At 58.0% G+C, this 43,676-nt stretch carries 39 protein-coding genes, 2 tRNA genes and 2 pseudogenes (1 of these 43 running past the window's edge); 26 read left to right on the top strand and 17 right to left on the bottom strand.

Features of this window, described 5'->3' with window-relative positions:
* Positions 1–637: 637 nt before the first annotated feature.
* The gene (locus E0F99_RS08765; RefSeq protein ID WP_083355709.1) at positions 638–1,078 is read right to left on the bottom strand and encodes a hypothetical protein; all 441 of its coding nucleotides are present in this window, start codon (positions 1,076–1,078) and stop codon (positions 638–640) included.
* Here E0F99_RS08765 and E0F99_RS08760 point away from each other — a divergent pair.
* A complete protein-coding gene (locus tag E0F99_RS08760) occupies positions 1,077–1,532 on the top strand; it encodes a tRNA (cytidine(34)-2'-O)-methyltransferase (protein WP_083355710.1) in 456 nt (151 codons plus the stop codon). The two genes, E0F99_RS08765 and E0F99_RS08760, sit on opposite strands and share 2 nt — an antisense overlap.
* 150 nt (positions 1,533–1,682) lie before the next feature.
* Here the strand turns inward: E0F99_RS08760 and secB are convergent, their stop codons facing one another.
* Genes secB through E0F99_RS08745 form a run of 3 tightly spaced genes read right to left on the bottom strand, consistent with a single transcriptional unit; the run spans position 1,683 to position 2,874 of the window.
* Positions 1,683–2,162 carry a protein-export chaperone SecB gene (gene secB / locus E0F99_RS08755; RefSeq protein ID WP_083355711.1) on the bottom strand — a complete coding sequence of 160 codons (480 nt, stop codon included), beginning with the start codon at positions 2,160–2,162 and terminating at the stop codon, positions 1,683–1,685.
* A gap of 42 nt (positions 2,163–2,204) precedes the next feature.
* Positions 2,205–2,459: a glutaredoxin 3 gene (gene grxC / locus E0F99_RS08750; protein ID WP_083355712.1), complete on the bottom strand. Its 255-nt coding sequence runs from the start codon at positions 2,457–2,459 to the stop codon at positions 2,205–2,207.
* Position 2,460: 1 nt separating this feature from the next.
* Positions 2,461–2,874, bottom strand: a complete 414-nt coding sequence (locus E0F99_RS08745) for a rhodanese-like domain-containing protein (protein WP_058413145.1) — start codon at positions 2,872–2,874, stop codon at positions 2,461–2,463.
* Between the two features lie 151 nt (positions 2,875–3,025).
* On the opposite strand from E0F99_RS08745, the gene gpmI reads away from it, so the two are divergent.
* From gpmI to E0F99_RS08720, 5 genes are all read left to right on the top strand, one after another.
* Positions 3,026–4,552, top strand: coding sequence for a 2,3-bisphosphoglycerate-independent phosphoglycerate mutase (gene gpmI / locus E0F99_RS08740; RefSeq protein WP_083355713.1), 1,527 nt, complete (start codon positions 3,026–3,028; stop codon positions 4,550–4,552).
* Positions 4,553–4,811: 259 nt separating this feature from the next.
* Positions 4,812–6,107 (top strand): murein hydrolase activator EnvC family protein, encoded by a 1,296-nt coding sequence (locus tag E0F99_RS08735; protein ID WP_083355714.1) that lies wholly within the window; start codon positions 4,812–4,814, stop codon positions 6,105–6,107.
* A gap of 30 nt (positions 6,108–6,137) precedes the next feature.
* Positions 6,138–7,454 (top strand): S41 family peptidase, encoded by a 1,317-nt coding sequence (locus tag E0F99_RS08730; RefSeq protein WP_083355715.1) that lies wholly within the window; start codon positions 6,138–6,140, stop codon positions 7,452–7,454.
* Between the two features lies 1 nt (position 7,455).
* Positions 7,456–8,241 (top strand): divergent polysaccharide deacetylase family protein, encoded by a 786-nt coding sequence (locus E0F99_RS08725; RefSeq protein WP_083355716.1) that lies wholly within the window; start codon positions 7,456–7,458, stop codon positions 8,239–8,241.
* A 63-nt stretch (positions 8,242–8,304) separates the two neighbouring features.
* Complete coding sequence (locus E0F99_RS08720) at positions 8,305–9,594, top strand: Vps62-related protein (protein ID WP_083355717.1); 1,290 nt, start codon at positions 8,305–8,307, stop codon at positions 9,592–9,594.
* Here the strand turns inward: E0F99_RS08720 and E0F99_RS08715 are convergent.
* From E0F99_RS08715 to hisB, 6 genes are all read right to left on the bottom strand, one after another.
* The gene (locus tag E0F99_RS08715) at positions 9,547–10,302 is read right to left on the bottom strand and encodes a substrate-binding periplasmic protein (protein WP_083355718.1); all 756 of its coding nucleotides are present in this window, start codon (positions 10,300–10,302) and stop codon (positions 9,547–9,549) included. The two genes, E0F99_RS08720 and E0F99_RS08715, sit on opposite strands and share 48 nt — an antisense overlap.
* Before the next feature lie 66 nt (positions 10,303–10,368).
* Positions 10,369–11,139: an imidazole glycerol phosphate synthase subunit HisF gene (hisF, locus tag E0F99_RS08710; protein WP_003171107.1), complete on the bottom strand. Its 771-nt coding sequence runs from the start codon at positions 11,137–11,139 to the stop codon at positions 10,369–10,371.
* 9 nt (positions 11,140–11,148) lie between these two features.
* Positions 11,149–11,886, bottom strand: a complete 738-nt coding sequence (gene hisA / locus E0F99_RS08705) for a 1-(5-phosphoribosyl)-5-[(5-phosphoribosylamino)methylideneamino]imidazole-4-carboxamide isomerase (RefSeq protein WP_003187784.1) — start codon at positions 11,884–11,886, stop codon at positions 11,149–11,151.
* 39 nt (positions 11,887–11,925) lie between these two features.
* The gene (locus tag E0F99_RS08700) at positions 11,926–12,183 is read right to left on the bottom strand and encodes a DUF2164 domain-containing protein (RefSeq protein ID WP_083355719.1); all 258 of its coding nucleotides are present in this window, start codon (positions 12,181–12,183) and stop codon (positions 11,926–11,928) included.
* Positions 12,184–12,822, bottom strand: a complete 639-nt coding sequence (gene hisH, locus E0F99_RS08695; protein ID WP_083355720.1) for an imidazole glycerol phosphate synthase subunit HisH — start codon at positions 12,820–12,822, stop codon at positions 12,184–12,186.
* Entirely contained in the window at positions 12,822–13,415 is a 594-nt protein-coding gene (gene hisB, locus E0F99_RS08690) for an imidazoleglycerol-phosphate dehydratase HisB (protein WP_003218037.1), read from the bottom strand. Before hisB ends, hisH begins: the two co-directional genes overlap by 1 nt.
* Before the next feature lie 220 nt (positions 13,416–13,635).
* On the opposite strand from hisB, the gene E0F99_RS08685 reads away from it, so the two are divergent.
* Both E0F99_RS08685 and E0F99_RS08680 read left to right on the top strand, forming a co-directional pair.
* Positions 13,636–14,892 carry an MASE1 domain-containing protein gene (locus E0F99_RS08685; protein ID WP_083355721.1) on the top strand — a complete coding sequence of 419 codons (1,257 nt, stop codon included), beginning with the start codon at positions 13,636–13,638 and terminating at the stop codon, positions 14,890–14,892.
* 44 nt (positions 14,893–14,936) lie between these two features.
* Positions 14,937–16,277, top strand: a complete 1,341-nt coding sequence (locus E0F99_RS08680; protein WP_083355722.1) for an HdeD family acid-resistance protein — start codon at positions 14,937–14,939, stop codon at positions 16,275–16,277.
* A gap of 51 nt (positions 16,278–16,328) precedes the next feature.
* Here E0F99_RS08680 and E0F99_RS08675 read toward each other — a convergent pair whose 3' ends face one another.
* The gene (locus E0F99_RS08675) at positions 16,329–17,990 is read right to left on the bottom strand and encodes an OFA family MFS transporter (protein ID WP_083355723.1); all 1,662 of its coding nucleotides are present in this window, start codon (positions 17,988–17,990) and stop codon (positions 16,329–16,331) included.
* Between the two features lie 326 nt (positions 17,991–18,316).
* Here E0F99_RS08675 and E0F99_RS08670 point away from each other — a divergent pair, with 326 nt between their 5' ends.
* The 5 genes from E0F99_RS08670 to E0F99_RS08650 all read left to right on the top strand — a co-directional run bounded on the left by E0F99_RS08670 (position 18,317) and on the right by E0F99_RS08650 (position 22,856).
* Complete coding sequence (locus E0F99_RS08670) at positions 18,317–20,533, top strand: AsmA family protein (RefSeq protein WP_083355724.1); 2,217 nt, start codon at positions 18,317–18,319, stop codon at positions 20,531–20,533.
* Positions 20,530–21,597, top strand: a complete 1,068-nt coding sequence (gene mutY / locus E0F99_RS08665) for an A/G-specific adenine glycosylase (protein ID WP_083355725.1) — start codon at positions 20,530–20,532, stop codon at positions 21,595–21,597. Before E0F99_RS08670 ends, mutY begins: the two co-directional genes overlap by 4 nt.
* Positions 21,594–21,866: an oxidative damage protection protein gene (locus E0F99_RS08660; protein WP_083355726.1), complete on the top strand. Its 273-nt coding sequence runs from the start codon at positions 21,594–21,596 to the stop codon at positions 21,864–21,866. Before mutY ends, E0F99_RS08660 begins: the two co-directional genes overlap by 4 nt.
* A 103-nt stretch (positions 21,867–21,969) precedes the next feature.
* A tRNA-Phe gene (locus tag E0F99_RS08655) sits at positions 21,970–22,045 on the top strand.
* A gap of 136 nt (positions 22,046–22,181) precedes the next feature.
* The gene (locus tag E0F99_RS08650; protein WP_083355727.1) at positions 22,182–22,856 is read left to right on the top strand and encodes a hypothetical protein; all 675 of its coding nucleotides are present in this window, start codon (positions 22,182–22,184) and stop codon (positions 22,854–22,856) included.
* Positions 22,857–22,884: 28 nt separating this feature from the next.
* Here the strand turns inward: E0F99_RS08650 and E0F99_RS08645 are convergent, their stop codons facing one another.
* Positions 22,885–24,492 carry an ArnT family glycosyltransferase gene (locus tag E0F99_RS08645; protein WP_083355728.1) on the bottom strand — a complete coding sequence of 536 codons (1,608 nt, stop codon included), beginning with the start codon at positions 24,490–24,492 and terminating at the stop codon, positions 22,885–22,887.
* A gap of 88 nt (positions 24,493–24,580) precedes the next feature.
* Positions 24,581–25,546 (bottom strand): arsenic resistance protein, encoded by a 966-nt coding sequence (locus tag E0F99_RS08640; protein ID WP_083355729.1) that lies wholly within the window; start codon positions 25,544–25,546, stop codon positions 24,581–24,583.
* Between the two features lie 170 nt (positions 25,547–25,716).
* Between E0F99_RS08640 and E0F99_RS08635 the strand changes: the two genes are divergently transcribed.
* Together E0F99_RS08635 and E0F99_RS08630 are read left to right on the top strand one after the other, a co-directional pair.
* Positions 25,717–26,625 carry an alpha/beta hydrolase family protein gene (locus E0F99_RS08635; protein ID WP_083355730.1) on the top strand — a complete coding sequence of 303 codons (909 nt, stop codon included), beginning with the start codon at positions 25,717–25,719 and terminating at the stop codon, positions 26,623–26,625.
* Positions 26,626–26,695: 70 nt separating this feature from the next.
* The gene (locus E0F99_RS08630; RefSeq protein ID WP_083355731.1) at positions 26,696–27,109 is read left to right on the top strand and encodes a hypothetical protein; all 414 of its coding nucleotides are present in this window, start codon (positions 26,696–26,698) and stop codon (positions 27,107–27,109) included.
* A 62-nt stretch (positions 27,110–27,171) separates the two neighbouring features.
* On the opposite strand, the gene gabP is transcribed toward E0F99_RS08630, so the two are convergent.
* Positions 27,172–28,563, bottom strand: a complete 1,392-nt coding sequence (gene gabP, locus E0F99_RS08625) for a GABA permease (protein WP_083355732.1) — start codon at positions 28,561–28,563, stop codon at positions 27,172–27,174.
* A 555-nt stretch (positions 28,564–29,118) separates the two neighbouring features.
* Between gabP and E0F99_RS08620 the strand changes: the two genes are divergently transcribed.
* From E0F99_RS08620 to E0F99_RS08600, 5 genes are all read left to right on the top strand, one after another.
* Positions 29,119–29,892: an ABC transporter ATP-binding protein gene (locus E0F99_RS08620; RefSeq protein WP_083355733.1), complete on the top strand. Its 774-nt coding sequence runs from the start codon at positions 29,119–29,121 to the stop codon at positions 29,890–29,892.
* 13 nt (positions 29,893–29,905) lie between these two features.
* Entirely contained in the window at positions 29,906–30,658 is a 753-nt protein-coding gene (locus tag E0F99_RS08615) for an ABC transporter substrate-binding protein (protein WP_083355734.1), read from the top strand.
* A gap of 74 nt (positions 30,659–30,732) precedes the next feature.
* Positions 30,733–31,425 carry an ABC transporter permease gene (locus tag E0F99_RS08610; protein ID WP_083355735.1) on the top strand — a complete coding sequence of 231 codons (693 nt, stop codon included), beginning with the start codon at positions 30,733–30,735 and terminating at the stop codon, positions 31,423–31,425.
* Positions 31,425–32,114 carry an ABC transporter permease gene (locus E0F99_RS08605; protein ID WP_083355736.1) on the top strand — a complete coding sequence of 230 codons (690 nt, stop codon included), beginning with the start codon at positions 31,425–31,427 and terminating at the stop codon, positions 32,112–32,114. The genes E0F99_RS08610 and E0F99_RS08605 overlap by 1 nt, the downstream gene beginning before the upstream one ends.
* Entirely contained in the window at positions 32,095–33,282 is a 1,188-nt protein-coding gene (locus E0F99_RS08600) for a methyltransferase (RefSeq protein ID WP_083355737.1), read from the top strand. The genes E0F99_RS08605 and E0F99_RS08600 overlap by 20 nt, the downstream gene beginning before the upstream one ends.
* Positions 33,283–33,522: 240 nt before the next feature.
* Here the strand turns inward: E0F99_RS08600 and bcsQ (E0F99_RS08595) are convergent, their stop codons facing one another.
* Positions 33,523–34,428 carry a cellulose biosynthesis protein BcsQ gene (bcsQ, locus tag E0F99_RS08595; RefSeq protein ID WP_083355738.1) on the bottom strand — a complete coding sequence of 302 codons (906 nt, stop codon included), beginning with the start codon at positions 34,426–34,428 and terminating at the stop codon, positions 33,523–33,525.
* A 168-nt stretch (positions 34,429–34,596) separates the two neighbouring features.
* Positions 34,597–35,511: a cellulose biosynthesis protein BcsQ gene (gene bcsQ / locus E0F99_RS08590; RefSeq protein WP_232000113.1), complete on the bottom strand. Its 915-nt coding sequence runs from the start codon at positions 35,509–35,511 to the stop codon at positions 34,597–34,599.
* 216 nt (positions 35,512–35,727) lie between these two features.
* On the opposite strand from bcsQ (E0F99_RS08590), the pseudogene E0F99_RS31080 reads away from it, so the two are divergent.
* From E0F99_RS31080 to E0F99_RS08565, 4 genes and pseudogenes are all read left to right on the top strand, one after another.
* Positions 35,728–35,799: pseudogene (locus E0F99_RS31080) on the top strand (DUF2790 domain-containing protein); the annotation flags it as partial.
* A gap of 162 nt (positions 35,800–35,961) precedes the next feature.
* Positions 35,962–36,037 (top strand) — tRNA-Thr (locus E0F99_RS08580).
* 164 nt (positions 36,038–36,201) lie between these two features.
* The gene (locus tag E0F99_RS08575; RefSeq protein WP_083355739.1) at positions 36,202–37,530 is read left to right on the top strand and encodes a tyrosine-type recombinase/integrase; all 1,329 of its coding nucleotides are present in this window, start codon (positions 36,202–36,204) and stop codon (positions 37,528–37,530) included.
* Between the two features lie 902 nt (positions 37,531–38,432).
* A pseudogene (locus E0F99_RS08565) lies at positions 38,433–39,242 on the top strand (integrase domain-containing protein); the annotation flags it as partial.
* A 237-nt stretch (positions 39,243–39,479) separates the two neighbouring features.
* On the opposite strand, the gene E0F99_RS08560 reads toward E0F99_RS08565, so the two are convergent.
* The gene (locus E0F99_RS08560; RefSeq protein WP_162276176.1) at positions 39,480–41,663 is read right to left on the bottom strand and encodes an ATP-binding cassette domain-containing protein; all 2,184 of its coding nucleotides are present in this window, start codon (positions 41,661–41,663) and stop codon (positions 39,480–39,482) included.
* Positions 41,664–42,011: 348 nt separating this feature from the next.
* Between E0F99_RS08560 and E0F99_RS08550 the strand changes: the two genes are divergently transcribed.
* Both E0F99_RS08550 and E0F99_RS08545 read left to right on the top strand, forming a co-directional pair.
* Entirely contained in the window at positions 42,012–43,124 is a 1,113-nt protein-coding gene (locus E0F99_RS08550) for a ThiF family adenylyltransferase (RefSeq protein WP_083355743.1), read from the top strand.
* Positions 43,108–43,676, top strand: the 5' portion of a protein-coding gene (locus E0F99_RS08545) for a HesA/MoeB/ThiF family protein (protein WP_083355744.1). It continues 517 nt past the right edge of the window; only the first 569 of its 1,086 coding nucleotides appear in the window; the start codon lies at positions 43,108–43,110; its stop codon lies beyond the right edge, outside the window. Before E0F99_RS08550 ends, E0F99_RS08545 begins: the two co-directional genes overlap by 17 nt.

Here is a 43,676-nt window from a genome sequence, read left to right as displayed (position 1 = left end):
GGTTCGTAGGGGCGTGTGACGTAATAACCGTGACTGAAAGAAAAAGGGGGCGGGAAGGAAGGGTGTGGGCGGGGATGAAGAAGAGGGGGATGAGGCTGAACACCACTACCTGATCAACTGAAGGACCCCGGGGAGAGGGTGCTTGCTACCGAAGGCGGTGTGTCAGTCAGCAGATGTATTGACTGACACACCGCCTTCGCGAGCAAGCCCGCTCCCACATTTGGATCTCCACAAAGTTCCAGGACTGTGCACCGCTTCAATGCACCATGAACTAGCATCGCGCACGTCCCACACGCCTGAAACACAGACCTGGTTAAGAAAATGTCAGAAGCGAAAAACACCAAAGCCCCGTATTCCGGGGCTTTGCGCTTTCTGGCAATTTTTTTCGGCACACATTGCAAACTCTGGCACGCGCCCTGCAATAACCCCTGTACTACCCAGTTTCGGGGACCTTGGTACAGGCAGGCCGAGAATCCCCTCTTTACACCCGGGGTGCTTGATGCGGATCGCGTCGCGCCCCACGCCCGTTTCGGGAACCTCGGTACAGGCAGGCCGGGGATTCCCTCTTTAACACCGAAGCCTTTGGCTTCACCCCGTTTTGGGAGCCCTGGTACAGGCAGGCCGGGGATTCCCTCTTTTATTGCTCTTGGAGATGAATCGCCAGCCGCCAGCGGCCCTCGGCCTTCTCCCCGCTCCACTCCCCGCGCAACGGCCGAGCCGCCACCATGTTCAGCAGCAAGCCGCCATCGGTCTTGCGGATGCGCCAATTCACATCGTTGTCATTGACCTTGAGTTGCCCACTGGCGGCTTTGCCTTGCGCGTCGAACAGCAGCGCCACGGTGCCGTCGATATGTTCGCCGTGCAGCTTGGGCTCGCTGTTGAACCACACCACCACGCTGTCCGCAGCTGTCTCTACCTGCTGCAGCTCAACCGGGTCCGGGGTGGTCAGGCGGCCGATCATCAGGCCAATCATCAAACCGACAATCACCAATGAGCCCATGACCTTCGGCAATAGCTTCGGCCTTGGGTCGTCTTCAGGGGTAGAATGCAGCGCATCTTTGCCTTCGGAGCCGTGCATGTTTCACGTCATCCTTTTTCAACCAGAAATTCCGCCGAATACCGGCAACGTTATCAGGCTGTGCGCCAACAGCGGCTGCCACCTGCATTTGATCGAGCCGCTGGGCTTCGACATGGACGACAAGCGCCTGCGCCGGGCCGGGCTGGACTACCACGAGTACGCCACGCTCAAGCGCCACGCCGATCTGGCCAGCTGCCTGGAAAGCCTGGGCCACCCACGGCTGTTCGCGTTCACCACCAAGGGTTCGCGGCCGTTTCATGATGCCAGCTTTGCCGACGGTGACGCCTTCCTGTTCGGCCCGGAAAGCCGTGGCCTGCCCGCCGAGGTACTTGACGCGCTGCCCGACGGCCATCGCCTGCGCTTGCCGATGCGCGAGGGCTGCCGCAGCTTGAACCTGTCCAACACGGTGGCCGTCGCGGTCTACGAAGGCTGGCGCCAACTGGGCTTCAAGTAACACATAAAAACAAATGTGGGAGCGGGCTTGTGTGGGAGCCGGGCTTGCCCGCGATGCAGGCACCTCGGTGTGTCAGTCACACCGGGGTGATGCTATCGCAGGCAAGCCAGCTCCCACACAAGCCCGCTCCCACATTTTTACCGCGTCGACTTACTGAACGGTCGACGAACCTTCCTGTTGCATGCGCTGCAGCTCTTGCGCGTACAGAGCATCGAAGTTCACCGGAGCCAGCATCAGCGCAGGGAACGAGCCACGGGTGACCAGGCTGTCCAAAGTCTCACGGGCATACGGGAACAGGATGTTCGGGCAGAACGCGCCCAATGTGTGACTCATGGACGCTTCGTCCAGGCCCTGGATCAGGAAGATACCCGCCTGTTGCACTTCAGCGATGAAGGCAACTTCTTCGCCGTTCTTGACGGTGACCGACAGGGTCAGCACGACTTCGTGGAAGTCGCCTTCCAGTGCCTTTTGACGGGTGTTCAGGTCCAGCGCAACGCTTGGGGTCCATTCCTGACGAAAAATAGCCGGGCTTTTCGGCGCTTCGAACGACAGGTCACGCACGTAGATCCGCTGCAGCGAGAACTGTGGGCCTTGGGTTTCTGCTGCTTCAGTGTTCTGTTGGTCAGTCATCGCAGATCCTTCTTGATCTTGGGGTCTTTTAGGGTTTAGGCGTCAGACGAGCAGCAGCGCATCGAGCTTACCGGCGCGCTCCAGGGCGAACAGGTCATCGCAACCACCGACATGCTTGTCGCCGATCCAGATCTGCGGCACGGACGTGCGTCCCGCTTTCTTGGTCATCTCGGCACGCACCTGGGGCTTGCCGTCGACCTTGATCTCTTCGAAGGCAACGCTCTTTTTCTCAAGCAAGGCCTTGGCCCGCATGCAATAAGGGCAATAATCGCTGGAATACACGACAACCTGGCTCATATCACTTCACCAGCGGCAGGTTATCGGCCTTCCAGCTGCCGATACCGCCGGACAGTTTAGCGGCGGTGAAACCGGTCTTGAGCATCTCGCGGGCGTGAGTGCCGGCGTGCTGGCCTTGGGCGTCGACCAGAATGATGGTCTTGCCTTTGTATTTTTCCAGCTCGGCCAGGCGTGCAATGAGCTTGTCCTGCGGAATGTTCAGGGCGCCGACGATATGGCCGGCGGCAAAATCCTTGACCGGGCGAATATCCACGACAACGGCCTCATCCTTGTTGACCAGCGCGGTCAGCTCCGACGTGCTCAGGCTGCGGCCGCCGCGGCTCATTTCATGAGCGATCAGCAGCGCCAGCAGGATGACGAAGGCACCCGCGAGCAGGTAGTGGGCAGTGGCAAATGCAATCAGGTGATCAACCATCAAGGAGGTTCCAGGGCGTTAAAATGGCGGTAAGTATACACAGCCGTCAGGGGGGGCCAACCCCCGTAAAGCGGTGACGTGGTCGGAACTTCGCTTTAGACTGCTACTCCCTTTTAGATTGCCTTCCTTTATTACCGCCGCGAGAGGATCTATGACTACTACGCCTAAACCTTTGGTCCTGATAATTCTCGATGGCTTCGGACACAGTGAAAGCCACCACGACAACGCCGTGTACTCGGCCAACAAGCCAGTACTCGACCGCCTCACCGCCACCGTTCCCAACGGTTTGATCTCAGGTTCCGGCATGGACGTGGGCCTGCCGGACGGCCAAATGGGCAACTCGGAAGTCGGCCATATGAACCTCGGCGCCGGACGAGTGGTATACCAAGACTTCACACGCGTGACCAAATCGATCCGCGACGGCGAGTTCTTCGAGAACCCGACCCTCTGCGCGGCGGTAGATAAAGCGGTTGCGGCCGGCAAGGCCGTGCACTTGATGGGCCTGTTGTCCGACGGCGGCGTGCACAGCCACCAGGACCACCTCGTTGCCATGGCCGAGCTGGCGTTCAAGCGCGGTGCCGACAAGATTTACCTGCACGCCTTCCTCGACGGCCGCGACACCCCACCAAAAAGTGCGCAATCGTCCATCGAACTGCTCGACGCCACCTTCGCAGCACTCGGCAAAGGCCGCATCGCCAGCCTGGTCGGCCGTTACTTTGCCATGGACCGTGACAACCGCTGGGACCGCGTGGCCCAGGCCTACAACCTGATCGTCGACGGCCAGGCCGAATTCAACGCCGCCACCGCCCAGGAAGGCCTGGAAGCCGCCTATGCGCGTGGCGAGAGCGACGAATTCGTCAAAGCCACCACCCTCGGCGAGCCGGTGAAAGTCGAAGACGGCGACGCCGTGGTGTTCATGAACTTCCGCGCCGACCGTGCCCGTGAGCTGAGCCACGTGTTCGTCGATGCCGGCTTCAAAGACTTCGAGCGTGCACGCCAGCCTAAAGTCGAGTTCGTGATGCTCACCCAATACGCCGCCAACATCCCGGCCCCGTCGGCGTTTGCCCCGGGCAGCCTGGAAAACGTGTTGGGCGACTACCTGGCGAAAAACGGCAAGACTCAACTGCGCATCGCCGAAACCGAAAAATACGCCCACGTGACCTTCTTCTTCTCCGGCGGGCGTGAAGAACCGTTCCCAGGCGAAGAGCGCATCCTGATCCCATCGCCAAAGGTCGCCACCTACGACCTGCAACCAGAAATGAGCGCGCCGCAAGTCACCGACAAAATTGTCGACGCCATCGACAACCAGCGTTACGACGTGATCGTGGTCAACTACGCCAACGGCGACATGGTTGGCCACAGCGGTAACCTGGAAGCGGCCGTAAAGGCCGTGGAATGCCTGGACCTGTGCGTCGGCCGCATCGTCGATGCCTTGGAAAAGGTCGGCGGCGAAGCGCTGATCACCGCTGACCACGGCAACTGCGAGCAGATGTCCGACGAATCCACCGGGCAAGCCCACACCGCCCACACGACCGAGCCGGTGCCGTTCATCTACGTCGGCAAGCGCGACCTGAAAGTGCGTGAAGGCGGCGTGCTGGCGGATGTGGCGCCGACCATGCTGAAGCTGATGGGGTTGGAGAAGCCGAAAGAGATGACCGGCACCTCAATCCTGGTCTGACTTTAAAACACACCGCAAAACCTTGTGGGAGGGGGCTTGCTCCCGAAAGCGGTGGACCAGTCGATCATCTAATTGACTGACTCACCGCCTTCGGGAGCAAGCCCCCTCCCACATTTGATCTCCAGCGTTTGGCAGATGTCTTTTTGCCATACGCCCGCCACTCGGCACCTATCTTGCCTTCCAGCCCGAATTGGGCGTTTTTTTTGCGGCGCTTGCCGGGCATACTAGGCCGTCCCTTTCCCTGGTGTCGCCCGCCTCTATGCTTCGCGCCTTGATTACCCTCGCTCTTGTCTGCCTGCTCCAACCGGCGTTTGCCGATGAGCGCGCACAAACCCAACAACAGTTGGACGCTACGCGTCAGGACATTACCGAGCTGAAAAAACTGCTCGGCAAGCTCCAGGAAGAAAAATCCGGTGTGCAGAAAGACCTGCGCGGCACGGAAACCGAGATGGGCAAGCTCGAGAAGCAGGTCCAGGAGCTGCAAAAAGAATTAAAGAAGAGCGAGTCGGAACTGGAGCGACTCGACGCTGAGAAAAAAAAACTCCAGAGCGCACGCGTTGAACAGCAACGCCTGATCGCGATCCAGGCCCGCGCCGCGTACCAGAGCGGCCGCCAGGAATACCTCAAGCTGCTGCTCAACCAGCAGAACCCGGAAAAATTCGCGCGCACCCTGACTTATTACGACTACCTGAGCAAGGCACGCCTTGCGCAACTGAAGGGTTTTAACGAAACCCTGCGCCAGTTGGCCAATGTCGAACAGGAAATTGCTGACCAGCAGTCGCAGTTGCTCGATCAGAAAACCGCCCTCGACACCCAGCGCGACCAGCTGGAAACGGTGCGCAAAGAGCGCCAGCAAGCCCTGGCCAAACTCAATAGCGACGTCAAAGCCCGCGACGCCAAGCTGCAGGCTCGCGAACAGGACCAGGCCGAACTGGCCACAGTGCTCAAGACCATCGAAGAAACCCTGGCACGCCAGGCACGTGAGGCCGAAGAAGCGCGGCAGAAAGCGCTGATCGCCCAGCAGGAAGCGCAAAAAAAGCGCCAGCGTGAAGCCGAGCTGGCTGCCACCACCGACGCACCGGCGCCGCGCAAACCGGCGCGTGCAGCGTCTGGCCCGCTGGTTTCCAGCGCCGGCGAGAACTTCGGCGGCCCTTTTGCTTCAGCGCGCGGAAAACTTCCATGGCCTGTTGATGGTCGACTGCTGGCACGCTTTGGTGAAACCCGTGGCAATGACACCCGTGCCAAGTGGGATGGGGTGATGATCAGCGCCGCTGCCGGCAGCCAGGTCCACGCCGTTCACGGTGGGCGCGTGGTGTTTGCCGATTGGCTGCGCGGCGCCGGTTTGTTGGTAATTCTTGACCACGGTAATGGCTATTTGAGCCTTTATGGCCACAATCAGACTTTACTCAAGTCGGCAGGTGATGTTGTAAAAGCCGGTGAATCCATCTCCACTGTCGGTAACAGTGGTGGCCAGGACACTCCGGCGCTGTACTTCGCTATTCGTCAGCAGGGCCGCCCGAGCGACCCTGCACAATGGTGCCGTTCCCAAGGATAGGGCCGCACCTACATTAGGAGTTCGTTCGACATGCTGCATTTGTCCCGCCTCACTTCGCTGGCCCTGACGATCGCCCTGGTGATCGGCGCGCCTCTGGCTTTTGCCGAGCAGGTTGCACCGGCTGCGCCTGCCGCCACGGCAGCGACCACCAAGGCGCCGCTGCCGCTGGACGAGCTGCGTACCTTTGCCGAGGTCATGGACCGGATCAAGGCAGCTTATGTCGAACCCGTAGACGACAAGACCCTGCTGGAAAATGCCATCAAGGGCATGCTCAGCAACCTCGACCCGCACTCCGCCTACCTGGGCCCGGAAGATTTTGCCGAGCTGCAGGAAAGCACCAGCGGTGAGTTCGGCGGCCTGGGCATCGAAGTCGGCTCCGAAGACGGCCAGATCAAAGTGGTCTCGCCAATCGATGACACCCCTGCGTCCAAGGCCGGTATCAAGGCCGGCGACTTGATCGTGAAGATCAACGGCCAACCGACCCGTGGCCAGACCATGACCGAAGCCGTCGACAAGATGCGCGGCAAACTCGGTCAGAAAATCACCCTGACCCTGGTGCGAGACGGCGGTAACCCGTTTGACGTGACCCTGGCCCGCGCGACCATCACGGTCAAGAGCGTGAAGAGCCAACTGCTGGAGTCGGGCTACGGCTACATCCGTATCACCCAGTTCCAGGTCAAGACCGGCGACGAAGTGGCCAAGGCCCTGGCCAAGCTGCGCAAGGACAATGGCAAGAAGCTCAACGGCATCGTGCTCGACCTGCGCAACAACCCGGGCGGCGTGCTGCAGGCAGCGGTCGAAGTGGTCGACCATTTCATCACCAAAGGCCTGATCGTCTACACCAAGGGCCGTATTGCCAACTCCGAGCTGCGCTTCTCGGCCACCGGCAATGACCTCAGCGAAGGCGTGCCGTTGGCGGTGCTGATCAATGGCGGCAGTGCTTCGGCATCGGAAATCGTCGCCGGGGCCCTGCAAGACCAGAAGCGTGGCGTGCTGATGGGCACCACCAGCTTCGGTAAAGGCTCGGTGCAAACCGTATTGCCGCTCAACAACGACCGCGCGCTGAAGATCACCACGGCGCTGTACTACACGCCAAACGGTCGCTCGATCCAGGCCCAGGGCATTGTCCCGGACATCGAGGTGCGCAAGGCCAAGATCACCAACGAAATCGACAACGAGTACTACAAAGAAGCTGACCTGCAAGGTCACCTGGGCAATGGCAACGGCGGCGCCGACCAACCAACCGGCAGCAACGCCAAAGCCAAGCCGATGCCGCAGGACGATGATTACCAACTGGCCCAGGCACTGAGCCTGCTTAAAGGCCTGAGCATTACGCGCAGCCGTTGATATGCGTGTTGCCTTGATCATCGCTGTGCTGTGCAGCCTGGCCGGGATCGCCCACGCGACCCCGGCCAGCGAGCCCCGCAAAGCCTACCTGACCCTCATCATCGACGACCTGGGGCAAAACCTGCCCCGGGATCGGCGCGTGCTGGCCCTTCCTGGGCCGGTGACCACGGCGATCATGCCCGACACACCCCACGCCGCCGAATTTGCCCGCGAAGCCCACAAGGCCGGCAAGATCGTGATCCTGCACATGCCCATGGACCCGGCCACCGGCCCTTTCGCCTGGCACCCCGATCTGCCGATCGAAGAGCTTGGCAAACGCCTGGACGCCGCCTTTAAGGCCGTGCCTTACACCGCCGGCATCAACAACCATATGGGCAGCCGTATGACCGCCCAGCCAGCAGCCATGGCTTGGCTGATGGCCGAACTGCAACGGCGTAACACGTTCTTTGTCGACAGCCGCACCAGCGCGCAGACCGTCGCCGCTGCCGAGGCGCAGAAGATTGGCTTGGCACATGTCTCGCGCGATGTATTCCTTGATGACGAGCGCACCGAAGCGGCGATCACCACGCAGCTGCACACTGCGATCACGCTGGCCCACAAACAAGGCTCGGTGGTGATGATCGGCCACCCTTATCCGCAGACGCTGGCGGTGCTGGAGCGCGAGTTACCCAAGCTTAAGGCCCAGGGCATCGACTGGATCAATATCAAGTTGATGATCAGCGTACGTGGCAATCAGGCCATGGCCGGGCATGGGAAAAACGGCATTTATCGTCCTTTGCCTAAATAGATACAGCTCGGCATCAGGCTCGCTCTTCGATAGTGGCTCCTCCAATCAACGGGAGAGCCTCCAATGAAGCCTCTGCAATTCAATGACCTGCTCATCAATTTTACCAGCGAGTTTCTTCCGCTCTGGAGCGACAAGGGCTCGGGCGCACATAAAGACGTCGGCCTTTGGCGGCCCAGCACAACATCCGATGAACTAAACCCGTTTTTCTCCTTGGGCGATGTTGCGGTTGATCACCATGACAATATCAACGGGAGCAAGGTTGTCCCGGTCGTCAGCGACGTGAATAAGGTCGACGGCACGGCCCTGCGTGCGCCGCTTGATTACCAATGGGTGTGGCACGATAAAGGAACCGGGGCGTTAGGCAATTTATCCATCTGGCGCCCACTGCCACCACAAGGCTATGTCGCGATGGGGCTGGTATGCGGTGTGGCGTATGACAAACCTTCGACCAATGCCATGCGCTGCGTACGGGAAGACCTGGTGCAAACAGCCCAAGTGGGCGACTTGGTCTGGGACGATAAAGGCAGTGGCGCTACCAAAAATATGAACACTTGGTCGATTGCCCCACCCGATGCATCAGCCGGCGAGATTTGCTTGGCCCCTGGGACCTTTATCGGCGGTGAAAGCGCTACCAAGCCAAGCCTCATGGCCTATTCGTTGCGCCTGGAGCTCACCGCGCAATCCAGCGAAGCACCGCCACTCCCCGTTCTCAGCGGGTATGAGAACCCGATTCTGGAGGAGACCACCCCCATAATTAAGGTGTGCGAACTGCCGTGGTTCTGCGTAAAAGATCCGGAATTAACCGCTATTGAGCAGCTGCGGACCTCACCCACTTATCGGTTGGAACGTACTGATCGTCACGTTTTCGTCGGTTTTGAGCACAACACCGAAGCGGCCAGTCGCCCCTCTACGTGGAAAGCCACGAAGGGCGAAATCGGAGAAAATGCCAAGGTGCTGGCAACTGGCAGCGGCGTCGAACTAAGCAAGCAATGGCCCGCAAGCACTCTCGCATTCGAGCTGGGTTTCTCGGCGCAGTTGGACCGTGAATTCACGCATACGCAGCATTCGGCGAAAGGTTGGAGCAACGCCTCACCGCTGGAAATCATCACTTATGCGCCGCCGAAGATAGCCGTTGCGGGCTCCATCCTGAACAGTGAATACCGTTTGCTACGCCTGGATGGCAGCCAGGTATCAGGCACTGTGAGCTACAACAACGGCGATCACGTGTACATGAGCCAGTATCCCAGCGTGGAGCCACTGCCTGAGCAAGCGCCTGGAGCAGAAACCTTTGAAGCACCGCCCACACTAGAGATAGCGGGCTATGATCTGCTCGACGACACCCTCGCCCCGTAACTGATCGAGTGCCGCCTGGAGTTTGGTCACCACGTCATCCGGCACGTCTTTGTTCAACGCGAGGTAGAGCTGGGCGCTGTTGAAGCGCAACACGGTCTTGAGCCCCGTTACGCCGACCTGACGCGCCAGGTAACGCCCGGCGGGATCGCCGGTGGCCCATAGGTCGATCTGGCCATCCATGAGCTTTTGCGCGTTGTCTTGGTCGCGCAGCACCACCAACGGGTTGAGGCCCTGTTTTTCCAGGGTCTCGGCAATGGCGTCGCCCTTGTAGGCACCAATCTTGTAACGACGGGCATGCTCAAGGTCCGACAGCTCTATCTTGCTGTCGGCCTTGGCCAACAACACCCAATTATCAGGGCCGATAGGGCCGACCCATTTGAATAAGGCTTCGCGATCCGGCAGGCGCGCCATCACGAATACGCCGTAACCGGGTTTTTCCAGGGCGAGTTTGTAGATTCGCTGCCAAGGAAACCGCAGGGTTAGGTTGTAGGAGATACCGGCGCGCTTGAAAGTCTCGCGCACGATGTCGACGGCAATGCCCTCGATGTTCTCGTCCTTGGCGAAGTTTTTACCGTTTTTCGCCATGTTGTAAGGCGGAAAGTTTTCCGTCAGCAACACCAGGGCGGCGTCAGACGGTTCTTCAGCGTGCGCAGCACCGGCCATAAGCGCGGAGGTACAGGCGAGAGCGAGCAACAAGGTCTTGAACATGAAGGCTACCGGAATCCATGGCAAGCGCAGAGAGTGCCGCGCGCCTGCCATGGTGTCCAGCAGCGTTTAGCGAACGACGATACCGCGCGCCGCCATGTAGGCCTTGGCCTCGGGAACGGTGTATTCGCCAAAGTGGAAAATACTCGCCGCCAGCACGGCGCTGGCGTGGCCTTCGATCACGCCGTCGGCCAGGTGCTGCAGGTTGCCGACGCCGCCGGAGGCGATCACCGGAATGCCCAGCGCATCGCTGATGGCGCGGGTCACACCCAGGTCGAAGCCGTTTTTCATGCCGTCCTGGTCCATGCTGGTCAGCAAGATTTCACCGGCGCCCAGGCCTTCCATCTTCATCGCCCACTCCACCGCGTCCAGCCCGGTAGGTTTGCGACCGCCGTGGGTGAAGATCTCCCAGCGCGGGGTTTCACCGGGGCCTGAGACTTTTTTGGCGTCGATGGCGACCACGATGCATTGCGAGCCAAAGTGCTGCGCGGCTTCGCCGACAAACTCCGGGTTGAACACGGCAGCGGTGTTGATCGAGACCTTGTCTGCGCCGGCGTTCAACAGGTTACGAATATCCTGCACGGTGCGCACACCACCGCCCACGGTCAGCGGGATGAACACCTGGCTGGCCATGCGCTCCACGGTATGCAGCGTGGTGTCGCGACCGTCGACGCTGGCAGTGATGTCGAGAAAAGTAATCTCGTCGGCACCTTGCTCATCGTAACGACGCGCGATTTCCACCGGGTCGCCGGCGTCACGGATGTTCTCGAACTTGACGCCCTTGACCACGCGACCGTTGTCGACGTCCAGGCAAGGGATGATGCGTTTGGCCAGCGCCATGGTCAGTCCTCAGCCGTTGTAGGCGTCGCAGTAAGCCTGGGCTTCGGCGACGTCCAAGGTACCTTCGTAGATCGCGCGACCAGTGATGGCGCCGATGATGCCAGGTGCCTTGGCGTCCAGCAGCGACTTGATATCGCCCAGGTTATGAATACCACCGGAAGCGATCACCGGGATCTTGGTAGCCGCAGCCAAGGCAGCGGTGAACGGTACGTTGCAGCCCTGCATCATGCCGTCTTTGGCGATGTCGGTATAAACGATGGCGGACACGCCGTCGGCTTCGAACTGCTTGGCCAGGTCGATCACTTGCACGGTGCTGATTTCAGCCCAGCCGTCAGTGGCGACGAAACCGTCTTTGGCGTCCAGACCGACGATCACTTTGCCCGGGAACGCACGGCAGGCTTCAGCAACAAAGGCTGGGTCTTTCACCGCCTTGGTGCCGATGATCACATAGCTCACGCCCGCTTTGACGTAATGCTCGATGGTTTCCAGGGAGCGGATACCGCCGCCAATCTGAATCGGCAGGTTCGGGTAGCGCTTGGCGATCGCGGTGACCACTTCGCCATTGACCGGCTGGCCTTCGAAGGCGCCGTTCAAGTCCACCAGATGCAGACGACGGCAACCACCTTCTACCCATTTGGCAGCCATGCTCACCGGGTCATCGGAGAACACGGTGGAGTCTTCCATGCGGCCTTGGCGCAGGCGTACACAAGCGCCGTCCTTGAGATCGATAGCGGGGATAATCAGCATCTGGCAAACCTTATTCGATATTCAGCAATGCTTGGGAAATCAGGGTTTCTCAAGCGACCACAGGTCGCTTTCGATGCTTTCGAACCTTTCTTTAAGGAGCGTCTGCGTGTCGAAAATCGCCCTGTTGTAATAGTGCGGCGCCACTTCGGTGGTGAACAGCTCAAGAATCTCGGCGACCTCGAACGAGCCCAACTTGAGTTCGAAGCGGTCCGCCATGAAGCGCTTGATCTTGAGGGTAGCCTCACTCTCCTGCTCGGGCGTGAGGTTCAAGATCGGCAACTTCGGTTTCTTGGCCATTTACCAGCGACCATCCCACGCGGCGAAGTTCTGCAGCAATTGCAGGCCATGGGTATGGCTCTTCTCCGGGTGGAACTGCACGGCAAAACGCGAACCTTCGGCCAGCGCTGCGGCGAAATCGACGCCGTAGTGCCCACCACCCACCACCTGGCGCGGGTTACCGGCGGCGATGTAGTAGCTGTGCACGAAGTAGAAACGCGCCATGTCCGGGATTTCGTGCCACAGCGGGTGGTCGACGGTACGGCGCACTTCGTTCCAGCCCATGTGCGGGACTTTCAGGTGTTCGCCGTCTTCGTGCAGGTCTTTGCCAAAGAACTTCACCTGGCCGGGAAACAGGCCGATGCAGTCGACGCCGGCGTTCTCTTCACTGCGCTCGAGCAAGGCTTGCATGCCCACGCAGATGCCAAGGAACGGCCGGTCCTGGCTGACTTCACGCACCAGGCTGTCAAAGCCCAGGCGGCGGATCTCAGCCATGCAATCGCGAATCGCCCCCACGCCGGGAAACACCACGCGATCGGCTTCGCGAATCACGCTGGCATCGCTGGTGATCAGCACCTTGCCGGCGCCTACGTGCTCGAGGGCCTTGGCCACCGAGTGCAGGTTACCCATGCCGTAATCGATAACCGCGACCGTCTGCATTACAGAACGCCCTTGGTGGAGGGCATTTGCCCGGCCATGCGGTCATCCAGCTCCACGGCCATGCGCAACGCGCGGCCGAAAGCCTTGAACACGGTTTCGATCTGGTGGTGGGTGTTGGTGCCGCGCAGGTTGTCGATGTGCAGACTGACGAGTGCGTGGTTGACGAAGCCCTGGAAAAATTCCTGGAACAGGTCGACATCGAAGCCGCCCACGGTGGCGCGGGTGTAGGGCACGTGCATCTGCAGGCCTGGGCGGCCGGAGAAGTCGATGACTACGCGCGACAGCGCTTCGTCCAGCGGGACATAGGCGTGGCCGTAGCGACGGATGCCTTTTTTGTCACCGATAGCCTTGGCAAATGCCTGACCCAACGTGATACCGACGTCTTCCACCGTGTGGTGGTCGTCGATATGCAGGTCGCCCTTGCTGACGATATCCAGGTCGATCAGCCCGTGACGGGCGATCTGGTCCAGCATGTGCTCAAGAAAAGGTACACCGATATCAAATCGGGCCTTTCCGGTGCCATCCAGGTTGATCGAGGCTTTGATCTGGGTTTCCAGAGTGTCGCGCTCGACGGACGCCTTACGTTCGGCCATCACCAACTCCGCAAAATCATTGGGCGAAAAAGGCGGCCATTATAGGGGCGCGGGCGCTAAACAGAAACATCGAAGGGGATAAGACTGATGGAGTGTCGGGGATGGACATGTGCATACAAGTGGGCGCCCCAGGATGGTGCGCTCCGCGTATTTACCCGAATGTGCCGGCGGCTTCGTTGTAATATGAGCGCAATGTTTAAAACCTAACGAATATTCAACAATGACGATACCGACAGTCTTACAGCGCAGCGGCGTCCTCCTCCTGTGGGCAGTGACCTACTACGTGACGGGCATCGTGTCGCTGGCCTTTGATGATCCCGTCTCGCAGATGGCGATTATCTGGTTCCCGGCGGGTATTTCCGTGTCGGCGTTCCTCAGCTCACGACGCGCTCACTGGCCGATGTTGTTTGCAGTGCTGCTGGTCGCGCGGGTGCTGCTGGATGAGCACGGTTGGCAACATCTACCGGCCGCCGTGGCGCTTTCAGCGCTGGCGCTGTCAGGCTCTGTTGCGATTGCCTGGCTGGTTCGGCGTTTCGCTCGGCGCGGCGACGAGCTGCACGCCATTTTGCTGTGGTTGCTGGCAACCGTGGCCGTTTGTTGCGTCCTGGCACTGCTCAGGAAGGGCTGGCTGATGCTGGCCGGAGAAGTATCACCAAACACGTTCATGACCAACTGGATGTCCGGCATGAACGGCGTGTTCTTTTCCACCGTCGTGGTGATGAACGTACTGAACAGCAACCTGCGCGACTTTCCTACCCGCACGCGCGCGAAACTGGCCGGCGGGGTATGGTTGCTGCTGCTGGCATTGAACACCTGGTACGTTTTCGGGGCGACCCCGCTCTGGTTCATCGATAGGCTGGGCACCGACGCCGGCGCAGCGGCGTATTTCATCCTGGCCTGCCTGCCCATTGCTCTCACCCTCGCCGTTTGCATAACGTGGCGCAGCCCTGGCGGCTCGATCGCACTACTGGTACTGGGCGGCATCGTGGTCCATTTCACCGACCAGAAGACCGGGCCGTTTTACGTGCATGGCCTGCTGGAAGGCGAGCCCTTGCTGCTTGCGCAAAGTTACCTGTCCATCACGGCATTACTGGTGGTGGTAATACGCTTGATGAGGCAATCCGCTCAACCTTACGACTTGGAAACCGGGCGCTTGGCGGGCAGTGGCGTGATGTACCAACTGCACCCGGGAACCGGGGAAATTCTCTGGGACGACAACCTTGAAACGCTGCTGGACGTTGGCGCCCTGCCCCTGCACACGGTGCAGCAGGTCCTGGAGCGTGTACACCCAGAGGACCGCGACAGACTCAAACGCCACTGGTCGCCGGAAACGCATACCCGCGCCGCATCCTTGGCCTTTCGCATCGACAAGGGCAATGGTGAATGGCTGACCCTTTATGACCAAAGCCCCGGCGCCCTGCGTGATGCACAGGGCCAAGTGATTGTCGGCAACTGGCAAAGCGGCCGCTATCCCTGATTCTTTGCCTGTGACAGCCTGCTTTTCCCCTGTAGGGATTCCTAATGATTCAGATTGCTTTACTGCTGTTCGGCGTTGAGTTCGTCCGCTCCAAGTTCTGGATTCTCGGCCTGATGGGCATCCTGTGGGGCTCGCTGGGCCTGGGCGTGATGTACGACGGCCTGGACGGTGCACTGTACTTTCCGATGCGCGCATTCGGATTGATGTTATTGCTGGAAAGCATTGTCACCCTCAGCGTGGCGTCCAGCGGCGTGGGGACTCAGCGGGCCGTGCTGTATTTCAAGGGCGGCATTTTCTTCTTCGTCGCCGTGCTGATTCTTGCGAACAATGTCTATAGCCACCTGTTGCTGGCGATCATCTTTGGCCTGACCTACTTCGTGATCGGCTTGCTGACCATTAGCTCGGCCTGGGTCGTCAGGTTCCCGCACTGGCGATCGTCGTTGATCAGCGGCGGCGCTCAGTTGGCGTTCGCGGGGTTGCTGGTCAGTCCCTACCCCATCGCCCTCAGTGCAACGGTGTCGTTTTTCCTCGGTGCATTGATGATCGTCAGCGGCTTCAACACGGTGCGCATCGCGCATCGCGTGAGGCGCTTGCGCCACGGCACTTCAACGTTTGAGCTGCTTGAGCCAAGGGATTTGCTGTCAGACTTCAAGAAGCTGCCACCGCAAAAACCGCTGGAGGCGCGCCAGGAGCAAGAGTCTGAGTTCCAGGACCCACTGATCGTGCATATCTGGACGCCGGAAGGCACCGCCGGTGCAACAACGATCCCTCGCCCGATCATCAATCGCTACATTGCGGCGGTGGATGCACAAGGCGTGATTTCAACCGGGCACGCGGCGCTTGAGCTGTCGCCCTCGGTGTACCTGAGCCTGTACCCGGTCGCGGACATTGATCGCTCACCGGCGGAGTTCTTCCGCATCCTCAAGGCCACGCGCAACAACGACGTGCCCGGCACATTCCAGCCGGACTACGCCACGGAAGTGGCCAACTGGTGCGACTCGGACCGCAAGATTGTTTTTCACCACTACAGCCGCAGAGCGCTGATCGAGTTCTCGAATAACTATCGCCAACAGGCCACCTACAACCTGACCTACCGCAACTGTTCGAGCAGCGTGGCCTTTGCGTTGGAAGCATCAATGGATGGCGTGCTGTCGGAGCGGTCCCGGCGCTGGCGCTCGGTCCTGCAGACCTTGCTCATGCCTGAGTTGTGGATTGCCGCGCAAGTACGCAAGCGCGCCATGACCATGGCGTGGACACCCGGCCTGGTCATGGACTATGCACGTGCCTTGCGGGTGATTGTTCATCCGGTGCCGCGCCCCTGGTTTCAACGCATTCCATGGCGCGGCGCGTCAGCCAGGACCTTGCCTGACAAGAAGCAGGACTAAGCTGCCCGGCGCCCACTCACCTTGCATGAGAGGGCACCGGGAAACCGGGTATCAGTGGAACAGTACCGCCGTCTTTTGCAGGGTCACCCACACACCCCACGCCAACGGAATACCCACCACCAGCCAGGCGGCAATCGCCAACGGCACTGTGCCGGAGGCTGCTTTCCATTCCAGCGAGGTGGAAGCATCCGCCCCTTTGTCATGGCCCAGCGCCTGTTCGGCAGCCAGTTCGGCGTCGGTCATGAAGTACTTGTCGGCCACCGGGCGTACCAGCAGGTTGCAGATGAAACCCAGGACCAGCAGGCCGGCGAGGATGTACAAGGTGATGTCATAGGCCGCCGCGCGTTCAACGCCGATGCTCAACTGGTATTCACGCAGGTAGTTCACCAACACCGGGCCCAACACGCCCGCCGCCGCCCAGGCGGTCAACAGGCGACCATGGATCGCGCCGACCATTTGCGTACCGAACAGGTCTGCCAGGTAGGCTGGAACCGTCGCGAAACCACCGCCGTACATCGACAGGATGATGCAGAACGCGGCCACGAACAGCGCGACGTTACCCAGGTGACCCAGGTTCGGGATCAACGCGTAGAGGGCAAAGCCCAAGGCGAAGAACACGAAGTAGGTGTTTTTACGGCCCAGGTAGTCGGAGAACGACGCCCAGAAGAACCGACCACCGATATTGAACAAGCTCAACAAACCGGTGAATCCCGCGGCAATGGCAGCGATAGACGCAAGCTGCCCGGCATCCAGTTGGCCGAACGGCACATCCACACCCAGCAGCTTGCCGCCAAACACTTCCTGCAGCAGCGGCGAAGCCATACCGAGGATGCCGATACCGGCGGACACGTTCAGGCACAGTACCAGCCAGACCAGACGGAATTGCGGGGTTTTCCACGCCACGTTCACGTGCACGTGACGATGAGTGATCATCGCATTGCTGGCTTTTTTCGCCGGTGCGGTCCAGCCCTCAGGCTTCCAGCCTGTCGGCGGAACGCGGTATGACAGGGCACCACCGATCATGAACACGAAGTAGATCGCAGCCATGACCGCGAAACTCTGCCACACGCCCACGCTGGTCGGCGAAGCAAAGTGGCCCATCAGTGCTGCAGCCAAAGGTGCACCCACCATCGCACCGCCGCCGAAGCCCATGATCGCCATGCCGGTGGCCATGCCGCGCTTGTCCGGGAACCACTTGATCAAGGTCGACACGGGCGAGATATAGCCCAGGCCCAGGCCGATACCGCCAATCACACCGGAGCCGATCCACATCAGCCAAATCTGGTGGGTATAGATACCCAGCGCCGAGATCAACAGGCCGCCGCACCAGCACAAGGCCGAAACGACGCCAGCTTTACGTGGCCCGGCATGTTCCAGCCAGCCACCCCAGATCGCTGCCGAGCAGCCCAGGAAGATGAAGAACAGGGTGTAGATCCAGCCCAGCATGGAGATGGGCCAGTCGCATTGAGAGGAGAAGACTTGTGCGATGAAGCTCATGTCCGGCGCGCAGGCAACCGGTGTGGTGATACCCAGCGCTTTGGACAGTGGCAACCAAAACACCGAGAACCCGTAGGCCATGCCGATGCACAGGTGGATGGCCAGGGCGGCCGGTGGAACCAGCCAGCGGTTGAACCCGGGCTTGGCGATAATGCGTTCCTTGGACAGGAACGCAGGCTGTGCGGCAGTACTACCAGCCGCAGTGCTTGTGCTCATTGGTGTTTCCCCCAGTTATTAGTATGTGCCCGTCAGGCGCTCTCTCCCTCGGCCTTGCACGCAGAGCGTTGGCCGTTGTTTTAAGTAAAGCTCCATTTTAAGCGCGACGTTGTGTCGCAGACGACAGACGAACCCGCGAAGATTAGCACCAGTGGATGACAGAAAAACCAAACTGACATCACCTTTTTCACGCAATCTGATTTGTTCGGCGGCAAAATCCGATTTTGCCGCCGCTAGATACAATGTAACGATGCGTGAACTGACGCAGGCCGTCGGGCGTTATACTCTGCGGCTAAATTTTGAAATCGACATACAAGGACTCGCCCATGAAAGCGTTCGGCAAAATCCTGGGTCTGGTACTTCTCGGGCTGTTGCTGATCATTGTGGCCCTGGGCTTTGCCCTGACCCACCTCTTCGATCCCAACGATTACAAAGACGAGATTCGCCAGATTGCCCGCGACAAGGCCCACATCGAGCTGACGCTCAATGGCGATATCGGTTGGAGCCTGTTCCCCTGGCTGGGCCTTGAGTTGCACGAAGCCAGCGTGGCAACCCTGACCAACCCGACCCAACCGTTCGCCGACCTGCAGATGCTCGGCCTGTCAGTGCGCGTGCTGCCGCTGCTGCGCCGCGAAGTGCAGATGAGCGATGTGCGTGTTGAAGGCCTGAACCTGCGCCTGACCCGTGACAAGCAAGGCCACGGCAACTGGGAAGACATCGGCAAGAACGTGGCCGAGACTCCAGCCAATGCGCCGGTGCCTGCTCCAGTGGAGACGCCGGCCGAACCCGAACCGGAAAAGCCGCCAAAACCGATCCGTCTGGACATCGACAGCCTGACCATCAACAACGCCCGCGTTGAATACAACGATGAGCAGACCGGCAAACAGTACAGCGCCGAAAGCATCCAGCTGAGCGCCGGTGCCGTGCACGAAGGCGCCAGCATTCCGCTCAAACTCACCGCATTTCTGGGCAGCAACCAGCCGCTGATGCGCGTCAAGACCGAGTTGAACGGCAACCTGCGCATTCAGCGCGCGCTCCAGCGTTACCAGTTCGAAGATATGAAACTCAGCGGCGAAGCCACCGGCGAGCCACTGCAGGGCAAGACCGTCACCTTCTCCACCCAAGGTCAACTGCTGGTGGACCTGGCGGCCAACGTCGCCGAATGGACCAACCTGAAACTTTCCGCCAACCAGCTGCGTGCATTGGGCGAACTGAAGGTCAACGACCTGAACAAAACCCCGCAACTCAGCGGGGCCTTGTCCGTTGCCCAGTTTGACCTGGCCAAGTTCCTCGACAGCGTCGGCCACCCTTTGCCGCCCATGGCCGAGGGCAGCCTGAGCAAGGTTGAATTGGTCAGCCGCCTCAAGGGCACACCCAGCAGCGTGGCCCTGGAAGACCTGAACCTGAAACTCGATGGCAGCACCTTCACAGGTCGCCTGGCCGTGGATGACTTTGCCAAGCAATCACTGCGCGTACAGCTCAAGGGCGACACGTTCAACGCCGACAACTACCTGCCGGCCAAGTCCGAATCCGCCAAAGGCGCAGCCGCTGCCCGCCAGGCCGAAGTCCAGAACAGCGAAGCCGGCGCCATGGCCGCAGGCGGCACCACGCCGCTGCCGGATGCACCGAACAAAGGCGCGTGGAGCACCGACAAGCTGCTGCCATTGACCCGCCTGCGCACCCTGGATATCGACGCCGACCTGGCCTTTGGCCAACTGACCCTAAGCAAGCTGCCGATCCAGAACGCCGCACTCAAAGCCTCCGGCCTCGATGGCCAACTTAAGCTCGACATGCTCAGCGGCGGCCTCTACAACGGCACCTTCCAGGCCAACGGCACACTCGATGTGCGCCAGGACACCCCGGTGCTGGCGCTGCAAACGCACATCAAGCAAGTGCCGGTTGAACGCATCCTGCAAGCCCAGGGGCAAAACCCGCCGGTGAAGGGCCAGATCACCCTCGACAGCAACCTCAACGGCCGTGGCAACAGCCAGAAGGCGCTGATCGACAGCCTTAACGGCACCGCCAGTTTTGTGATCAATAACGGCGCGCTGCTCAACGCCAACATTGAACAACAACTGTGCACCGGCATCGCCCTGCTCAACCGTAAGACGTTGAGCACCACGCCACAGGGCAAGGACACCCCATTCCAGGAACTGCGCGGCAACCTGACCTTGCGTAACGGCGTGGCCAGCAACCCTGACCTGAAAGTGCGCATCCCAGGCCTGACAGTCAACGGCAACGGTGATGTCGACCTGCGCGTACTGGGCATGGACTACCGCGTCGGCATCATCGTCGAAGGCGACAAGCGCGACGTGCCGGACCCGGCCTGCCAGGTCGGCTCCAACTTCCAGGGCATCGAAGTGCCGCTGCGCTGCCGTGGCCCGCTGGAGCTGGGCGCCAAGGCCTGCCGCCTGGACAAGGATGGCTTGACGCAGGTCGCCATAAAAGCGGCTGGCAACAAGCTCAGCGAAAAGCTTGAAGAGAAGCTCGACAAGGTCAACCCGCAGTTGAAAGACGCCCTCAAAGGCCTGTTCAAACGATGAGAAACGAGCAGTTTTCACAGGCGGTGCTGGACTGGTACGACCGCCACGGTCGCCATGACCTGCCCTGGCAACAGGGCATCACGCCTTACCGGGTGTGGGTCTCGGAGATCATGCTGCAACAAACCCAGGTCAGCACGGTGCTCAATTACTTCGACCGTTTCATGGCGTCCCTGCCGACGGTCGAAGCCCTCGCCGCCGCGCCGGAAGACGAAGTGCTGCACCTGTGGACCGGCCTGGGTTACTACACCCGCGCCCGCAACCTGCAGAAGACCGCCAAGATCGTCGTCGCCGAGTACGGTGGCGAGTTTCCCAGGGACGTCGAAAAGCTCACTGAGCTGCCGGGCATTGGCTTGTCCACCGCCGGTGCGATCGCCAGCCTGAGCATGGGCCTGCGCGCGCCGATCCTCGACGGCAACGTCAAACGCGTGCTTGCGCGGTTTACCGCGCAAGAGGGCTACCCAGGCGAGCCCAGGGTCGCCAAGCAGCTCTGGGCGACCGCAGAGCGCTTTACGCCACATGATCGCGTCAACGCCTACACCCAGGCGATGATGGACATGGGCGCCACGCTCTGCACCCGCAGCAAACCCAGCTGCCTGCTGTGCCCGCTGGAAAAAAGCTGCGAAGCCCATATGCTCGGCCTGGAGACACGCTACCCGATCCCCAAGCCGCGCAAGACCATCCCGCAAAAGCGCACGCTGATGCCGATGCTGGCCAATGCCGAGGGCGAGATTCTGCTTTACCGTCGCCCGTCTACGGGCCTGTGGGGCGGTTTGTGGAGCTTGCCGGAGCTGGACGACCTCCAAGACCTGGAACACCTGGCCAACCAACACGCGCTGGAGCTGGGTACGCCGCATGAACTGCCGGGGCTGATCCATACCTTCAGCCATTTCCAGCTGGCCATCGAACCCTGGCTGGTCCAGGTCGAGGAATCCGCCCATCACGTGGCCGAGGCCGACTGGCTCTGGTATAACCTCGCCACCCCGCCGCGCCTGGGCCTTGCCGCCCCGGTGAAAAAACTGCTGAAGCGCGCGGCCGAAGTATTGAACGCAGGAGTTCCGTCATGACCCGCACCATCATGTGCCGCAAGTACCACAAAGAACTGCCCGGCCTCGAACGCCCTCCGTACCCAGGTGCCAAGGGCCAGGACATTTTCGAGCACATCTCTGCACAGGCCTGGGGCGACTGGCTGAAACACCAGACCCTGCTGATCAACGAAAAACGCCTGAACATGATGAACGGCGAAGACCGTAAATACCTGGCAGGCGAGATGGACAAGTTCTTTTCCGGCGAGGATTACGCCAAAGCCGACGGCTACGTGCCGCCTGCTCAATAATTGATCAAAAATCGGGGTCGGCACGTAAGCGACGGTAATAATTAAATATTTTTTGAAAACTTGCTTGACGACCCCCTGAAAAACCCGTTTAATGCGCCCCGTTGCCCAGATAGCTCAGTCGGTAGAGCAGGGGATTGAAAATCCCCGTGTCGGCGGTTCGATTCCGTCTCTGGGCACCACTAATACCGAAAAACCCCAAGCGAAGATAATTCCTTGGGGTTTTTTATTGCCTGCGATTTAATGGCTGAGGCTTATTTATCGCCCGGCTCAATCGTTTAGCGGGTACTGAATTTTTTACTGCAAGGTAGTTATTGGATGACCCGGTACTTATTCTGCACGCTGTTACTGCTGACGGCGCTGCTCAGTGGCTGCGCCACGCAAATGGACGTCGCGATCAACGCAACACCTGACCCGGACTACCACTTTGATCGACAGGCAACGGTACTGGTGACGACCTCCGTTGGCGGTAGCGCAGAAAGCACGCTTAACGCCCGCTACTACCTGCGCGATATGGTCAGCGCCATGAAAGACCAGGGTTTTCAAAAAGTGTTTACCGACACCACCCTGCCCAAGAACCATGCACCGATCAAAATGACCATCCTCCTCGATGTCGACAGCCATCAGGTGACCTACCGCTACACCGCCACCGAGTATGGTCAAGTGCCCACCAGCACCACCACTCAGTGCAAGAAGAACAAGAAAAAAGAAGACCAACTGACCTGCACCAGCAAACCGAACACCACCTACGGCCCGGTGGGCACCTCAGAACGAACCGGCTACACCACGCTCACCACCTTCACGGCCACGGCGCGCGATGAAGTCAGTAGGCGTGCGGTGTACCTGCTGCGGGCGACGTCCTATAACGAAGACTGCCAGGCTGCCAAGGTCGAGGCCTTTCTGGTGGAACAGGGGCTGCAGAACCTGAATTTCCACGACCGCGTGCAACGCAACTACACCGTCACGATGCCCGAGGGCTACCGCTGCAAATAGTCAGCGGCTCACCCCCTGCTCTGCCCGCTTATTTGAGTAAAAACACCATCAGCGGGTTGTCGTTCAGCCGGCCCTCGAAAACGGGGGCCTGCGACGCCATCGGTGTGCCCTTCAACAGCGCCGTCTCCTTGCGCGACACAATCACCCAGGATGGCCTTGGCAACGTCGCCATTTTTTCAAGCTCATAGCTCGCGACGAACAGCGGCTGTTCATCGTGATCCAAGTTCATCATGTAGCGCACCGCCCAGGTGTCGCGGCCCAAGTTGACGAACACCAAGGGCCCGGGCTCGGACACACGCAGCGCCTCGACCTGGCTGACAAATTTGTGGGTATCGAATTGCAGGTCCTTGGCCGGATCGATCACCACCACCAGCAGCAACCACTGCGCCGCCAGGGCAATCAGACTGAGCCACACCAAGCGCGCTGCACGGCGCCAGGCAATCACCGCCACCACTTGCAGAACCACCAGCCCACCGATCAACAGCGGCAACGGCACGTCCGGCCAATAGCCGCGCTTTTGCCAGGACTGGCGACACACAAACAGCACCACCACGCACAACGCCGGCAGCGCTGCGACGAGTCCTTCATAGCAGCGGCGCACGCCGACCAGCCAGTTTTGCGCCTGGAGCAGCCCATAGGCGGCCACAGCCGCAAACATCGGCACCATTGGCAGAATGTAGTAGGCGCGCTTGAAGTGCGGCACCGACAGCCCGAGCAAAATCATCAAGCCGCAGGCACCCAGGCGCACCACCAGCTGTACGTCGTCATTGCCCCAACGTTCAGACCAGCGATTGCGCAGCGCAATCATCGTGGCCAAGGCCAGTGGCACCACGGGGAAGTAGCGGTACAAACTCAGCTTGAAGTAGAAGTAAAACGGCTCGCCGGACTCATCCAGCCGACCGCCGACCTGCATCTTGAACACTTCATCGGCAAAGGCATCGCCGCCGCTGATCCGCGCCAGCTTCATCAACACCCACCAACACGCCACCAGCAGCGCCAGCCCGACGAAGCCGTGGATCAGCACTTGCTTGACCCGCTGCTTAGGCTGGCCCAACGCCCAATACACGCAGACCACCCCACAGACCTCGATCAGCCCCAGCGGCCCGCGAATCGCAAAGGCCAGGACAAACAACGGGAATACGGCAAGCTGCCTGATCCGCGAGCCCATACGCTCGCCGCTGTGCAACAGGTAGAAGCTGCCTACGCATAACAGCGCGATCATCAGGTCCAGGCAGACCGAGCGCGACTTATCGAGCAATTGCGTAGTGAGCAACGTGAGCAACACCGTCAGCAACGCCCAAGACCGGCTGGACGGCACCAGCAGGCGATAGACCACGGCAATCATGCCCGCCGAAGCAAGCGCGGTCGGCAGCACATTGGCCAGGTGATTCGGTGCGCCGAACAAGCGCGCGAACACAACGCTGAAGAAGGTCGCAGTACCCGGATAGTCAGGGTATGGCTGGCCGTAGGTGGTAGGGAAAAGACTCGCGCCATGGCGAAACATTTCCTGCATGAACAGCGCCCAACGCCCATCAAAGCCCTGGGGCTGCTCATCCCAGATGCCCCACGTGAACAACAACAAAGCAATCAGGAAAATGCCCAGGGACTCCAGGCGAAAACGGCTGCGGTGATCCATCGAATGTCCTTTCAGGTAGGCTGCGCCGACTCCATGGTGCCGACTCAGCCCCTGAATAACGCCTGAACAAACCCGAACATTTATGGATTTAGCGACCGACGCGCCACACCAGCGCCGGAATCAGCCGGATGTAGACCAGCTCGCCCACTAGCTCAAGCAGGGTTTGCAGGATGACCGCCGTAGCCGCCAGCCCGCGCACGTCTTCGGGCAACGCCAATGCCAGGGGCAGCACCACCAAGGAGTTACGGGTCGACGCACTGAACGTGAGCGCCCGCGCCGTCACCGCCGGCAACGCGAACAACCGCGCCGCCAAAGCGCCCATCAGCGGCGCCAGCAACAGGAAGCCCACATACACCGGGATTACCGGCAACAACGAACCGATATCGCGCACCACCGAGGTGATCTGCGAGGTGATCACCACAAACAGCACCAGTGCCATCGCCGGCACCGGCAACCAGGCCCAGGCGCTATTCCATGCGCTTATCAAGCTTGAGCGCCGCGCCAGGGACGTGGTCAGCACCGCCAGGATCATCGGCAGCACAATCAACCACAGGAACGCCTCGACAAACGGCCCCACCGCCACCACCACGGCGGATTGCGCGCCCAGCATGAAACCCAAGTAAACCGGCAACAGCACCAGTTGCAGCAACAACAGCACCGGCGTCGCCGCCAGCATCAGCCGCGAATCGCCCTTGCCGATATGAGTAAACACCACCACGTAATCGATACACGGCGTGAGCAATACCAGCAACGCCCCTACCAGCAGCGCCGGGCGCTCCACCAGGCCACGGGTCAACACCCACACCAGCAACGGCACCAGAATGAAATTGGCCAGCAGTAGCGCCGAGATGAAGCGCTTATTGCCCAAGCCTTGGCGCAGGTCCAGAAACGGAATTTGCAGGAACATCGCATACATCAGCACCGCAATGGCGGGCGTGACCAATACACCGAGGCCGTGGGCCGAAAACGGCGCGAGCACACCAAATGCGGCCGCCAGGAGGACGGCGACGAAGTAGATGGGGATTTGGTGGTGTTCGAGGGTGTCGCGGGTCATGGGCCGACTCTGGCAGATCAATAGATCGCAAGCCTAAGCACCCAGGGAGCTAAGGTCGAGCATCACGATATTTCTTACGCCCATGCCGCCCTAAATTTGTTAATTTCGGTTTCTTATAAAAGCGCGTGGCCCTACAGCCCACACCAAAAGCGCAAGGATCAAGCCGACCTATGAACCTGCCCACCCGACCCGCCCCAGAAGCATTCCGCGAGCCCGCGGCGGATAACTACGCTGTTGGCGGCTTCACCTGGCGCCATGTCAGAACCGACCCGACACGCCCAGTCGTCATCATCAACGCCGCCACCTCCGTGCGCTGCCGCCACTACGCACACTTCGCCGACTACCTGTTTGCCAACGGCTTTGACGTGATCACCTACGACTACCGCGGCATCGGTGAATCACGCCGCGGCTCGCTGCGCGGCTTTAAGGCGTCGTGGTCGGATTGGGGCGTGCTGGATTTCGAGGCGATATTGCAGCGCGCGCAGCGGGAGTTTCCGGGGCAGCCGATTGATGTGGTTGGCCACAGTTTTGGGGGCTGTGCGGCAGGGCTGGGCGCGTCAGGCGCGGCGATTCGACGAATTGTCACGGTCGGCGCGCAGTTTGCGTACTGGCGCGATTATGAAGCGAGCGGGCGCTGGCGGATGTTTGGCAAATGGCACGTGGTGATGCCGCTGGTGACTGCGCTGTGCGGTTACTTCCCGGGCAAGCGCCTGGGATGGCTGGAGGATACGCCGGCCGGCGTGGTGCGCGACTGGGGCACGCCGACGCCCAAGTATGAGACGCGCCCCAGTGGGCGTGCCTTGGGTGAGTTGCCCTTTGCCCGCGTAAAGGCTCAGGTGCTGGCCATCAGCATCACCGACGACCCGTTTGGCACGGTGGTGGCGATTGAGCGGTTGTTGAGTTATTTCGAAAGCAGCGCGCGTACTCATCTGCGCATTGCCCCCGAGGATATCGGCGAAAAAGCCGTTGGGCATTTCGCATTTTTCCGCAGTGAGTATCACGATCGGTTGTGGCCGATTGCACTGGCATGGCTGCAACGAGGGGAGTTGGCGCTAGGCACACCCGGCCAGCGCGTTTAGAAACCCTTGGGATTTCCCCCAACCTGCGCTTCAATACCCCACCCAGATCCTGAACAAAGGACGTGAGCCCATGGCTTCGCCGAACAAGCAGCAAAAACGTGCCCACCGGGCAAAAGCCAAGGCCAAGCAAAACCGTACCCAGCGCGCCGTTGCGACCAAGCCGGATGCGTTCGCCGGCGATGACAGCCGCATTGACCTTGAGTCAGTGGATTTGACCGAGTTGTTTGTAGAGATGCGTGCGGCGGGCGAGACCAGCCAGCAGGCGCTGTGTGCGGTGTTCCTGGCGCACCCGCTGCTGGCGTTGGTGCTGGAGCAGGAAGGCGAAGAGGAAGCTACCGACTTTATCCTGGCGGCACTGATTGAGTATCGGCAGTGGGCAACGGGTAGCGATGATGAAGCGGCGGCGTTGGCGTGGATTGAGTCGGAGGAGTTTCAGGCGGATTACGTGGCGGCGTCCCAAGCGCTCGCCAACTCAGCAGACTGACACAAACCAACTGTGGGAGCCGGGCTTGCCCGCTCCCACATTAAAACCCGCATTTCATTACATCAATTGAGTACAGCAGCGCCTACCTTCTGCGCCTTGCGACGGCTCGCCACAAACAACCCCGCCAGCACCACCAGCAAGCTCAGAATCCCGGTCGCGATGATCTCGACCCGGTGCGCTTCCTGGAACAGCATGATGGTCAGCGTACCGACGATGAACACCATCACCGCATAGGTCAGGCCAGGGAACAGCCACATCTTGAAGACAATCTTCTCGCCCGCCGCCGTACGCTTCTGGCGCATGCGCAGTTGCGACACGGCAATCACCAGATACACCAGCAACGCGATAGCGCCGGAGCTGGCCAACAGGAATTCGAACACCGCCGCCGGGGCCACGTAGTTGGCGAATACCGCCAGGAACGCCGCGCCAGTCGACAACATCACCGCCCAGTAAGGCGTGCCGCTCTTGTTGGTGCGCTTGGCGACCGCCGGTGCGTCACCGCGACGGCCGAGGGAGAACAGCATGCGCGAGGCGGTGTACAGCGCCGAGTTCAGGCAGCTGGTCACGGCAACCAGTACCACCAGGTCGACAATCAGCTTGGCATTCGGGATGCCCATGCGTTCCAGCACGGTCTGGTAGGAACCTACGGCCGCCAGGGTCGGATCGTTCCATGGCACCAGCGACACAACGATGAAAATCGACAGCAGGTAGAACAAACCAATCCGCCAGATCACCGAGTTGGTGGCCTTGGTGATTTGCTGGCCTGGGTTCTTCGATTCAGCGGCAGCAATGGTAACGATCTCGGTGCCCATGAAGGAGAACATGGTGGTCAGGATGGCGGCCAATACTGCGCCCATGCCGTTGGGCATAAAGCCTTGGGTGTCGAACAGGTGCGAAACGCCGCTGACTTGGCTGGTCGGCAGGAAGCCAAAAATAGCGGCCAGGCCGAGGATCACAAAGGCCACAATCGCCACGACTTTGATCAGCGCAAACCAGAACTCGAATTCACCGTAGTGCTTCACGCTGAACAGGTTGGTCGCTGTCAGCAGCAACGTGATGATCAGGGTAAACGCCCAGATAGCCACATCAGGGAACCAGGCATGCAGGATGGTCGCAGCGGCGTTGGCTTCCAGCGGAATTACCAGCACCCAGAACCACCAGTACAACCAACCGATGGTGAAACCGGCCCAGTGACCGATCGCGCGGTCGGCGTAGGTCGAGAACGAACCGGTGTCGGGCGACGCTACCGCCATCTCGGCGAGCATGCGCATCACCAACACCACCAGCGTACCCGCAGCGGCGTAAGCCAGCAGCACTGCAGGGCCGGCGGCAGCAATCGCGTGGCCGGAGCCAACAAACAAACCGGCACCAATAACGCCGGCAATTGACAGCATGGTGACGTGACGCGGTTTGAGCCCCTGTTCGAGGTCATTGGAGCTTTGCGTACTACTCATTGACACACCTTTACGAGGATTTGCGAAAACGGTCAGCCCGGCCTGCGATCTTTTTCGTGAAAAGAAACCAACGGGGCGTTCTTTATTTTTTACGCAAGATTTGCGCCAAAATATTACAGCTCCTTGATTGACGCGGGCTGTAGGACAATTCAACTGCCGTCGCAAGTCATTGAGAACAATAGCATTCCGCTATAGCGTTACCGTGCGACCCACCGTCAAGATGACTGTGCGCACCAAAAACACACACAAAAAGTAAGTGACGCCCCACAAAGGGGCTGATATGCACCGTTTGCCCGGTTAACCCTTCCAACACCCGCCCAAAGCTGGCACCATCGCGCCCTTTTTTACGCGAAGCCTGTGGATTTATCGGGTTCAAACGTCTGTTAGGTTGTTGATAGCGCGACACGCTGCTGCGCTGATGCGACACCCTGACGCAGACCACCTGTTAACCGTCCGCAGCGCTGTTGGCTCCCATCTGAGCGCTATGCTAGCTTGGCGCCTCGCCAGGAAGGCGGCCCAACAGCAAGAACGCACTGAACACAATGAGGACCGCACATGGCCGAGGCCGCGCCCGCGCTTGAAATCCGCAACTTGCATAAACGCTATGGTGAGCTGGAGGTACTCAAAGGTATCTCGCTGACCGCTCGCGACGGCGACGTGATCTCGATCCTGGGTTCCTCCGGTTCCGGCAAGTCCACCTTCCTGCGCTGCATCAACCTGCTGGAAAACCCGCATCAGGGTCAGATTCTGGTGGCTGGCGAAGAGCTCAAGCTCAAGGCCATGAAAAACGGCGAGTTGATGGCCGCCGACGGCAAACAGATCAATCGCCTGCGCAGCGAAATCGGTTTTGTGTTTCAAAACTTTAACCTGTGGCCGCACATGAGCATCCTCGACAACATCATCGAGGCGCCGCGCCGTGTACTCGGCCAGAGCAAGGCCGAAGCCATAGAAGTGGCCGAAGCCCTGTTGGCCAAGGTCGGCATCGGCGACAAGCGCCACGCCTACCCTGCGCAACTGTCCGGTGGCCAGCAACAACGGGCCGCCATTGCACGCACCCTGGCGATGCAACCCAAGGTCATCCTGTTCGACGAGCCGACATCGGCGCTTGACCCGGAAATGGTCCAGGAAGTACTTAATGTGATCCGCGCACTGGCCGAAGAAGGCCGCACCATGCTGCTGGTCACCCATGAAATGGGCTTTGCCCGTCAGGTTTCCAGTGAGGTGGTGTTCCTGCACCAGGGCCTGGTCGAAGAGCAAGGATCGCCACAGCAGGTGTTTGAGAACCCGCTTTCGGCGCGCTGCAAACAATTCATGTCCAGCAACCGCTAACGGAGCAACATGCATGCAGAACTATAAAAAATTCCTTCTGGCCGCGGCCGTTTCGATGGCGTTCAGCGCCACGGCCATGGCAGAAACCTTGAAAATGGGGATCGAAGCGGCCTACCCGCCCTTCAACAATAAAGACGCCAGCGGCAACGTGGTCGGCTTCGACAAAGACATCGGCGACGCCCTGTGCGCGAAGATGAAAATCGAGAAGTGCGAAGTGTATGTGTCCGACTGGGACGGCATCATCCCGGCCCTGAACGCCAAGAAGTTCGACTTCCTGATCTCCTCGCTGTCGATCACCGATGAACGCAAGCAGGCCGTCGACTTCACCGACCCGTACTACTCCAACAAGCTGCAATTCATCGCGCCTAAAGCCACTGCCGACTTCAAGACCGACGCGGCTTACCTGAAGGGCAAGATCATCGGCGCCCAGCGCGCGACGTTGGCCGGTACTTACCTGGAAGACAAGCTGCCGGACACTGAGGCCAAGCTTTACGACACCCAGGAAAACGCCTACCTCGACCTGACGTCCGGCCGCCTCGACGGTATCCTCGCCGACAAGTACGTGCAGTACGAATGGCTCAAGAGCAAAGACGGTTCGGCCTATGAATTCAAAGGCGACCCGGTTGTAGAAAGCGACAAGATCGGTATTGCCGTACGCAAAGGCGACCCACTGCGCGAGCGCCTGAACAAAGCCCTGGCAGAGATCAAGGCAGACGGCACCTACAAGAAGATCAACGACAAGTACTTCCCGTTCAGCATCGAATGATCTGAACGGCCTGACCGACGCGCTCGCTTGAGCGCGCCGGCTTTTAGCAATGCCTGCCGCGATATGAAAACACCATGAATTTCGATCTCTACGGATTCGGCCCGGCGCTCGCCGCTGGCGCGCTGATGACCGTCAAACTGGCGCTCACGGCCCTGTGCCTGGGGCTGGTGCTGGGCCTTGCCGGCGCCTTGGCCAAGACATCGCCTTACAAGCCGTTGCAATGGCTTGGGGGTGCATACTCGACCATTGTTCGCGGCGTGCCGGAACTGTTGTGGGTTTTGCTGATTTATTTCGGCACGATCACTGCGATGCGCAGCCTGGGTGAGGTATTCGACATACCTGACCTTTCGCTCAGCGCCTTCGCGGCCGGCGTGATCGCATTGGGGCTGTGTTTCGGGGCGTACGCTACAGAGGTATTACGCGGCGCAATCATCGCCATACCCAAGGGTCATCGCGAAGCCGGTGTGGCGTTGGGGTTGTCGAAGTTTCGCATCTTCACCCGCCTGATCATGCCGCAGATGTGGCGTATCGCCCTGCCGGGCCTGGGCAATCTGTTCCTGATCCTAATGAAAGACACCGCACTGGTCACGGTCATCGGCCTCGAAGAAATCATGCGCCACGCGCAAATCGCCGTAACTGTCACCCGACAGCCTTTCACCTTTTATCTAGTCGCCGCGTTCATTTATTTGGGCCTGACGTCGCTGTCGATGGTGGCTATGCACTTCCTGGAAAAACGCGCCGCCCGCGGCTTCGTGAGGACGACGTAATGGAATGGGAAGTCATCTATAAGTGGCTGCCGAAGTTTATTCAGGGCGCCATCCTCACCCTGGAACTGGTCGGCATCGCCGTGATCCTCGGGCTGATTCTGGCGATCCCGCTGGGTATCGCTCGCTCCTCCAAACGCTGGTATGTCCGCTCGCTGCCCTACGCTTACATCTTCTTCTTTCGCGGCACACCGCTGCTGGTGCAGTTGTTCCTGGTCTACTACGGTCTGGCGCAGTTCGACGCTGTGCGCGCAAGCTTCATGTGGACTTATCTGCGTGACCCTTTTTGGTGTGCCACGGCCACGATGACACTGCACACGGCAGCTTATATCGCCGAGATCCTGCGCGGTGCCATCCAGGCGATCCCACCGGGTGAAATCGAAGCATCCCGTGCCTTGGGCATGTCCAAGCCAAAAACACTGTTCTATATCATCCTGCCTCGCGCGGCCCGCATCGGCCTGCCGGCCTACAGCAACGAAGTCATTTTGATGCTCAAGGCCAGCTCCCTCGCAAGCACCGTGACGCTGCTGGAACTGACCGGCATGGCCAGGACCATCATTGCGCGCAACTACCTGACAGTTGAGATGTTCTTGACCGCCGGCGTGTTCTACCTGCTGATTTCCTACATCCTGGTACGCGGCTTCAAACTGCTCGAACGCTGGCTGCGCGTCGATGCCTGCCAAGGACGTTGAAGCGCGCTTTGCGGCGCTGGATGCGTTTTTAATCGAGCACCAAGGGCTGTGGCGACCACGGCCCTTTACCCATCTGCACTTACCCTGGGAAACCCAGCATCCCGAGCTGGCCCAGTGGCTGCGCCAACGCTCGTTGGCCGACGCTGATAGCTGCCACAACCGCCCTCACGAACTGCCGGCGCCCGCGCCTTTTCCACAGCTGGCCGAACAGGCGCTGCGGCTCAGTGCTGTGGATAAATTACCGACACAGGCGCTGGAACCCGCTCGCCATCGACTGAATGTCGACGTGCCGGGCCGCAAGTGGCAACAGATCGAAGCCTTCGGCGCCGCGCTGCATTTCGCGCAGACGCCCACGCACTGGCTGGACTGGTGCGCCGGCAAAGGCCATCTCGGCCGCCGCCTGCTGCAACCCGGCCAGCAGCTGACGTGCCTGGAATACGACCCAGCCCTGATCGCCTCGGGTCAGGCCTTGAGCGAGCACCATGGCTTACCTGCCACCCATCGCCTGCAAGACGTGATGGCGGATGTGACGATCAGCTCCGAGCAAACCCCTGTCGCCCTGCATGCCTGCGGCGACCTGCATGTGCGCCTGCTGCAATTGGCCAGCGCGGCTGGCTGCAAACAACTGGCGCTGGCGCCCTGCTGTTACAACCGCATCAATGCCGACCGCTATCAAGCTGTGTCTGGCGCGGGGCGCGCGTCGAAACTTAAGCTGTCGATTGAAGACGTGGGCCTGCCGCTGAGCGAAACAGTCACCGCCGGCAACCGCGTACGCCAGCAACGGGATACGTCCATGGCGCGGCGCCTGGGTTTCGATCAACTACAACGGCAACTGCGCGGCTGCGACGAGTACCTGCCTACACCGTCCCTGCCCGCCAATTGGCTGAGTGAACCCTTCGCTGACTACTGCCAAGCGCTGGCGAGCCTCAAAGGTTTATCCACAGGCGAGCAGGATTGGGCGGCGCTGGAGGCGCACGGCTGGCGGCGCCTGGCCCACGTGCGAAACTTGGAGTTAGTGCGCGGTCTGTTTCGGCGCCCACTGGAAATGTGGCTGGTGCTGGATCGGGCACTTTTTTTGGCGGAACAGGGCTACAACGTCAAGATAGGCAACTTCTGCGAAACGACGTTGACCCCGCGCAACTTGATGGTGCTGGCCGAGCGCGATTAGAGGGCAAAAATCCTACACACGCCCTGTGGATAACTCTGTTGATGAAATCTTTACAGAGGCTGTAGCTATCAGCGCTACAGGGCAAAAGGCGCCCTGGTCATTTTTTGTTCACATAATAAAACGCACACAAAACAGGCAGTTGCAGCGCGCTGAGAACAGCGCCACAAAATGGCTGTTTGCTGACAGGTTCAACCAACCGATTGTGCATAAGCCTCTGGCGTTAAGCGTATAAACCGCACTTTAAGTGCTTCTTTTAGCCGCCCTCAGCACCTGGCAAATCTCGCCGATATCGTCAATCGCCAAGCGTTTCGCCACGTTGTCCAACGGGTCGGCGGCGAACGCCAGTGCCTCGTTGATTGCCATATCGCGATGAACCTCCAACGGCGCCGTGCCAAGGCGCTGTTTGAACGCCTCAACCATGTCCAGGCTGAAAGGGTTGCCCTCATCCACCTGATTGACCACCCCCTGCACAGTCGGTGGGTTGTCGCCCTCAAGGTGCGGGGCGAGCAGCACATCCAGATGATCCAAGGTGCCAAGGCACGCGGCATCGGCTTGCACAATCACCAACACCACATCGGCGACGGTCAGCGCCTGATGGAAGTAGACGTTATTGCCAGCGGGGGTATCGATGATCACCGTCTGCCGCTCGCTCAGCCCCAAAGACGCGAGGCGCTGCGCCAACCAGGTGGGCTCGTGCTTGAGCCAACGCTCGAGGTTTTCCTGCTGCTGAATGTCGATATCGCCAAAGGTAATAACCTGGCAACCGGCAAAGCCGAGCTGCTGCAAAGGGCTCCACTGCCCGTGCTCCAGGCTGGTGCGGCCGATACCGGGCAACGCGGCACTGACGCCGAAGTGATGGTGCAAGGCGTTCTGCGGGTCCAGGTCCAACGCCACAACGGATTCGCCATAACGCTGCAAACCGCTGCTCAAGGCCGTGGCCAGAGTGCTACGGCCGACGCCGCCATTCATCGACACCAACGCCACCACTTTGGGACGCAGCGCTGCGATATCAGTCAATTGGGCGTGGGCAGGGTTGGTTTCATTAGCCGGCACGCTGCCAAAAAAGTGCATGCGCGCATTAATGCCTTGGGCATCACGGGTGACGTTCTTGCCGAACAACGCCAGAAGTTCTTCGCTAAGGCTCATAGCCAACTCCTCACGACGCAGCTTAAAGACGTGAAGGTCGGCAAGCAGGCACTTACCGCAGGTCTTATTATGGGCGTCTTAGTGACGCATTCTGTGACAGGCGCGGCAAAGTGTCATTATTTTGATGTTTTTGCTGATTGTTTTTTAGACAGGCGGCAAAAAGTCAAATTAATGGCCTTCATGCAGGCGCCCCATCAGGGCCCGACATAACGCATTTATATCCTGGCAGCCTACGCTGTTAAGCGACGGGTCGAGCGGATCGCGCCCGTAGGCCTGTGCCTCGCTGAAAGCAGGGTCGCGATGCACCGCACCCAGCACTGCATCGCCCAGGCGCAGCTTGAACACCAAGGCCATGTCCTGGCTGAAGGCGTGGCCAGCGTCCACTTGGTTGATCACGTAAAACCGTTGCGGCGGCGATTCGCTGGCGAGGTACGGCGCGAGCACTTCGTCCATCTTCGCCAAGCGGCGAAACGAAGCCGCGTCCGGCTGGACCACCACCAACACCGCATCCGCCACCGACAGCGCCTGGCTGAGGTACACCGAATTACCCGCAGGCACATCGATAACCACCGTGTCCTGCCCATTCAGCCCGAGCCCGGCCAAACGCTTGCGCAGAAACTCGAGGTCCTGCCCCAACCAACGATTCAGGCTTTGTTGCTGCACCGGGTCGGTCTCGCCAAAGGCCACCACACGGCACCCGGCAAACCCGCGCTTAGGCAAGGCCTCCCACGTCTGGTTGAGCAAGCTGACAGCCCCGAGCCCCGGCAAATCAAACCCCGGGCACAAGTGATCACGCAGCGCGTTTTGCGGGTCCAGGTCCAACGCCAACGCCGGATGCCCCTGACGCTGCAAACCACTGGCAAGCGCCGCCACCAACGTGCTGCGCCCCACACCGCCCGTGGCAGACACCACCACCACAACCTTCGGCGCCGAAGCATCCGAATACACCTCGCCATGCGGGCCTTCAACCACCTCAGGCGGAGGAAGACACTGCGCGGCACCTTGGTTCAATTGATCGAGCAAACGCTGCAAAGGCTCAGCCAGCGCAGTGCTTGGTGTTGAACTGTGATCTGCACGCCCCACTGACTGCTCCCAGGTTTAAACCGCTGAATTATTGTGGCGCGCATTCTGTGATATCAAACTGATGCTGTCAGTATTTAGGTGTTTGTAACGAAATGCTTTCAGATGAGTGGCATGACGCCACGCAATACACAACCCGACAAAACCCGCACACAGCCCAGCTACCTCCGAGGCATTCAATGAACTCCACCCACCGTTGATACCCCAGAGGACACCCGTACGGGCTGCGGCCGAGTGAATGCGCGGATGACGTATCTGGACTCCAAGGGCCAGGCGCAGATGCTGAAATAGCTGAAATTCACCGACGATTGCGGCGACGGGAATTGAGCTGATTTGCAGGCCCTGAAGCGACGAAAAAGCGGGGATCGCAAAAAAACCTTCACTTCTGCAAAAATAGTCAGAATTCAGGGGTTTACAGAAGCTTGCCAATCGCTATAATCGTCGCCCTAACACGCCGGTATAGCTCAGTTGGTAGAGCAACTGACTTGTAATCAGTAGGTCCCGGGTTCGACTCCTGGTGCCGGCACCATATTAGGCTCCATTGCATTCCACCGAGTGCTCTGGAAGCCCCGAAAACCCGCCCTTTGGCGGGTTTTTTCGTTCCAGGACCCTCTGTCGGGATCCAACAAAATCCCCCTTCCCCGAGGGTATGTTAGGGGTACTGCGATTTCCCGGTCAGGAGCGCGTACCCCTATGCCACGTCTAGCGATCCCTCTCAGCGACCTGCAATGCCGCACGGCCAAAACCCGCGAGCGCGCCTACAAACTGTTCGACGGTGGCGGCATGTACCTTTTCGTCAAACCCAATGGCGTGAAGACCTGGCGCTTGAAGTACACCAAGCCCAACGGCAAGGAAGGTACGCTCATCATCGGCAATTACCCCATCGTTACCCTTTCCGTCGCACGACGTAAACGAGACGAAGCCAAGGCGTTGCTGCTCGACAATCTCGACCCAATGGAAGAAAAGAAGAAGGCCAAGATCGTAGCCCAGCGGGCGGCACTGCTTTTCGAAACCGTCGCCCTGGAGTGGCACGCTGATATGTCCCGCCGCTGGACCGAAGGCCACGCGAAAACCGTAATGAGCCGACTGCGCACCCACGTCTTCCCGCTAATCGGCCAACGACCCATCGCTGAACTCGATACCCACGACCTGCTAGAGATCACCCAGCGCATCAAGGAACGCGGCACCATGGATGTGGCGTTACGGGTACAGAACTACTTATCCACCATCATGCGCGGGGCCAAAAGGGCTCGGCAGATCACCATGAACCCTGCACTGGATCTGGCAGGCTCGATTCACGCGCCGCGCACAGTCCATCGCCCGGCCCTCTCCCTCAACCGCCTACCCGAACTGCTACACCGTATCGACAACTACAACGGCCGCGAGCTGACGCGCCTTGCCGTGCTGCTGACTCTGCATGTGTTCGTCCGCTCCAGCGAGTTGCGCTTCGCTCGATGGAGTGAGTTCGACTTCCAACGCGCCATGTGGGAAATCCCCGATACGCGCGCACCAATTGAAGGGGTACGCAACTCCACACGCGGGACCAAGATGAACGGCGACATTCAAATGGTTCCGCTATCGCCGCAGGTCATCGAAATACTGGAGCGCCTGCGCAGCCTCAGTCGCTTTTCAGAGTTGGTGCTACCGGGCGACCACAAGTACTGGAAGCCCATGTCCGAGAACACGGTGAACACCATGCTCCGCAACGTCGGCTATGACACCAGCAAGGACGTGTGCGGCCACGGCTTCAGGACCATGGCCTGTAGCGCCCTGCTTGAGTCCGGGTTATGGACCGACGCAGCCATCGAAAGACAAATGAGCCACAAGGAACGCAACCGTGTGCGTGCCGCGTATATCCACAAGGCCGAATTCCTCGAACAGCGCAGGCTGATCATGGCGTGGTGGAGCAACTACATCGACGCCAACCGCCATGGGCATGTGACACCCCACGAATTCGCTCACCCAGTCGGCGACAACATCACGGCCCTACAAAATAGCCGTGGCGCATCCAAACGTGGGTAAGCCTGTGAGATCACCGTTGTCCGCCCTTCCACGCGGGTCCATCCAAGCGGGGCTGCAAAGCCGCCCTGCTTGGATGGACCTCATTTAAAAAATCTAAAGCCCACGCAAACTGTCTGTGGAAAACTACTGATTTCCACCGGTGGATAATTTCATCCACAGCCGCAGAACTCCCGATAATTCGAGCCTTGACCCAAATTATCCACAGGCGTAGAAAAGATCGGGCAAGCGCTGTCGTTGACAGCAACCCAGGTAGCCAGAACCTTTAAGGCTACGCCACACCGTGGTGGTTCTCCCAAAGTGCGATTAGCGTCCGGCGGCTCGCACGGTCACAGCGATGTGATGGATGCCTACTTTTACCAGTGTGCCCACTGCGGCAACTTCCCCCTTTCATAGCTGCCCTGCAGCAACCTATCCGCTTGGTCATTTCATTGCGCCAACCTGCGCCCGTCACTTTCTTCCGGAAAGAGACGGGCGCTCCTACCGCTGCTGCAGCCCAACTCGTACAAGGCTTTGCGGCATTCCCCCTCGTGACAATCGGCGTGACAAACACCGAAATCACCAGCAACAGCGATGCAGATGATGGTGCCGCAGCCCAGGGAATGGACGGCACCTGACTGACAGTCAGGTATGCCCCGGTCATCGCATCCCTGCCTTCACCTGATTCAGGATCTCGCGGCATTGGCCTCGTCAGCCAATGCAGTCTCCACCCGCCCACCGGAATCGGTGTTCAGGAGGCCAGATCATGAGATGCCCAAGCTCCCGGTCGTAAAGAGCCGTCAGTCCCGCGTTAGTGGACAATCCTCACAGGTCGCAGGGGCCTAGATCCCTGATAACACTCAACATTCTTGGCGGGATGACGTGGGGAAAGTTTTAAAAGTTTTGGCTTCGAGAGGAGTTCGATCATGGCATTGGTGGGCAGGCGAGATGGACGCAATTTTGGCTACGGTCGGCAGTTGAGCTATGCCGGGCCACAGGCATTAAAAGATCTGTTTGACGGTGGGCATTATGGGACCGTCAAAGCGCACAATGATCGCTGGCAGGCGTTTGTTCGGTGGTGTCGGTCGGAGGATGGAACGGGGTTTAACGATGCACGGCAAATTGATCGGCAGACCTTGATGGAATACGCCAAATATCTGCGTCAGCAAGTTGAACAAAGCGCTATAGGCATCGCCACCGCGCAAAACCGATTGTCCAGCGTGAACCGGACCATGGCTGCGCTTCGCGGTGATCAGTATGTGAAGGTCGTGAGTCCAAGCAAGGCGTTGGGAATGCGGCGCACCAGTGTTCGTCAATCGGTGCCGCAAGGCCAAGACCGCGAACATGTGAAACGGATCGTCGACGTACTCTGCGAACACCAAATGCCAGGCGCTGCCGCCATCGTGCACTTGGCGCGAGCCGCCGGAATGCGCTTACGCGAGGCCATTTTGGCGGACCTACCGCGTTTAAAACGTGAGGCTGAGTACTACGGCAAGATCAACATTCAGGACGGCACTAAAGGTGGCCGCTCAGGCGCGTCGGCACCTCGCTGGATTACGGTAAATGATCATGTTCGCGACGCACTAATATATGCCGCACAAGTCTCACCCGAGGGTAGCCACAATCTGCTTGCACCGAACGAACGCTACCTCGATTTCCAACAGGGAATCGTCCGTCCCGCACGGAACATCCTCCATCAGCACGACCTCAAAGGCTTCCACGAATTGCGGGCAGCCTAAGTGCTCGCCTAGGTAAAAAATGGAAATTCCAAAAAACCAATAGAACCGATCAATTAAAACACCAAAAATCTAAAACATAGACAAATAGCAGTCTTAAAAATAAGCCATCGAAAAAAACTACCATACAACAATATTTCTGGAGTTAATCCCCTAAAAAGGCCCTCACCAACATGATAAAGAAGCCCTATAGTTCACGCCAAAAGACAATGTACTATATTAGAAAAAACAAACACTTTAACTTTTGTCCGATGGAACTCCGGAAAACATAAGCTTCCCTCCTTCCGGTCCGGCACCTGGCCCAAACTCTACAAGATAATCGCATCGCTTAAGTATCTCAGGCTTATGATCGATCACTAATACCGCCTTAAAATTGATAGCACAATCTTTAATATAGTTTATTGCTTTAACTGCGGAGCCCATATCCAACCCAGCACCAGGCTCATCTATTATAAGAATCTTATCTTTTCCAGGAGACATCAACGCCTGTAACAACTTTACTCGGCGAGATTCACCGCCCGACAGACTTCCGATCTTTCTATTAAAGCTCAGGTGGGAAACGCCGAGAGCTTCCGCTATCCTAACTGCGGTACTGAGCTTTTTGTTTTGAGCTACCAGCTCGCTAGGCAAGGAGTGTAGCGGCGAGCCATAAAACTCCTTCACATTCATATCGCAGACCTTAACAGCATCGACAATATCCGAAAATAACTCACCCTCACAGACTGCGCAGGTAATTTTGATGGTTTTTTCAAAAGCCCTAGTAAAATCTACGACTCCTGTTCCACCACAAGCCCCACAGCAACCTAGCTTTCCTGGCTGAGGAAGAAAAAGCTCCCTACTCTCATTCGAGTTTAATGAATAGATAGTTGCAATATTCGCGACCAAATCAAGCGCCGTTGCTACAGTAGATCGAATATTGCCTCGCATTTGCTTTTGCGATACATAATAAGCTCCTGGCACCGCCTCGCTTATAGCCCCCGCAAAGGAAGACTTACCTGATCCAGAAACACCGCATATACCAGTCACTGCACCTTGGGGAACAGATACAACAATATTCAACACGTTATTTTTGCTAACGCTTGGCAGAGAAAGCATATCTGACAACTTAAATTCTCTACTACCCCCAATCAACTCATCAGCAAGAGCCACATAAGGAACAATATAACCACCCATATCCCCTGGAGCAGGACCGATACAAATTACTTGGTCTGCCGACTTTATAAAGTAATGATTATGTTCAATCATCACGATAGTGTTTCCATTGGCACATATGTTTTTCATTTTTTCAATCAGCGCGGCATGGCTATTGGTAGATATCTGTGAAGAAATCTCATCCATTACAAACATAACCCCGGAAATTGAGGTGTTACACACTTGTCCAAATCTAAGTTTTTGCAACTCACCACCGGATAACGTAGGAATTTGCCTGATCAGAGAAATATACCCCAAGCCTAGCTCAACCAGCGTTTCCAATTGAGAAATTAACGCGCTAAGTGCTGGCGGATGTTTTTCGTGAGAACGCTTCAGGCGCTCAACAACCTCAATAACTGGATGCCGTAAAAAATCAAAAAATGAAATCGCCGAGACCTTACTTTCTTTATATATTAACGGATCCAGTCCTGTCGCATCACAATAAGAGCACGGCAAAGGTATGGAGAATTTTCTAAAACTCTCAAATAGTGAGATTTTATCGCTATCCGAAAATCCGCTCAGATCTTTTACTGGGCCTACATACCGTTCTTCTCTGGAACGCCTCTTGCCACCAAAAGCAAAACTCACCTTAAACTTTTTTATGGATTCTCCATTGAGAACCTTGTATTTTTGGTCTTCTGACAACTCGGATATTGACTTTCTAAGATCTATCCCTTCATCCTCACAAAAAGCGCGAAGAAGCGCTGTATTCTTAACTAAATTAGCACCAGACCAACACTTGAATGGGTTTTTCTCTAAGGGCTTTAAATCATCAACGATGAGACTTTCGGATAACGACAATGACTCCCTACTTCCCTGACAGTGCGGACACTCGTTCCCTGGCTTATTTAATCGAAGGGAGGAATGATCAAGCAGAGTATTCCCATCAGGGAGGATCGAGTAAAGATAACTTGGAACATCGAGATATGAATAAATAGTAGATTTCGGATTAGAGTTATAATTATTCTGCGTTAATGCTATAGCCGGTAATGCCCCATGAAATGAATCTACCTTATAATCAGAATAATCATAGGTTCCTGAATCAAGCTGATTAAACTGCTGTTTACAAATCGCAAACAACGTTCCGTAAGCCAAAGAGGATTTGCCCCCACCGCTTATACCAGTAATTGCTGTAAGAGAGTTTAATTTAATCTCAATATTCAAATTTTTCAGATTGTTTGTTTTAGCACCAACAACCGTGAAGAAATTTCTTTTTAGTCTTCCTTGCATCAGTAACTCCATTTGTAGAAGCTATGAGTGACATGAGAAGGCCAGTATGGTATCGTTTTGGCTCTGTGTCCATAACGTAAACGGAGTTAGCAATGGTCAAAACTAAGGTTAGTTTAAAGTTTTCCGAAGTGAGCGAACACCCCGAGGCAGGCACCAAATACACTACGACCTGCTCAGGAAGTAGAAGTGATTGCTGCACTCGAGTTTGCACTCGCCCAAATATCGGATCTGATGATGGAAGCTTGGATTCATGGGATGAATATCTCGAAGCCAACGCCGGTGTTTTGCAATATTGATCTAGGGGCGGTGCCATGAACGTGGCACCAATTCCTCTCAGCAGGATGAAGAATGGAAGCTCTTGCATATGATCCTGTCTTAAAAATAAAAGACAGCGTAGACGTCTACGTATCCACAGGCGAATCGGATGTCTGCACAATACAGTTCTATCACATCAATACTAGACAAAAGCTTTCCATTCGCATAGCCCCCTCATTTAGTGATGTGCTAGCAGCTCTTGATGGATTAAGTCCACTATCAAAAATCCTGAAAAGTTTTGCATTCGAATTAGATCCAGTAGAACTCAAGTCTATTTTTGAGTACTTAGTTGCAAAGGGCGTACTAGAGCACCCGACTATTGAGGACCCTAACTCGCGATATTCGCGACAAATCAATTTTTTGTCGGACTGGATTTTTGGACTGTCATCAAACAAGGCTCACGAGCAAATAATTAACAGTAACGTTGTTATCTTTGGTGTAGGTGCAGTTGGCTCTTCTATTGCAATCAACCTTGCCAGAGCCGGTGTTTCAAAATTCACGTTTGTAGACAACAAGGTCCTTTCCTCTCAATCCGCCGAGCGGCACCCATTTTTTTCAGCTAAAGAGGTCGGCGAGGCCAAGGTAGATGCGCTTAAGCGCCACCTGGAAAAGATCAATTCCGCAGTCAGAGTCACGTGCGTCAGAGAAAAACTCCTACCTTTAACAGACCTATCTAGCCTTGTTGACGACGCCACGTTGGTTGTTAATACGGCTGACGAACCTTATATCGGACACACCTCTGTCAAGCTTGGTCGCTATTTATGGGGGAAAAAAATTCCACTTTATGTTGCTGGTGGATTTGATGCACACCTCATGAGCACAGGCGACTTTTATATACCTGGAGAGTCCGTCTGCATTGATTGCTGCAGCGGTTTTTTTAGTGCTGCGCTGGCGGACTGGAAACCAACTTACAAAGTCCATAAAACTAATTCAGCAAAAACACATATTATAGGTGGTAGCGGCGGAACTTACAGCATGTCACTATTTTCTGCATCATACGCTTGTATTCAACTTCTGAACTATCTGGCAGGCGGCGACGCCTACAAATTCAGAATATCGCAGCGCGGGGAATTCATAATCGGCAAAGGCGAGATAGAATGGGTAGAAATTTTAGCGAAGGAAGGATGCAATGTCTGTGGAAAATAAAACATACCGGTTAAGGAGTTGCGTTGCGATCGTAAAAACTAAAAGATTCGTAGAGTTTTTTGATAGCAATCTGAGAACCGGATTTTCGATCGAGCTAGACTATCCTGAAATTATCGGACTACTGCACCACTTTGATGGCTCGCTATCAGTCAACGATGTAAGCTGTTTGTATCCGGAAATTTCAACTGCGGAACTATGCACACTAGTCCTATTTCTACAAAACAAGTCCGTTTTAATTGAAGTAGATGAGCCATATTTACAGCCCGACATAAACTACCGCCCGCGCTTAATTAATACATTGGAGAGCTATTTTCATTCCACATCAGAAGTCCGTAGATCCATCTATCAAGGCTCAAAAGCAAATATACTTATAATTGGCCTAGGGGCTGTAGGATCTTGGGTTTTACATTGCCTTGTGAAAGTAGGCGTACAAAATATAACCGTCATGGACAATGACAACGTTGAGCTATCAAATCTCCATAGGCAAGATTTATTTTTTGAAGCCGATGTTGGCACGCCAAAAGTCATAGCTGCTCGCAATAACATCAAACA

This window comes from Pseudomonas antarctica, from assembly GCF_900624995.1.
Lineage (GTDB): Bacteria > Pseudomonadota > Gammaproteobacteria > Pseudomonadales > Pseudomonadaceae > Aquipseudomonas > Aquipseudomonas antarctica.
Note: the sequence above shows the minus strand (reverse complement) of the source record. Positions and strands in the feature narration are given on the sequence as shown.

Excerpts from the sequence above, each read along its gene's own strand:
- E0F99_RS08760 (WP_083355710.1), top strand. The coding sequence starts at position 1,077 with ATGTTTCACGTCATCCTTTTTCAACCAGAAATTCCGCCGAATACCGGC.
- E0F99_RS08765 (WP_083355709.1), bottom strand. The coding sequence starts at position 1,078 with ATGCACGGCTCCGAAGGCAAAGATGCGCTGCATTCTACCCCTGAAGAC.
- secB (WP_083355711.1), bottom strand. The coding sequence starts at position 2,162 with ATGACTGACCAACAGAACACTGAAGCAGCAGAAACCCAAGGCCCACAG.
- grxC (WP_083355712.1), bottom strand. The coding sequence starts at position 2,459 with ATGAGCCAGGTTGTCGTGTATTCCAGCGATTATTGCCCTTATTGCATG.
- E0F99_RS08745 (WP_058413145.1), bottom strand. The coding sequence starts at position 2,874 with ATGGTTGATCACCTGATTGCATTTGCCACTGCCCACTACCTGCTCGCG.
- gpmI (WP_083355713.1), top strand. The coding sequence starts at position 3,026 with ATGACTACTACGCCTAAACCTTTGGTCCTGATAATTCTCGATGGCTTC.
- E0F99_RS08735 (WP_083355714.1), top strand. The coding sequence starts at position 4,812 with ATGCTTCGCGCCTTGATTACCCTCGCTCTTGTCTGCCTGCTCCAACCG.
- E0F99_RS08730 (WP_083355715.1), top strand. The coding sequence starts at position 6,138 with ATGCTGCATTTGTCCCGCCTCACTTCGCTGGCCCTGACGATCGCCCTG.
- E0F99_RS08725 (WP_083355716.1), top strand. The coding sequence starts at position 7,456 with ATGCGTGTTGCCTTGATCATCGCTGTGCTGTGCAGCCTGGCCGGGATC.
- E0F99_RS08720 (WP_083355717.1), top strand. The coding sequence starts at position 8,305 with ATGAAGCCTCTGCAATTCAATGACCTGCTCATCAATTTTACCAGCGAG.
- E0F99_RS08715 (WP_083355718.1), bottom strand. The coding sequence starts at position 10,302 with ATGTTCAAGACCTTGTTGCTCGCTCTCGCCTGTACCTCCGCGCTTATG.
- hisF (WP_003171107.1), bottom strand. The coding sequence starts at position 11,139 with ATGGCGCTGGCCAAACGCATCATCCCTTGCCTGGACGTCGACAACGGT.
- hisA (WP_003187784.1), bottom strand. The coding sequence starts at position 11,886 with ATGCTGATTATCCCCGCTATCGATCTCAAGGACGGCGCTTGTGTACGC.
- E0F99_RS08700 (WP_083355719.1), bottom strand. The coding sequence starts at position 12,183 with ATGGCCAAGAAACCGAAGTTGCCGATCTTGAACCTCACGCCCGAGCAG.
- hisH (WP_083355720.1), bottom strand. The coding sequence starts at position 12,822 with ATGCAGACGGTCGCGGTTATCGATTACGGCATGGGTAACCTGCACTCG.
- hisB (WP_003218037.1), bottom strand. The coding sequence starts at position 13,415 with ATGGCCGAACGTAAGGCGTCCGTCGAGCGCGACACTCTGGAAACCCAG.
- E0F99_RS08685 (WP_083355721.1), top strand. The coding sequence starts at position 13,636 with ATGACGATACCGACAGTCTTACAGCGCAGCGGCGTCCTCCTCCTGTGG.
- E0F99_RS08680 (WP_083355722.1), top strand. The coding sequence starts at position 14,937 with ATGATTCAGATTGCTTTACTGCTGTTCGGCGTTGAGTTCGTCCGCTCC.
- E0F99_RS08675 (WP_083355723.1), bottom strand. The coding sequence starts at position 17,990 with ATGAGCACAAGCACTGCGGCTGGTAGTACTGCCGCACAGCCTGCGTTC.
- E0F99_RS08670 (WP_083355724.1), top strand. The coding sequence starts at position 18,317 with ATGAAAGCGTTCGGCAAAATCCTGGGTCTGGTACTTCTCGGGCTGTTG.
- mutY (WP_083355725.1), top strand. The coding sequence starts at position 20,530 with ATGAGAAACGAGCAGTTTTCACAGGCGGTGCTGGACTGGTACGACCGC.
- E0F99_RS08660 (WP_083355726.1), top strand. The coding sequence starts at position 21,594 with ATGACCCGCACCATCATGTGCCGCAAGTACCACAAAGAACTGCCCGGC.
- E0F99_RS08650 (WP_083355727.1), top strand. The coding sequence starts at position 22,182 with ATGACCCGGTACTTATTCTGCACGCTGTTACTGCTGACGGCGCTGCTC.
- E0F99_RS08645 (WP_083355728.1), bottom strand. The coding sequence starts at position 24,492 with ATGGATCACCGCAGCCGTTTTCGCCTGGAGTCCCTGGGCATTTTCCTG.
- E0F99_RS08640 (WP_083355729.1), bottom strand. The coding sequence starts at position 25,546 with ATGACCCGCGACACCCTCGAACACCACCAAATCCCCATCTACTTCGTC.
- E0F99_RS08635 (WP_083355730.1), top strand. The coding sequence starts at position 25,717 with ATGAACCTGCCCACCCGACCCGCCCCAGAAGCATTCCGCGAGCCCGCG.
- E0F99_RS08630 (WP_083355731.1), top strand. The coding sequence starts at position 26,696 with ATGGCTTCGCCGAACAAGCAGCAAAAACGTGCCCACCGGGCAAAAGCC.
- gabP (WP_083355732.1), bottom strand. The coding sequence starts at position 28,563 with ATGAGTAGTACGCAAAGCTCCAATGACCTCGAACAGGGGCTCAAACCG.
- E0F99_RS08620 (WP_083355733.1), top strand. The coding sequence starts at position 29,119 with ATGGCCGAGGCCGCGCCCGCGCTTGAAATCCGCAACTTGCATAAACGC.
- E0F99_RS08615 (WP_083355734.1), top strand. The coding sequence starts at position 29,906 with ATGCAGAACTATAAAAAATTCCTTCTGGCCGCGGCCGTTTCGATGGCG.
- E0F99_RS08610 (WP_083355735.1), top strand. The coding sequence starts at position 30,733 with ATGAATTTCGATCTCTACGGATTCGGCCCGGCGCTCGCCGCTGGCGCG.
- E0F99_RS08605 (WP_083355736.1), top strand. The coding sequence starts at position 31,425 with ATGGAATGGGAAGTCATCTATAAGTGGCTGCCGAAGTTTATTCAGGGC.
- E0F99_RS08600 (WP_083355737.1), top strand. The coding sequence starts at position 32,095 with ATGCCTGCCAAGGACGTTGAAGCGCGCTTTGCGGCGCTGGATGCGTTT.
- bcsQ (WP_083355738.1), bottom strand. The coding sequence starts at position 34,428 with ATGAGCCTTAGCGAAGAACTTCTGGCGTTGTTCGGCAAGAACGTCACC.
- E0F99_RS08575 (WP_083355739.1), top strand. The coding sequence starts at position 36,202 with ATGCCACGTCTAGCGATCCCTCTCAGCGACCTGCAATGCCGCACGGCC.
- E0F99_RS08560 (WP_162276176.1), bottom strand. The coding sequence starts at position 41,663 with ATGCAAGGAAGACTAAAAAGAAATTTCTTCACGGTTGTTGGTGCTAAA.
- E0F99_RS08550 (WP_083355743.1), top strand. The coding sequence starts at position 42,012 with ATGGAAGCTCTTGCATATGATCCTGTCTTAAAAATAAAAGACAGCGTA.